Below are 40,525 nucleotides of genomic sequence, written 5' to 3' on the forward strand. Positions count from 1 at the left end.
CCGCGCAGGATGCGGGCCAGGCTCATCCAGCCCAGGAACCACTGCACCGCGATGAGCGCCACGACACGGACGTAGGTCGGCGTCTCGTCGGTCGGGCTCACGAAGAGGGAGACCACGACGGGCATGCTCGCGATGAAGAACAGCTGGGCGGGGAAGGCCAGCAGGAAGTCGATGACCCGGCTGATGAAGTAGTCGGACTTGCCGCCGAGGAAACCGGCCGCGACGCCGAGCAGGATGCCGGTGACGACGGTCGCGATCGTCACGCAGACGGAGATCATCAGCGAGGTGCGGATGCCGTAGAGGAGCTTGGTGAACACGTCGTAGCCGTTGCCCGGTTCGAGGCCGAACCAGAACTGGCTGCTGATCCCGCCGTTGGGCTGAAGCGGGACGCCCGCGCTGTCGAAGAGTTCGGGGCGCTCGTCCGCGTACACGGTGTACGGGTCCTTGCCGTACAGCTTGGAGATCAGCGGTGCGAGGAGTCCGACGAGGAAGAAGAAGGCCACGACGTACGCCGAGATCACGCCGGTGCGGTCGCGCTTGAAGCGGATCCACATCAGCTGGCCGGGCGACCGGCCCTCGAGTTTCTTGGCCTCGGGTTCCGCCTGCGGCCCTGGTTCGCCGTCGACGACGACCGAGGTTCCGCCGCCCTCAATGTCGATAGGACTTGTCACTGTTCGCCCATTTCACAGGTGTGGGTGTGCCGAACGCGTGACCGCCGCAGGATGTGCGCGATCACCGATCGGAGCTAGGAGAGAGGTACGTGGCGTCCTGGTGCGGCGGGAGATCCCGCAGCCGGACGCGCGTAGTTGAACGGCGGCACTGGACCGCCGGCCGACTCCTCAGAGCCAATCTCCGTATGGGCGGGCGAAGTTGCGACTGACGGACGGCGTGTCCCACCTGGCGTTCGTGACACCACGCATGGGGCTCCTCCTCATGACTCCACGTGTTCACCAACAGGAGGGGGTTCTCGTCTTTCCTCCGCCACCCCTGGCGGAGGGTCAGACACCCCCTGGTGCTCGCGAGTCGGCGCCGTCCCCACGGCGCGATGACCCATTGACCCGAGCGCTACGCGGCTAACTATCTGCCATGGGCCAGGTGCCGACCACTGTCTTTAAATCTCAGTTCAGTCACAGCTTGCGTGCACATCTTCCAAAATCCGGACAAAGGGTTTGGCGGAACATCCCTGCGAAACGGACTTGTTACACACCTATCGAGCACTGTCGTCCGGATAACGGACGGCGGGAGAAGAAAACCACTTGCGTCCGGCGTGCGGAGGGGAACCTCGACGACACCAACCGGGAGCGTGACGGACCAGCGGAACGACGGTCCGCATTCGGGCGACTATATCGAGACAGAGCCACGGACACAGGACCCGGGAACTCCACGGCGGGATCGTAGGGAAAACCCTGCACCAGCACCCCTTCGTCCCGGTTGCGCGGTGTCACCGCCACCGTCCCGATCGCACGCCGGACACACGACAGCCGGGCGCGGCGCCGGCGACCGGGACCGGAGCCCACGTACGCCCGGGAACGGGCTGAGCCCGGGCGCCCCCAGGAAGGGGGTGCCCGGGCTCAGTTGGCCGGTTTCAGAGGCTCAGGCGGCCTGAGAGCGTATGCGTCACGCGTGCTTGGCGCGGCTCGCGGAGCGGCCGCGCTCCTTCTGGTCGAGGACGACCTTGCGGATGCGGACGGACTCCGGGGTCACCTCGACGCACTCGTCGTCGCGGCAGAACTCCAGGGACTGCTCCAGGGAGAGCTTGCGCGGCGGGACGATCGCCTCGAAGGAGTCGGCGGCGGCCGAGCGCATGTTGGTGAGCTTCTTCTCCTTGGTGATGTTCACGTCCATGTCGTCGGCGCGCGAGTTCTCGCCGACGATCATGCCCTCGTACACCTCGGTGCCGGGGTCGGTGAACAGCACACCGCGCTCCTGAAGGTTCGTCATCGCGAACGCGGTGACGGCACCGGCGCGGTCGGCGACCAGCGAACCGTTGTTACGGGTCGTCAGCACACCGAACCACGGCTCGTGGCCCTCGTGGATGGAGTGGGCGATGCCCGTGCCGCGCGTCCCGGTCAGGAACTCGGTACGGAAGCCGATGAGACCGCGGGACGGGACGACGAACTCCAGGCGGACCCAACCCGAGCCGTGGTTGGACATGTTGTCCATCCGGCCCTTGCGGACGCCCATGAGCTGCGTGACCGCGCCCATGTGCTCCTCGGGCACGTCGATCGTCATGCGCTCGACCGGCTCGTGCACCTTGCCGTCGATGACCTGCGTGACGACCTGCGGCTTGCCGATGGTCAGCTCGAAGCCCTCGCGGCGCATCTGCTCGACCAGGATGGCCAGCGCCAGCTCACCACGGCCCTGCACCTCCCAGGCGTCGGGACGCTCGGTGTCGAGCACGCGCAGCGAGACGTTACCGATCAGCTCGCGGTCGAGGCGGTCCTTGACCTGACGGGCGGTGACCTTGCGGTCCTTGACCGCGGCCTTCGCGGTGGCGCCCTTGCCGGTGCCGCCGCGGCCGACCAGCGGCGAGGTGTTCGTACCGATGGTCATGGAGATCGCCGGCTCGTCGACCGTGATGAGCGGCAGCGCGATCGGGTTTTCGGGGTCGGCGAGGGTCTCACCGATCATGATGTCCGGGATACCGGCCACGGCACAGATGTCACCGGGGCCCGCCATCTCGGCCGGCTTGCGGGTGAGCGCCTCGGTCATCAGCAGCTCGGTGATGCGCACGTTGGACATCGTGCCGTCGCGCTTGATCCACGTGACGGTCTGGCCCTTGCGCAGCTCGCCCTGCTCGACGCGGAGCAGCGCGATACGGCCGAGGAAGTTGTCCGCGTCCAGGTTGGTGACGTGCGCCTGGAGGGGGGCGGCCTCGTCGAACTCGGGGGCCGGGACGTGCGACAGGATCGTGGTGAAGAACGGCTCCAGGCTGTCGCTGTCCTGCGGGACCGTGCCGTTCTCCGGCTTGGTCAGCGAGGCGACACCGTCACGCGCACACGCGTAGACGATCGGGAACTCGATCTGCTCCTCGTCCGCGTCCAGGTCCAGGAAGAGGTCGTACGTCTCGTTGACGACCTCGTCGATCCGGGAGTCCGGGCGGTCCGTCTTGTTGATGCACAGGATGACGGGCAGGCGCTGCTGGAGCGCCTTGCGCAGCACGAAGCGGGTCTGGGGCAGCGGGCCCTCGGAGGCGTCGACGAGCAGCACCACCGCGTCCACCATCGACAGACCGCGCTCGACCTCGCCACCGAAGTCGGCGTGGCCCGGGGTGTCGATGATGTTGATGGTGATGACGTCGCCGCCATCCTTCGGGTGGTACTTCACGGCCGTGTTCTTGGCCAGGATCGTGATGCCCTTCTCACGCTCCAGATCGTTCGAGTCCATCATTCGGTCGTCGAGCGACTCGGCGGCGTGCGCGGCGAAGGCACCGGCCTGCTTCAGCATGGCGTCGACGAGGGTCGTCTTCCCGTGGTCGACGTGGGCGACGATGGCGACGTTGCGGATGTCGTGGCGCGTGGCCATATTGCGGCGAACTCCCGGAGAGTGAGGAAGGCCTGCGCGTACGTCTGTGTTACGCGGACCCTGCCGGGCTGGACACGCCACGGCCTTACCCCATCGTACGTGGCGTACAGGGAAGGGGCCTCCGCAGGGCTGGCGGGCCCCCTTGCGACGGCCGCCCCGCAAGGTGCGCGGCCGGGCCGAACGACTCATTCACCTCAATTCTCGCTCAAGTCGCTTGGATCCCACTGTTTGCACAGATGTAATTCGACGTGGCCCCGCCGACCGCGGGGCGATCTTGTGGCATGGCGGTCCAGCAGGACGGTCATGCCGCTTTCAGCAACGGGGGAACGACCATGGGTAACAGGCTTCTGTCCATCGCAGCGGTTACCGGGCTTGCGGCTGCTTCCGTGGTGCTCGGACCGGTCACAGCGGCCAGTGCGCAGCCCATCATCTGCGAACCGGGGCACAAGGCCGCCACCTGGACCAGTCTGGGCAGTGCCTGGGTGATCACCCACGCCAAGCAGATCAACATCGCCCAGGACAGCACGGGGAGCTACACCAAGACGGCGACCTACCGCAAGACGGTCACCTCCGGACGAGAGGTGACCGCTGGTGCCAGCTATTCGGCAAGCTGGGTGATCTCCAGTATGGACGCCCACGTTTCGGGGACTCTCACCAAGTCCGGTGAGAAGACCAAGGAGACGAGCGAGTCGGTCACGTACAACTTCAACAAGCCGGGGACCTACGTCGTCTTCAGCGGGGTCAAGAAGGCGTCCGGCTGGTACGACGCCAAGACCTGCAACAACGGTGGAACGGGCTTCACGAACAAGGGGTCCGGCAAAGCGCACAGCTGGAACATCCAGACCGAGGGCGCCGTCAAGTGCAGCGAGAGCCCGGCGTCGGGAACCGCCAAGCGAGCGGCGAAGAGCTACTGCTGACCCAGAACGGGAAGAGTTACCGCTGACCCAGAACTGCGAACGTGGCCGGACCTCTGACGAGGTCCGGCCACGTTCGCGTTGAACGACCCCTATCGACGTGACGGGCTCGCCGATGGGTGGGCGCCCTTCTTCAGGAAGCCCATGTCCTCGTAGACCGGGGTCTGGAAGCCGAAGGAGCCGGCGTTGACGACGGTCCTGCGGGCGGCCGTGAGCTGGGGGCGCTGGTAGAGGGGGATCGAGCCGGCCGCCGCCCAGATGCGGGCGTCGGCCTTGCGGACCAGGGCGGCGGACTCGTCCTCGTCGAGGGTCGAGGCGGCTTGGTCGAAGAGCTGGTCGACCTGGTCGGTGCCGACGCGGGTGTAGTTCTGCTCGACGTTCAGGGAGCCGTCCGCGGCCGGGACCGGCTTGGCGAAGATCGGGCGGGCGTCGGTGGCGGGGAAGGCGGACGCGGGCCAGGAGTAGAGGGCGAGGTCGTACTGGCCGGACGCGATGTGGTCCTTGAAGTAGCTGTCGTCGGAGACCTTGGTGATCTCCGTGCGGATACCGACCTTCTCCAGCATGCGGGAGATGTTGTCGGCGACCGCACTCAGCGACTCCGAGCCGGTCCCGGAGGGGAGCACGAAACGGAGGGTGAGCGGCTTGCCGTCCTTGGCGAGCACCCCGGTCCTCGCGCCGGCGGGGGCGGCCGTGCCCTTCGGGGCGTACGCGCCGGGCGCGCCGCCCTGCTTCACCTTGCGGCCGTCGTACTGCTTGCCGTCGGCGAGGTGCTTGGAGCCCTCGTCGCCGCCGTGCCCGGACGCCTTGTCGTGCTTCTTGGTGTGGTCCTGCGGGTCCTTGTTGTCGTCGCCGACGATGTACTGCCCGTCGGATCCGCCCTCGGACTCGGCCTCGTCGTCGGCCTTCCTGCCCTTCTTGCCCGCGGCGCCGGCGGCCTTCTCGCCCTTCTCCTTGAGCGGTCCGCCGGGCACCCAGCCGGCGTCGGCGAGCAGCGCCTGCGCCTCCGCGGTGTCGTGGTCGCCGAGCGCGCCGCTGTTGTCGGCGTACGCGGCCTGGCCGGAGAGCGCGAGGTGACTGCCGACCGGCACGGCGGGCAGACCGAGCGGCTTGAGTACGACCTTCGCCAGTTCCGTACGGTCGAGGGCTCGGGCCACGGCACGCCGGACGCGCTCGTCGGCGAGGGGGCCTTCGGAGCCGTTGAGGGCGAGCTGGGTGTAGGCGGGCTCGAAGGAGCGGCGGACGGTGAAGGCGCGCAGCGCGTCCTGCTGGCGCAGGTACTTGGCGAGCGCCTTGCGCGCCTTCTTGGTGAGCTTCTTCTTCTCCTTCGGGCTCTCGTTCTTGCTCTCGTCCCCGCTCGTGGGGCTCGCGCCCTGGAGCGGGGTGCTCGTGCCCTTCGCGCGGCCCGCGAGCGCGATACGGCTCGCGTCGGCGGGGTCGATCCCGGCCAGGTCGACCGTGCCGTCGGCGAGCGCGGCGGCCCGCTTGTCGAGGGGTACGGCGTGCAGCACGATCTGGGAGAGCTTCGCGGGCCGGCCCCACCAGTGCGGGTTGCGCGCGAGGACGATCTCCTTGTCCTTGCGGTCGATCTTCTGCACCCCGAAGGCGCCGGCGGTGACCTTCAGCTTGCGGCGCGCGCCGTCGTTGAAGGCGTCCGGGGTGCCCATGACGTCCTTGGGGTACAGCGGCGAGAACAGTGACTTCCAGTCGGCGTACGGCCTGCTGAAGGTGACCTTGACCTCAAGGTTGTTGGCGCCGCGCTCGATCTTCTCGATGCGGTCGTAGCCGGCGTTGCGGGCGGTCCAGTACGCGGAGTCCTTGCCGGACAGGGCGCGCCACTGGGCGGCGAAGTCGGCGGCGCCGATCTCGCGGCCGTCGCTCCACACGGCCCGCTGGTCGAGCTTGTAGAGGACGACCTGCTTGGGCTCGGTGTCGACGACCTTCGCGGACTCCAGGAAGTCGGCGTCACGCTGCGGCCGGCCCTGCGCGTCGAGCCGGAACATGGCGGGCAGGACGGCCTGGGCGACGCGGGTGGTGGCGTCGTCGGCGTCCGACTGGAACGTGTTGAGGGTCTCCGGTACGTCGTCCACGGCCCAGTTCAGGGTGCCGCCGTCGGCGACCAGGTCACGGCCGACGGGCGCGATGTCCTGGCCGGCCAGCGGCTTGCCCGACTCGTCGTCGGAGCTGCACGCCGCGAGGGTGGGCACCGCGAGCGCGCCCGCGGTGAGGAAGGCGACCGAGCGCATGACCGCGCGCAGTCTGACGCCGTCGTGGGACATCACTGCTACCTCCGGTAAGCCGCGGGCTTCTGATCACTTTTGGGCGTATATGGAGCTGATCAGATCTTTGCGGCCACTGAAGAGGAAACGGTTCGGCCATGAAGGGCGACACGGCGAGGGGCGCCGGGAAGCCCACCCGTGCGGCGCAATGTTCGAATCTGCCCCCGTACACACCAACGCACCCCGGCCAATCCGTGCACACCGCTTCCCACCGGTAGGTGTGACGCGCAACACTCGCAGGCGCATGAACGTTGCCGTCCAGGGCCGACGCCCGCGGAAGTGAGGTCACGTCATGTCCGTGCACGACGAACTGACGTCAGTCCAGCGCTGTCTCGACGACCTGTTCAGGTCGGTGGGGCGGCTGGAGAACCAATTCGGCAGCGGCGGCCTGGAGATGCGCAGGGTCAAGGCCGACGCCGACCGGCTGCGCGAGAGCGTCGCGCTGCTGCGCGACGCCGCACCAGGGATCGAGCGCCCCCGGCGCCCCGATCTCGTCTCCATCCCCGACACCCCCTACGACAACACCCTGTGGACGGACTCGGACGACGAAGGACTCGGCGCCCACGACCGCCACGCACCCTGAACCGACCGGAGTCCTGACTTGGCCACTGGTACGGAACCCCAACCGAAGAGCGGCGGCGTACACACCGGTACGCGCGCCGCGATCGACGCCCCGCATCTGCGGACCGACCGCTGGTGGCTGGCCCCGGCCGGCACCGCCGCCGGACTGCTGGCCTTCATCGTCTACTCGACGTGGCGGGCCTTCGCGGACTCGAACTACTACGCGGCGCCCTATGTCTCGCCGTTCTACTCACCCTGTCTGGCCGACCGGTGCAGCACCATGCACGCGGGCCCGAACGCCGACCTCTTCGGGAGCTGGTGGGGCATCTCCCCCGCCATCATCATCCTGATCTTCCCGCTCGGCTTCCGCCTGACCTGCTACTACTACCGCAAGGCCTACTACCGGGGCTTCTGGGCCTCGCCCCCGGCCTGCGCGGTGGCCGAGCCGCACAAGAAGTACAGCGGCGAGACCCGCTTCCCGCTGATCCTCCAGAACGTCCACCGGTACTTCTTCTACGCGGCGCTCCTGGTGGCGGGCACGCTGACGTACGACACCGTGCTGACCTTCCGCGACGAGCACTACCACTGGGGCCACATGGGCCTGGGCACCCTCGTCTTCGTGGCCAACATCGTGCTGATCTGGGCGTACACCCTGTCCTGCCACTCCTGCCGGCACATCGTCGGCGGCAAGCTCAAGCACTTCTCCAGGCATCCCGTGCGCTACAAGGCGTGGAGGTTCGTCGGGAAACTGAACAACCGTCATATGCAGCTCGCCTGGGCTTCGTTGATCAGCGTGGCGGCCGCCGACTTCTACGTGTACCTGGTCGCCTCCGGAGCCTTCAATGATCCGCGCTTCTTTTAGATTGGCAGGGGCCTTCTGATGTCCGTGGTCGAGCGACAGGAGTGGGACGTCGTCGTGGTCGGTGCCGGTGGCGCGGGCCTCCGGGCCGCCATCGAGGCGCGCGAGCGCGGTGCCCGTACGGCGGTGATCTGCAAGTCGCTGTTCGGCAAGGCCCACACGGTGATGGCCGAGGGCGGCATCGCGGCGGCGATGGGCAACGTCAACTCCCACGACAGCTGGCAGGTCCACTTCCGTGACACCCTGCGCGGCGGCAAGTTCCTCAACCAGTGGCGCATGTCGGAGCTGCACGCGAAGGAAGCCCCGGACCGGGTCTGGGAGTTGGAGACCTGGGGCGCCCTCTTCGACCGTACGCAGGACGGCCGGATCTCCCAGCGCAACTTCGGCGGCCACGAGTACCCGCGCCTCGCGCACGTCGGCGACCGTACGGGACTTGAGCTGATCCGCACGCTCCAGCAGAAGATCGTGTCGCTCCAGCAGGAGGACTACAAGGAGACCGGCGACTACGAGTCCCGCCTGAAGGTCTATCAGGAATGCACGGTCACAAGGGTGTTGACTGAGTCCACTAGCGGCTCCGCCGCGGGCGGCAGCCGGGTTTCAGGCGTCTTCGCCTACGAGCGCGAGACGGGCCGCTTCATGGTCCTCGAAGCGCCTTCCGTGGTGATCGCGACCGGCGGGATCGGCAAGTCCTTCAAGGTGACGTCGAATTCGTGGGAGTACACGGGTGACGGGCACGCGCTGGCGCTGCTCGCCGGGGCGCCGCTGCTCAACATGGAGTTCGTGCAGTTCCACCCGACGGGCATGGTCTGGCCGCCGTCCGTGAAGGGCATCCTCGTCACCGAGTCGGTGCGCGGTGACGGCGGAGTGCTGCGCAACTCCGAGAACAAGCGGTTCATGTTCGACTACATCCCCGACGTCTTCAAGGAGAAGTACGCCGAGTCGGAGGCGGAGGGCGACCGCTGGTACGACGACCCCGACAACAACCGCCGTCCCCCCGAACTGCTCCCCCGCGACGAGGTCGCCCGCGCCATCAACTCCGAGGTGAAGGCGGGCCGCGGCTCACCGCACGGCGGGGTCTTCCTGGACGTGTCGACGCGCATGCCGGCGGAGGTCATCCGGCGCCGACTGCCGTCCATGTACCACCAGTTCAAGGAGCTGGCCGACGTCGACATCACGGCCGAGGCGATGGAGGTCGGCCCGACCTGTCACTACGTGATGGGCGGCATCGCGGTCGAGTCGGACACGGCGGCGGCGCGCGGAGTCGAGGGGCTGTTCGCGGCCGGTGAGGTGGCCGGCGGCATGCACGGCTCCAACCGGCTCGGCGGCAACTCCCTCTCCGACCTGCTGGTGTTCGGCCGCAGGGCGGGCTGGCACGCGGCGGACCACGCGGCCGACCTGGCGGACAGCCGCCCGCTGGTGGACGACACGGAGGTCGACCTGGCGGCGGCGGAGGCACTGCGCCCCTTCTCGGCGGAGGGCCCGGAGCCGGGCCAGGAGAACGGCCGTACGCCCGAGAACCCGTACACCCTCCACCAGGAACTCCAGCAGACCATGAACGACCTCGTCGGCATCATCCGCCGCGAGGGCGAGATGGAACGGGCGCTGGAGAAACTCGCCGATCTGCGGGTACGGGCCCGCAGGGCGGGAGTCGAGGGACACCGGCAGTTCAACCCCGGCTGGCATCTCGCCCTGGATCTGCGGAACATGCTGCTGGTCAGCGAGTGCGTGGCCCGGGCCGCGCTGGAGCGCACCGAGTCGCGCGGCGGGCACACCCGCGAGGACCACCCCGGCATGAACCGCGACTGGCGCCGCATCAACCTGATCTGCCAACTGACCGACCCCAACGGCGGGTTGGCGGCCACGGACCCGGTGTCCGGCCAGATCACCCTGTCCCGCGAGACGACCGACCCCATCCGCGCCGACCTGCTCGCCCTCTTCGAGAAGGAAGAGCTGGTCAAGTACCTCGCCGAAGAGGAGCTCTACGAGTGAGCAGCTACGAGGCCCGCTTCAAGGTGTGGCGGGGGGACGTCAAGGGCGGCGACCTTGAGGACTTCAAGGTCGAGGTCAACGACGGTGAGGTGATCCTGGACATCATCCACCGTATCCAGGCCACCCAGGCCTCCGACCTCGCCGTGCGCTGGAACTGCAAGGCGGGCAAGTGCGGTTCGTGCTCGGCGGAGATCAACGGCCGCCCCCGGCTGATGTGCATGACCCGCATGTCGGTGTTCACCCGCGAGGAGACGATCACCGTCACCCCGCTGCGCGCCTTCCCCGTGGTCCGCGACCTCGTCACGGACGTCGGCTTCAACTACCAGAAGGCCAGGGAGGTTCCGGCGTTCGTACCGCCGGAGGGCGTGGGTCTCGGCGAGTACCGGATGATGCAGGAGGACGTCGACCGCTCGCAGGAGTTCCGCAAGTGCATCGAGTGCTTCCTGTGCCAGGACACCTGCCATGTCGTGCGCGACCACGAGGAGAACAAGACGGCGTTCGCCGGTCCCCGATTCCTCATGCGGGTCGCGGAGCTGGACATGCACCCGCTGGACGCGGCGGCCGAGAGCGGCCTCGACCGCAAGAAGACCGCCCAGGACGAACACGGCCTCGGCTACTGCAACATCACCAAGTGCTGTAGCGAGGTCTGCCCCGAGGGCATCCACATCACGGACAACGCGCTGATTCCCTTGAAGGAAAGGGCGGTTGACCGGAAGTACGACCCGCTGGTGTGGCTGGGGTCGAAGATCAGGAGGCGTTCTCCAGAAGCGTGAGGACCTCGCCGAGGTTGTGCTCGGCGATGCCCCGCATGAACGCGGGGTCGTCGAAGTCACCGACCGCCAGGAGGCGCAACGGGCCCGCCACCAGGGAGAGATGCATGGCCAGGCGGTAGAGGCGCAGGCGGGCGGGGTCGAGGCTCTCGGTGCGCAGGGGGTCGTAGTGGCGGCCGAAGCGCAGGTTGAGGAAAACGTGCTCCCACTCGACGTCGAAGTACATCAGGCCCTCGATGTCGATGAGGGCGAGGTCGCCGTCGGGGGTCACGCGGACGTGGTCGGGGCCGAGTTCGCCGTGGATGAGGGCGGAGGGCTCGGCGCGCGGGCGGACCTGCGTGACCAACGCCCCCAGCCTGGCGGTCAGTTGACTGCGGACGGCAGCGACTCGGGGCTCGCGTGTGATGAGTTCGTCGAGGTCGCTCAGGGCGCGTTCGACGACGATCTCCGCGCATGAACTTCCGTACGAGGAACCGCCGTTGTCGACCACCGCGACCTTCCCGAAGCGCGGGCCCGTGCAGGCGTGCAGGGTGTCGAGCAGGGCCGCCGTCTTCTCCAGCGCCTCCGCCTTCGGTACGGCGGCCGGGGTGCCGTTCAGCAGGTCCTCCAGGGTGCCGCCCGGGAGGTCCTCGACGAGCGCCGCGTCCGCCGGGAGGTGGGTGTGCGTGGAGTCGGCGTGCAGGAGGCGGGGCGCGCGGACACCGGCCGCGGCGAGGCGGTCGGCCGCCGCGGTGAAGAGGGTGAGGCCGGAGGCGTGGGAGAACGGGTCGCGGGGGTCGCCGGGGCCGGCGTCCCAGAGGTCCTCGGCCGGGGACCAGACGTAGGCGACGGCGGTGGACCCGTCGCCGAGGGTCAGCCGGTAGACGCCCTTCTTCGAGCCGCCCCGGATGCGGGTCACGTCGTTCAGCGTGTGGCCGATGGCGTGGGCGAGCGGGGCCAGGTCGGTGGCGGTGAGGGTCCTGCGGGTGGTGGTCACGGGAGCGCGGGGTGCTGCGCACGCCACTGGAGTACACCGCCGAGGATGATCAGGGCGAGCGCCATGGCCGCGCCCACGTTGTCCATGGCCAGGGAATCCGCCCACCAGTGCACGGACATCCCCGTCCCCATGCCCAGCGCCGAGGTCAGCACGCCGTAGCCCCACAACTCCGGCCGTACGACCCTGCCTCGCGCCATCGGCGGCATCCAGCCGGTCGTCACCGTGACGACTCCGAGCGCCGCCATCAGCAGCAAGGCCACCGCGGCCAGCCATGTCAACACCATCACCCACCACCCCCGTCAGAGGTGACGGATCATCGCATCCGGGGCTGTGAACAGCGCCGTATTTTCAGCACACTTGACCTCGCGCTCAGTGCACCCAGTCCGTCCGGTACGCGGTCCAGTCCGCCTCCGTCGCCGCGAAGTCGACGTACAGGGCGACGCCGAAGTTCGTGCGGTCCGCGTCCGTGCGGGACAGGCCGAGGCGTACGCCGCGGACGGCGGCCGGGACCGTCTCGGCGGAGCCCCAGTGGTCGAAGTTACTCTCGTAGTAGAAGGGCAGGCCCATCAGGAGGTCGGTGGACTCCGGGGTGACCTCCAGAGCGAGCGAGGTCTGCTGGGCGACGTAGCCGCCGTAGAGGCTCTCCAGGGGCTGTGCCGTGTCGTACGACATGACGGCGATCTGGTCGACTCGGCGGGCGACCTGGCCGAAGAACGCCTGCGACCACCACTTGGGGTGCTCGGTGAAAACGCCCCAGACGGAGTGGAGGGAGGGGAGCGGGTCGATCTGATGGGCGGCGACGGAGAGTTGGGCGTCGTGGGCCCGGGTGACCGCGTGCAGTTCGTCGAGGAGGTCGAGGTAGTTGTCGTCGTCGGAGTGGAGGGGTTCCAGGTCGAAGTGGGCGCCCTCGAAGCCGGCGGCGAGGATCTGCCGGGTCGAGGCGACGATCGCGGTGCGCGTCGCCGCGCGTTCCAGGTGCAGGCCGTCCGGGCCCTCGGTGGCGAGTACGTCACCCAGCCAGGCCTGGACGCGGACGCCGGGGAGTTCCCTGTGCACCGACTCGATCAGCCAGGCCGCCTTGGGGTAGTCCGACTCCGGGAGGGTGCCGTCGTGCTCCAGGGGGCCCGAATGGACGTACAGGTCGCGGATACCGGTGCCTTTCAGCCGACCGGCGAGCGCTGCGATGTCCGCGTCGGTCTTACGACCGTCCACCCACGCGTGACCCAGCCAGATCGCGTCCTTGCCCCTGGTGTACGTGCCGTCGGCGGGCGAAACGGGCGTGTGCAGACGGCCGTTGGCGTGGTCGTCGAGCAGGTTGGCGACCGTCTCGTTGGCATCGCCCTTGGTGTGGCCGATCAGACCGACCGGGCCGCGCCGGATCCAGCCGGTGACGTACGTCGACTGGAGGTGCTCGCCGGTCTCCTGGATGACCCGGCCGCCCTCGTCGGGGACCGTGCCCGAGTCGATGTCCCAGGGGAGCTTGGGGAGTTTGTCGGAGAGGTAGCCGACCGCGCGGTAGATCGCGGTGGTGTCCCAGTCCTTGAACTCGCCGGTGCCCTTGACGTTGCCGGTGCCGTCCAGCGCGGTGCGCTCGGTGCGCAGGCCGGTGACCTTGCCGTCCTCGCCGAGGATCTCGGAGGGGGACTCGAAGAAGTGCAGGAACAGCTTGTGCGGGCGGTCGCCGACGTCGCGGATCGCCCAGTTCTCCAGGGTCTTGGCGACCATGTCGGCCTGCTTGTTGCTGCGCCGCGTGGTGATCGAGCCCTCGTCGTAGTCGATGTCCTCGGGGTCGACGATGACCTCGATGTTGGGGGAGTGGTCCAGCTCCCGCAGCTCCATCGGGGAGAACTTCGCCTGCGCCGGGCCGCGACGGCCGAAGACGTGGACTTCAAGGGCCTTGTTGGCCTTGAGGCCCTCGTGGACGTTCGGCGGGATCTCGGTCGGCAGCAGTTCGTCGCCCGTCTTGGCGAGGATGCGGGCCACGTCGAGGGCCACGTTGCCGACACCGAGGACGGCGACCTTCTCGGCCTCCAGCGGCCAGGTGCGCGGGACGTCGGGGTGGCCGTCGTACCAGGAGACGAAGTCGGCGGCGCCGTAGGAACCGTCGAGGTCGATGCCCGGTATGGACATCTCGCGGTCGGCCGTGGCGCCGGTCGAGAAGACCACCGCGTCGTAGAAGCTGCGCAGGTCGTCGAGGCTGATGTCGGTCGGGTAGTCGACATTGCCGAAGAGGCGGATCTGCGGCTTGTCCAAGACCTGGTGCAGGGCGTTGATGATGCCCTTGATGCGCGGGTGGTCGGGGGCGACGCCGTACCGGATCAGGCCGAAGGGCGCGGGCATCCGCTCGAAGAGGTCGATGGACACACCGGGTTCGGCGGCCACCTCGGACTTGAGCAGGGCGTCGGCGGCGTAGATCCCGGCGGGGCCGGCTCCGACGATGGCTACCCGCAGGGGGCGCGGCATGATCAGGTTCCCTTCGAGCGATGACAAGCGACTCGACGGGAAGCCTAAACTAAGGCATGCCTAAGTCGGTATGCGGGTCCGGTCTATGACCTCATAAGGCCCGCTTATGGGGTGCCGAAGGCTGACGCATGGCCGGTGTGGGGACTGTGCGGGGGTTCTCTCAGCCCGCCGGACGGATGTGCACCACGTCCTGGACGACCTCGGGCGGTGTGCTGAGCAACTGGAACATCACCCGGGCGACGGTGGCCGAGGGGAGCGGCTTCATGGCTCCCACCCTGGTCAGATAGCCGTCCGCCTCCCACACCGGCGCGGCGCGCTGCCGGTCCTCGCCGGGGAAGTTCTCGATGAAGGCGCTGTCCGAGATCGAACCCAGGATCACCAGCGCGACCCGGATTCCGTCGCCGCGCAGCTCCCTGTGCATCGCGGCGGTGAAGCCGTTCAGGCCGTGCTTGCTGGCCGCGTACATCGCCATCAACGGCATGTGGTCCAGGGTGATCTCGGAGGAGATGTTGAGAATGTCACCACCTCCCGCCGCCCGCAGCAGGGGCACCGCCGAGCGGATCGTGTGGATCGGGCCCAGAAGGTTGGTGCCGATGCAGCTGTGGATGTCCTCGTCGGCGGTGTCCTCGATGGCGCGGATGCGGGCGACACCGGCACTGTTCACCAGGATGTCCACCCGCCCGAACCGCTCATCGACCTGAGCGAACGCCGCACGGACGCCGTCGCCGCTGCTGACGTCGGTCGGGATCGTCAGCACCGACCCCGCCATCTCCCTCGCGGCCGCCTCCAGCCGGTCGGCGCGCCGGGCGAGCAGGACGACCTCCGCCCCGTTCTCGGCGAGCAGTGCCCCGACGGCCCGTCCCACGCCGGTCGAACCTCCGCTGATCACGGCGACCTTGCCCTGCATCGTGCCTGCCATGACGGCCTCCCCGGCGAGACGGAACGAGCTGTGACGATCAGGTGAGAGGCTACCTCTCGATAAATGAGAACACCATATTCATCACCGGAGATCGGCCCTACGTCACGGGCGGCCCCGTCCGGCGGTTGGCAACAGGCTGCTTCCGTGCGGGAAACGGCCCGGTAATGCCCGCGCGGTTTCCTCAGGAGAAATCGAGATTCACATCAGGAAACCCCGGATGGTGGGAGCCTCCCATGGCGATGGACGCCGCAGCCGCACCGCCCACGACCACCGGCCCGGCAGCAGCGGCCGACCCCGCAGCAGCGACCGATCCGGCATCGACGGCCGACCCCGCACCCGACCTCGCCGCCCAAGTCCGCGCCGACGGCATCGAGTTCGTCCTGGCCGTCTTCGTCGACCTCGCGGGCAAGCCCTGCGCCAAACTCGTCCCCGTCGAGGCGGTCGAGGAACTCCAGTCCGACGGCGTCGGATTCGCGGGCTACGCGGCCGGCGCCCTCGGCCAGCAGCCCAGCGACCCGGACGTCATCGCACTGCCCGACGTCGCCTCGTACACCCCGCTGCCCTTCGTGCGCCCCGGACTCGCCCTCGTGCACTGCGACCCGCACGTCGAGGGCAAGCCCTGGCCGTACGCACCCCGCATCATCCTGCGCGCGGTACTGGCGCGAGCCGCCGAACTCGGACTCTCCCTCGCGGTCGGCGCGGAGATCGAGTACTTCCTCGTCAACCGCGACGAACACGGCACGCTCTCCGTCGCCGACAGCCGCGACACCGCCGCCCAACCCTGTTACGACGCACGCGGGTTGACCCGGATGTACGACCACCTCACCGCCGTCTCCAAGGCGATGAACTCCCTCGGCTGGGGCAACTACGCCAACGACCACGAGGACGGCAACGGCCAGTTCGAGCAGAACTTCGCCTACGCCGACGCCCTCACCACCGCCGACCGGGTCATCACCATGCGGTACCTGGTGTCGGTACTGGCCGAACAGCGGGGCATGACAGCCACGTTCATGCCGAAGCCGTTCACCGACCGCACCGGCTCCGGGATGCACATGCACCTGTCGCTGTGGCGGGGGAGCGAGCCAGCCTTCCCCGACGCCTCCGACACCCGGGGCCTTGGACTGTCCCAGCTCGCCTACTCCTTCGTCGGCGGCATCCTCGACCACGCCCGCGCCCTCCAGGCCGTCATCGCGCCCACCGTCAACTCGTACAAGCGCACCGGCGCGATCTCGACCCGCTCGGGCGCGACCTGGTCACCCCGCAAGGCCGGTTACGGCGGCAACGACCGCACCCACTTCATCCGTGTCCCCGACGGCAACCGCGTCGAACTGCGCGGCGGCGACGGCTCCGCCAACCCCTACCTCGCGGCAGCCGCGGCCCTGGCGGCCGGACTCGACGGCATCGAACGCGCCCTGGACCCCGGCGAACCGGGAGACGCGGCGGCTACGGCGTCCCGCCCCGAACTGCCCCCGACCCTGCTGCACGCCGTTGAGGCACTGGCCGCCGACCCGGTGATCGGCGGGGCTCTCGACGCGGCGGGTCCCGGAGTCGCCGCGTACTTCGGCGAGGTCAAACGCCAGGAGTTCTTCGACTGGCACGGCACGGTCGGCGCCTGGGAGTTGGACCGCTACCTCACCGCTTTCTGACCCGCCCCCGCTTCTCAGAAGAGGAGAACCGCATGTGCGGAATCGTCGGGCTCCATCTGCGTGAGCCCTCCCTCGAACCCCGGCTCGGCGAACTGCTCACCGCGATGCTGGGCCAGGTCGTGGAACGCGGTCCGGACTCGGCGGGCGTCGCGGTCTACGGAGACCCGCGCCTGTCGCCGCCGGGGCGTGCCGTCGTCTCGCTGCTGGGAGTGACCCCGCAGGAGGCGTCAACCGCCTTGCCGGGCGCGGTGGTTGTCGCCGCCGACGCCACGACTGTGGTCCACGCGGCACCGCCTGTCCCCGAGTTGCTCGCCACCATCGCGAGCGTGCTGCCGCAGGCCACCGTCATCGGCTCGGGGGAGGGGTTCGCCGTGCTGAAGGGGACCGGAAACCCCGTCCAGTTGGCCGAGTCGTTCGGGCTCGCCGGAGTGACCGGCTATCAGGGCGTCGGCCACACCCGCATGGCCACCGAATCGGCCGTCACCCCCGAAGGCGCGCACCCCTTCTCCGTCGGCCCCGGTCAATGCCTGGTCCACAACGGCTCGTTCGCCAACCACGCCACCATCCGACGTGAACTCCGGACCCAGGGAGTGCAGTTCGACAGCGAGAACGACTCCGAGGTCGGCGCCCGCTTCGTCGCCCACCACCTCGCCCGTGGCACCGACCTGGAGAAGGCGCTGCGGCTGCTGTGCGAGCGCTTCGACGGTTTCTACACGCTGCTGGTCTCCACCACCGACTCCTTCGCGGTGGTCCGTGACGCCATCGCCTGCAAGCCCGCACTGGTCGCGGAGACCGACGCCTGGGTGGCGATGGCCTCCGAGTACCGCGCGCTGGACGTCCTGCCGGGCATCGAGCACGCCCGCATCTTCGAACCCGAGCCGGAAGAGGTGTACGTATGGCAGCGATGACGGGGGTGGAGGTCGCCGACCTCGCGGCCTCCACCGTCCGCGACCTCAACCAGGCGCTCCACGCTCCCCAACCGGCAGCATCCTGGCGGGTGTTGAACCCCCGAGGCGCCCACAGCGTCGCCTGCGGCCTCAAGGACGAGGTGACCGTCGACATCGAGGGCCACGTCGGCTACTACTGCGCCGGCATGAACCAGCACGCCGCGGTCACCGTGCACGGCAACGCCGGAGTCGGGGTCGCCGAGAACATGATGTCCGGCACGGTCCGGGTGCGCGGCGACGCCTCCCAGTCGGCCGGGGCCACCGCGCACGGCGGGCTGTTGGTGATCGAGGGCAACGCGGCCGCCCGGTGCGGGATCTCGATGAAGGGCGTGGACATCGTCGTCGGCGGGAACGTCGGCCACATGAGCGCGTTCATGGGACAGGCGGGACGGCTGGTGGTCTGCGGCGACGCGGGTGATGCCCTCGGCGACTCCCTCTACGAGGCCCGTATCTACGTCAAGGGCACGGTCAAGTCCCTCGGCGCGGACTGCGTGGAGAAGGAGATGCGGGACGAACACCTCGCGGAACTGGCCGAGTTGCTCAAGGCGGCGGAGTTCGACGAGGACCCGGGCGACTTCCGGCGCTACGGCTCGGCCCGCCGGCTGTACCACTTCAAGGTCGACAACTCGACGGCGTACTGAGGGAGGTGTCACCGCCATGGACAGCGGCAACGGCAGGGGCAAGGGCAGAAACCAGGCCAGGGACCAGGGCAAGGACACAGTGAGGGACACGGGTATGGACTTCGCATCGCACGGCCTGCGTGAGTCGGCCACCTTCGACCGCGCCACCATCCACGCCATCCAACGGGCCGCCGCGACCGGCGTCTACGACATCCGGGGCTGGGGCGCCAAACGGCCCCTCCCGCACTTCGACGACCTGCTCTTCCTCGGCGCCAGCATGTCCCGCTACCCGCTTGAGGGTTACCGCGAGCGCTGCGACACGGACGTCGTCCTCGGCGCCCGCAACGCCAAGTACCCGCTTCACCTGGACATCCCGGTCACCATCGCCGGCATGAGCTTCGGCGCCCTCTCCGCGAACGCCAAGGAAGCGCTCGGGCGCGGGGCGAGCGCGGCCGGCACCTCAACCACCACCGGCGACGGCGGCATGACCCCGGAGGAACGCGGCCAGTCCAAGCACCTCGTCTACCAGTACCTGCCGTCCCGCTACGGCATGAACCCCGACGACCTCCGCAAGGCCGACGCCATCGAAGTGGTCCTCGGGCAGGGCGCCAAGCCCGGCGGCGGAGGCATGCTGCTCGGCCAGAAGATCACCGACCGCGTCGCCGGGATGCGCACCCTGCCGGTCGGCGTGGACCAGCGCAGCGCCTGCCGGCACCCCGACTGGACCGGCCCCGACGACCTCACCATCAAGATCGGCGAACTGCGCGAGATCACCGACTGGGAGAAGCCGATCTACGTCAAGGTCGGCGCCACGCGCACCTATTACGACGTGAAGCTCGCCGTCCACGCGGGCGCCGACGTCGTGGTCGTCGACGGCATGCAGGGCGGTACCGCAGCCACCCAGGACGTGTTCATCGAGCACGTCGGCATCCCCACCCTCGCCGCGATTCCCCAGGCGGTACAGGCACTTCGGGAACTCGGCGTCCACCGCGAGGTCCAACTCATCGTCTCCGGCGGCATCCGCACCGGCGCCGACGTCGCCAAGGCGATCGCGCTCGGCGCGGACGCGGTCGCCATCGGCACCGCCGCCCTGATCGCCCTCGGCGACAACCATCCCCGCCACGATGCCGAGTACCGCGAACTCGGCTCCGCGGCAGGCTACTTCGACGACTTCCAGGACGGCCGCGACCCGGCCGGCATCTCCACCCAGGACGAGGAACTCGCCGCCCGCCTCGACCCCGTCGAGGGCGGACGCAGGCTCGCCAACTACCTCCGCGTCCTCACCATGGAGGCCCAGACCCTCGCCCGCGCCTGCGGCAAGGCCCACCTCCACCACCTGGAACCCGAGGACCTGGTCGCCCTCACCATCGAGTCCGCCGCCATGGCCCGCGTCCCCCTCGCCGGCACCGACTGGATCCCCGGCACCTCCGGAGCCGCCCTGTGATCGCCGTCGTAGGAGTAGGCCTGATGGGCGCGGCCACGGCGTGGCAGCTCGCCCGGCAGGGCCACGAGGTCACGCTCGTCGAGGCGTACGAGATCGGCCACAAGTCCGGCAGCTCGCACGGCAGTTCACGCATCTACCGCCGCGCCTACGCCGACCCCCTCTACGTCCGTCTGACCGGCGAGGCCCGTGAAATCTGGCGGGAACTGGAGCACGACACCGGTGTCCAACTGCTGCGCCTCACCGGGGGTTTGGACTTCGGCGCGGGCCGTGACCCGAAGGGCATCGCGGAGATCCTGGCGGCAGCCGCCGTACCGCACGAACTGCTGACCGCGGCCGAAGCGACGGACCGCTGGCCGCAGTTCCGCTTCGACGGACCCGTGCTCCATCACCCGGACGCGGGCACGGTCGACGCCGACGCGACGGTGGCCGCCGCCGTACGACGGGCTGCCGAACTGGGCGCCCGCGTACTCACCGGCGTCCGCGTCACCGGCGCGGAGGTCCGCGACGACGGCCGCGTCGCGCTGAGTTCGGACGGCCCCACCGTCGTCGCGGACACGGTCGTGGTCGCGTCCGGCGCCTGGCTGCCCCAACTCGCCGCCCCGCTGGGCTTTTCCGATCCCCTGCCGCCCCTCCAGGTGACCCAGCAGCAGGTCTTCCACTTCCGCCGCCGCGACCCGGAAACGACGGCCTGGCCGGTCTTCGTCCACAAGGACCGGTTGAGCCTCTACGGCCTCCCCTCCGGCAGCGACGGCGGACCGCTCCCGGCGTTCAAGGTCGCCCAGCACGACGAGGGCACGCCCACCACCGCGGACACCCGCACCGGAATCGTCGATCCCGCCTCCCGCGACAAGGTCACCGCCTGGGTGGAACGCGCCATGCCGGGCCTCGACCCCACCCCTGTCGCCGAGGCCAGCTGCCTCTACACCACCACCCCCGACGAGGACTTCGTCCTCGACCGCACCGGCCCCTTCGTCGTCGTCTCCCCGTGCTCGGGCCACGGAGCCAAGTTCACGCCGCTCGTCGGCGCGATGGCCGCCGACCTCGCCCTGGGCCGCGCCGAGCCCCACCCACGCTTCGCCCTGAACCGTTGACCACCGACCCGCGACTCCCGGGAAACCAGGGCCCATCAGGCAGAATGACCGCCATGGGCACCGACCACCACGACCAGGCAGCCGCGCTGCCCGACCGGGAGATCACCCCCGAACAGGCCGACGGACCAGTGGACTTGGAGACCGCGATCGCCCGCCAGGTCCGCCGCTACCGGATCGCGGCCGGGCTGTCGGTGGCGGAGATGGCAGCCCGGGTCGGCATCTCGAAAGCCATGCTCTCCAAGATCGAGAACGCGCACACCTCGTGCAGCCTCACCACTCTCGGCCGCCTCGCCACCGGCCTGAACGTCCCGGTCACCGCCCTCTTCCGAGGCGTCGACACCGAACGTGAGGCCGTCTACGTCCCCGCCGGTCACGGCGCCCAGATCATCCGCCGCGGCAGCCGGGTCGGCCACCTCTACGAACTCCTCGGCGCCCTGCGCGGCCCCCACAAACGCATGGAAGCCGTCCTGGTCACCCTCACCGAGTCCAGCGAGGTCTTCCCCCTCTTCCAACACCCCGGCACCGAGCTGCTGTTCATGCTCGAAGGCGTCATGGTCTACGGCCATGGAGAGGCGGCCTACACGATGCGCCCCGGCGACGCCCTCCAGCTCGACGGCGAGGGCGCGCACGGCCCCCAGGAGCTGGTCGAACTCCCCGTCCGCTTCCTGTCCGTGACGGCATTCGGGGACCACGGACGGGACTGAAGCGGCTTGGTGAACCGAAGCGGTCTGGTGACGGGCCGGACGCCTCGCTAGGCTGCGGGACAGAATCGGGATCGTCAACGCGCCGGTGGCTGGGTAGCGCGTCTCTCCGACATGCTCATGGGAGACGCCGATGGCGTACCGATCCCTCCTCCGCGTTCCCGGCGCGGCATTCTTCCCGCTCGGGTTCCTCGCCCGCCTTCCCTACGCCACCTCGTCCCTCGCGACGCTCATCCTCGTGCGGGCCGCCACCGGCAGTTACGCCTTCGCCGGTCTCGCCGCGGCGGCCCAGGGCATCGCCAACGCGCTCGGCGGTCCGGTCTCCGGAGCGCTGGCCGACCGCCACGGCCACCGCCTCGTCGGGACAGTCACCGCACTCGCCAACGCTGTCGCCCTGAGCGGCCTCATCGCGGCCAGCCACACCGGCCGCGCGAGCATGATCGTCGCGTCGGCTCTGGCCGGACTCACCCAACCCCCGGTCGGCCCGCTGGTACGAGTCCACTGGTCACGCCTTCTCCACGCCCGTGCCCGACCTGACCTCATACCGACAGCCTTCTCGTACGAGGCGACCGCCGACGAGATCAGCTTCGTCGCCGGACCCGCGATCGTCGGACTGCTCACCCTCCTCGGCCCGACGGCGCCGACCGTGGCCGCCATCGCCCTCCTCGTCCTGGCCACCCTGCCCTTCGCCCTGTCGCTGGCCCGGGGGAGCGCCGAGCACCGGCAGAGTCCGCGCGCCTCGCGAACTCCCTTGCCCCGACTGCCACTTGTCGCGATGTTCCTCGCGATGGCCGCTATGGGCACGCTGTTCGGCGCCGTACAGACCGGCGTCACCGCCTACTCCAACGAGAGCGGGCACCCGGGCAGCGCCGGACTCCTCTACGCCCTCTTCGGCATCGGCAGTGCCCTGGCAGGCGCCGCCTGCGCCTGGCTCCCCGCGCGCTTCACCCTCCGCCAGCGGTATGTGACCTTCGCGGCGACCTTGCTGCTGGGCGCGCTTACCCTGGTCGTGGGGGACGGACTGCACGCCGTTCCTACGGCCATGACCGTCGCCGGTGTGACCGTGGCCCCCTACCTGATCAGCCTCTACGCCCTCACCGAACGCCTCGCGCCCGCCGACCGGGCGACCGTCGCCCTGACGATCCTGTGCGCGGGCGGACCGCTCGGCACCGCGACCGGGCAGGTGGTCGCCGGGTACCTCGCCGACCGGAACGGCAGCGGAGGAGCCTTCCTGGTGGCGCCGATCGCGGCAACGGCGGCTCTGCTCCTGGCCGTTGCGGTGTTCCTGGCGGACGCGGAGGCCTTCCGCCCGGCTGTTCGTGTTGCCGTCGGGTCCGGGACACCGGAGTCTGGGGGAACGGGCCGGGCCAAGGGGAGGACACACGATGGGGACGAGCGCTGAAACACCGGACGCCGAGCGGCGACGGCTGGCCGAGGCCGACGACTCCGGGGTGCCCTGGCGCCGTTGGGGCCCCTATCTGAGCGAGCGCCAGTGGGGGACCGTCAGGGAGGACTACAGCCGGGGCGGCGACGCCTGGTCGTACTTCACCCACGACCAGGCCCGCTCCCGCGCCTACCGCTGGGGCGAGGACGGCATCGCGGGCGTCAGCGACGACAAACAGCGGCTGTGCTTCGCGCTCGCGCTGTGGAACGGCCGCGACCCGATCCTCAAGGAGCGGATGTTCGGCCTCACCAACTCCGAGGGAAACCACGGCGAGGACGTCAAGGAGTACTACTTCTATCTCGACAGCACGCCCACGCACTCGTACATGAAGTACCTCTACAAATACCCGCAGTCGGAGTTCCCGTACGAGGACCTGAAGGCCACCAACCAGGCCCGTGGGCGCGGCGACTTCGAGTACGAACTCCTCGACACCGGCATCTTCGACGAGGACCGTTACTTCGACGTGTTCGTCGAGTACGCCAAGGCGGGCCCCGACGACCTGCTGATCGAGATCACCGCGCACAACCGCGGCCCCGACGAGGCACCCCTGCACCTGCTGCCGACCCTGTGGTTCCGGCACACCTGGTCCTGGGCCGGCGGCACCGCCGTACCGTCCATTCACCAGGAACCCGGTGGGCCGCTCCGCGCCGACCACGAGGAACTGGGCCCGCGCCGGCTCTACTGCGACGCGGGCGCGCAGACCCTGTTCACCGAGAACGACACCAACAACGAGAAGATCTTCGGCAGTTCGAACTCCTCCCCGTACGTCAAGGACGGCATCGACCGCTACGTCGTCGGCGGCGAGACCGGAGCCGTCAACCCCGACCGGACCGGCACCAAGGCCGCAGTCCACCACGTGCTGACCATCCCGGGCGGCCAGAGCGCCACCGTCCGCCTGCGCCTCACCGCCGATGAACTGCCCGACTGGACCGGTGACTTCGACACCGTCATGGCCCAACGCCGTGCTGAGGCCGACGAGTTCTACGACGGCATCACATCCGCCGACTCGTCGGTCGACGAACGGCGGCTGGTCCGGCAGGCGTTGGCCGGGATGCTGTGGAGCAAGCAGTACTACTACCTCGACGTCGAGCGCTGGCTGACCGAGCACGGCGTCGACCCGCTCGCCTCCGACCCCCGGGTGCGGAACAGCAACTGGTACCACATGGTCAACGACGAGATCATGTCGATGCCGGACACCTGGGAGTACCCGTGGTTCGCGGCCTGGGACCTCGCCTTCCACACCGTCGCCCTGTCGATGGTCGATCTCACCTTCGCGAAGGGCCAGTTGGACCTGTTGCTGCGCCGCCTCTACCTCCATCCCAACGGCCAGATCCCGGCGTACGAATGGAACTTCGGCGACGTCAACCCGCCCGTGCACGCCTGGGCCACCCTGTTCCTCTACGAGTTGGAGAAGCACCGCACCGGCAAGGCCGATCGAGCCTTCCTGGAGAACGCCTTCCAGAAGCTGATGAAGAACTTCAGCTGGTGGCTCAACCGCAAGGACACCGACGGCAACAACGTCTTCCAGGGCGGCTTCCTCGGGCTCGACAACATCGGCGTCTTCGACCGCAGTGCCCCGCTGCCCACCGGCGGCCACCTCGACCAGGCGGACGGCACGGCGTGGATGGCGCTGTACTGCCAGAACCTCCTGGAGATCGCCATAGAGCTGGCCGTCGACAACCCCGTCTACATCGAGCAGGCGCAGTCCCTCTTCGAGCACTTCGCGTGGATCGCCGTCGCCATGAACCGCATCGGCGCGGACAACGCGAGCCTGTGGGACGAGGAGGACGGCTTCTTCTACGACGTGCTGCGACTGCCCGACGGCACAGCGACCCGCCTCAAGGTCCGCTCGCTCGTCGGACTGATCCCCCTCGCCGCCACCAGCCTGGTCGGCGGCTGGGCGGACCACCGCTTTCCCGAACTGGTCGCCGGAGCGCGGGAGTTCATCGAACGCCATCCGGCCGTGGAGGCCACCATCTCCTCGCACGAGGCGCTGGGCCCGAACGCCGACGGACGTTATCTGTTCGCGCTGTTCGGCGAGGACCGGCTGCGGCGCATCCTGTCCCGGATGCTCGACGAGGGCGAGTTCCTCGGCCCGCACGGCATCCGCTCCCTCTCCCGCCACCATGCCGAGCACCCGTACAGCTTTGAGGTGCACGGGGAGACGTACGGCGTCGGCTATCTGCCCGCCGAGTCCGACTCCGGGATGTTCGGCGGCAACTCCAACTGGCGTGGCCCCGTGTGGTTCCCGGTCAACCTGCTGCTGATCCGCGCGCTGCTCAACCTGCACGCCTTCCACGGCGCCGACTTCACCGTCGAGTGCCCCACCGGATCGGGCCGCCAACTCACCCTCTACGAGGTCGCCCGCGAGATCTCCGACCGGCTCACCGCGACCTTCCTCAGCGACGCGGACGGACACAGGCCGGTGCACGGCGCCCAGGCCAAGTTCGCCAAGGACCCGCACTGGAAGGACCTGATCCTCTTCTACGAGTACTTCCACGGCGACAACGGCGCCGGCCTTGGCGCCTCCCACCAGACCGGCTGGACCGGCCTGTCCGCGGTCACCGCCACCCTCTTCCACACCCTGGGCGACGGCGAGTGGTCGGCCCGGGGCCGCGAGAGCCTGCGCCCGACCGGCGACCGAGAGGAGCCCCTGTCATGACCGCCTGGCCCGAGCAGCCGGTGATCTACGAGATCAACACCCTGATCTGGCTGGGGGAGTTGAGCAGTCGCTACGGCCGTACCGTCACCCTCGGCGAGGTGCCCGCGCCCGCCTGGGACGAGGTCGCCCTCCCCGGCGTCGACGCCGTCTGGCTGATGGGCGTGTGGGAACGCAGCCCGGCCGGACTGGAGATCGCGGTGCGCGACGCCTCGCTTCAGGCGTCATTCCGGGCAGCGCTGCCCGACCTGCGCCCGGAGGACGTCGCCGGATCGCCGTACTGCGTCCGGAACTACGTCGTCGACGCGGCCCTCGGCGGCCCGGAGGGACTGGCGGCGGCCCGCGCCCAACTGGCCGCCCGTGGAGTCCGGTTGATCCTCGACTACGTCCCCAACCACGTGGCCCCCGACCACCCCTGGCTGACCGAGCGCCCCGCCTGTCTGGTCCAGGGCACCCAGGACGACCTCGCCCGCGACCCCGCGGCCTTCCTGGAAACCGACGGCAAGGTCTTCGCCCGGGGCCGCGACCCGTACTTCGCGCCCTGGCCGGACGTCGTCCAACTCAACGCCTTCAGCGGCGAGTTGCGCACGGCCGCCGTCGACACCCTGGCCTCGATCGCCGACCAGGCGGACGGCGTGCGCTGCGACATGGCCATGCTGCTGATGACCGACGTGTTCGCGAAGACCTGGGGCGAACGGGCGGGCACGGCACCGGCGGAGGACTTCTGGCCGTACACGATCCCCAAGGTCCGCGAGCGCCACCCCGACTTCCTCTTCGTCGCCGAGGCGTACTGGGACCTCGAATGGGCCCTGCAACAACAGCGGTTCGACCACTGTTACGACAAGCGGCTCTACGACCGGCTGCTGCACGAGGGTGCCGATTCGGTACGCGGCCATCTGCGGGCCGACCTCGGCTACCAGCGCGGCCTCGTCCGCTTCCTGGAGAACCACGACGAACCCCGGGCCGCCGCCACCCTGTCGCCCGAACGGGAACGGGCGGCGGCGGTCACCATCGCCACCCTGCCCGGCGCGACGCTCTGGCACGAGGGCCAGTTCGAGGGGCGACGGGTACGACCGCCGGTCTTCCTCGCCCGCCGGCCGGAGGAGCCCGTCGACAAGGAACTCCTCGCGTTCCACCACCAGTTGCTCGCCGCCGTCGCCTCCTCCGGCATGCGCAAGGGAGGGGAGTGGCAGCTGCTCGACTGCACGGGCTGGCCGGACAACGCCACCCACGAGAACCTGATCGCCTGGTCCTGGACAACGGATTCCAGCCGTCACCTCGTCGTCGTCAACCTCTCCGAACGGCCCGCACAGGGCCGGGTCCGCCTCCCGTGGACAGACCTGCGCGGTGGCCCCCGCCAACTCACCGAACTGCTCGCCGACTTGACCTATGACCGGGACGGTGACGAGCTGGTCGACTCCGGTCTGTATGTCGAGTTGGAGGGGCTGTGCTGGCATCTGGTCGCGGTGCTGCCCGGATCTTGACCTGTGGCCAACTGGTGAAGGATTGACGGGAGTTGTGAAAGGTGACAAGAATTCAGCTTGCTTCGCTGTGCTTCAGCTGAGCGAAGCACCTGCGAGCGGTCCGGTCGCGCACGCCCTCGATCGTTTCCTTGCGTGCGCCCGCCGCTCGCTCTGCCACCTCCCACACCTTTTACCATCGTCGAGGCTCACTTTGTCACGTTCGCACCACCTCCAATCCCTGTCCGCCCTCGCGGCCGCCGCGTTCATCGCCGCCGCCGCGCCCGTGCTCGCGGCCGGCCCGGCGAGCGCCACCGACGCCGACGCGTGCCAGTCCGCCACCGTGCAGTACCGCATCGTCGGCGCCGATGGAAACGTTGTCGGCGCGGACTGGACCTCGCAGGGCGGGTTCCTCCAGTGGGACACGATCCCCGGCACCGTCGAGGTCCGGCTGGCTCCCGACCAGAGCGTCGGAGACAGCTGCAAGTACCCCGTCTCCCTCGCCGAGTACACCGCCGAGGGCCCCAATTGGTACACCTCGGGCCACCAGACCATGGTCGACAAGGCCACGGTGTACCTCACGGCCAAGGACGTCGCGGGCGCGGCCGACGCACAGCACACCTGGCAGCAGCTGAAGGTCGAGTCGCCCGACTGCTACGGCCAGATCGACCTGTACGGCGACGACGTCACCTACGACGGCGGTACGGGCGAGGGGCACGGCCCTCTTCCCTATGAGCCGGACAACATCATGACTCCGTACCACCTCATCGCGGCCTGGAACGGAGGCGACAAGGAGTGCACCCCGAGCACCCCGGACTCGCCCACCCCGACGCCGACGCAGCCGGCCTCGGCGCCGCCCGTGACGCCGTCGGCCCCGGCCGACAGCACGCCTCCCGCCGAGGAGTCGACCCCGCCGGCCAGCCCCAAGCCGTCGACGACGCCTCCGACGTCCGCGCACGTCCCGCCGCTGAAGTCGTCGCCCTCGCCCACCCCGAAGGCGACGCCGAACGGCGGCAACCAGCCGCTGGCGGAGACCGGTTCCAGCGCGCCGGTCGGCCTCATAGCCGGCGGTGCGGCCCTGGTGATCGCCCTGGGCGCCGGCGGGGTCTACGCGGCCGGCCGCGCTCGCCGCTCCTCCTGACCCAGACATGCCCGGCGTGAACTGACCGCCCCGCCCCGTGTGTTGTCACGGGGCGGGGCTCACGGCCGTGGCCAGGGACGCCCGCCGAGCCGTTCGATGTCGGTGTTGAAGCGTCGTAGAAAAGCCGCGAAGGCGTCGATGTCCTCGTCCGACCAGTCGTCCATGATCTGGTCCAGGGACTGGACCAGACCCTCGCGTTCCTCGTCGAGCATCCGCGCGCCCAGGTCCGTGATGCGGAACTTGCGGGCCATGCCGCCCTGCGGATCGGGGATGCGGTCCACCAGACCGGACCGCATGGCGGCCGCCGTCTGCCGGTTGAGGGTGGATGTGTCGAGACCGAACGCGTCGCTCAACTCCCCGATGGACATGGGCCCTTGGATGCGGATCCGGCTCAACAGGATGTAGGCGCTGCGCTCCAGCACACCGTCCTTGCGGCGCCCGCCCTTGTGCGAGAGAAGCCCGTGCCGACTGAGGAGCATCTGCTCGTACTCGATCTCGCGCGTGCGCCTGTCCATCGGTCCGCTGCCTCCTGCTTCCTGCCGATGCCGCCGCCGTGTCCTGCGCTCCGGGGCGGCCGGGCCCATCCTCGCACGACGTTATGCATCATCCCCATCACATGGCTGATACATACGATGTGTACGATGCATATTCCTTCACATCCCGACTGAACAGACATGCCGAGGAGTCCCGTCATGGACGCCCCCCAGCCTTCAGCCCGCGCAGGCGGCGTGATCGCCACGCTGGCCTTCGCCGGCACCACCGCGGCGATCATGCAGACGCTGGTCACGCCGCTCATCGCCGACCTTCCGGAGATGCTGCACACCTCGTCGTCGAACGCCGCGTGGGTGATCACCGCCACGCTGCTGGTGGCCGCGGTCTGTGTGCCGGTCGTCGGCCGCCTCGGTGACCTGCTGGGCAAGCGCCGGATGCTGCTCGCCTGCTCCGTCCCACTGATCGTGGGCTCGGTGGTCTGCGCGCTCTCCTCCTCCGTCGTCCCGATGATCGTCGGACGCGGTCTGCAGGGCATGGGCATGGGCATGGTCCCGCTGGGCATCGCCCTGCTGCGGGACGTCGTGCCGCAGGAGCGGCTCAGCCCCTCCATCGCACTGGTCAGCGCCTCCATGGGCATCGGTGGCGGCCTCGGCCTGCCGATCGCCGCGGGCGTCGCCCAGTACGCCAACTGGCGTGCCCTGTTCTGGGGTTCGGCCGCGCTCGCCGCGGTCGTCGCCGCGCTGATCTGGTTCCTGATCCCGGACGTACCGGCCGCCGCCAAGGGCCAGCGCTTCGACGCCCCCGGCGCCCTAGGCCTCGCCGTCGGCCTGGTCTGCCTGCTGCTCGGCATCTCCAAGGGCGCCGACTGGGGCTGGGGTTCGGCCACCGTGCTCGGCCTGTTCGCCGTCGCGATCGTGGCCTTCCTGGCCTGGGGCGTGTGGGAGCTACGCACCGGTGACCCGCTGATCGACCTGCGTACGACGGCCCGTCCCCGGGTCCTGATCACCAACATCGCCTCGGTCTTCGTCGGCGTCGGCATGTACTCGAGCATGCTGGTCGTCCCGCAGCTGCTCCAGTTCCCCGCGGCCACCGGCTACGGCCTGGGCCAGTCGATGCTCGCCTCCGGCCTCTGGATGGCGCCCGGCGGCATCATGATGATGATCGTCTCCCCGCTCGGCGGAAAGCTCACCAACGTCCGCGGCCCGAAGTTCACCCTGATCAGCGGCGTCCTCGTCATCACCGCCGGCTACGCCCTGTCGATGGGCCTGATGAGCTCCGCCTGGGGCCTCATGGTCGTCTGCATCGTCATCAACAGCGGCGTCGGCCTCGCCTACGGCGCGATGCCCGCCCTCATCATGAGCTCGGTCCCGCTCTCCGAGACCGCCGCGGCGAACGGCTTCAACACCTTGATGCGCTCCCTCGGCACGTCGATCGGCGCCGCGGTGATCGGTGTGGTCCTCGCCCAGATGACCACCACGGCCGGCGGCTACACGTTCACGTCCGAGAGCGGCTTCCGCACCGGTCTCCTCATCGGCGGCGGCGTCGCTCTCCTCGCGGCCCTGGTCGCGGCGGCGATCCCGGCCGTACGCCAGGCCGCACCCGACGAGGAGAAGCCCGAGCCGGTCACCGCGCGCGAGGAGGCCGGGGTCGAGTCCTGACCCCACCGGGGTGAGCACGGCCGCCTGTGCTCACCCCGCCCACCACGGCGCCGCCGGGCCGGGCAGGGGGACGTGAGGAGCTGCGCAGAAGCAGCGATTCGACTGCGAGGTCGCCGACCGGTCCGCGCCGGTGCGCATGCGTCGTAGCCGAGTCAGGTGCGCGGGCCGAGGCCTTGCAGGGCGTCGTTGAGCTGGGTCGCGGTGAGGGCGGGGGACGGGAGCGCGGGTGTGGCCGGTGTGGCGCGCAGGCCGTCGAGGAGGAGGGCGAGGGGGCGGCGCCAGGCGTCGGGGCCGGCGGCCCCGGTGAGCGCGGGGATCGTACGGCCCAGCGCGGCGAGGGCGAACAGGACGTCCTCCGGGGTGACGTCGGCGCGGATCGTGCCCTGGTCGCTTCCGCGGCTCAGCAGTAGTTCCACGGTGCGGCGGTTGTGGGCGTGCACGGCCTGGAGCGAGTCGACGCCGTCGAGGTGCGTGGTCATGAGGTCGTTGGTGCCGCGGTCGGCGGCCAGGCCGGCGAAGACGGTGTGCAGATAGCCGGTCAGTCCCTCCCAGGCGTCGTCGGCGGTGCGTGCCTGCTCGCCCACGGTCATCGTGCCGGTGAGCAGGTCGTGGAAGACCGCGTCCACGAGAGCGGCGCGGGTGGGGAAGTGCCGGTACAGGGTGGCGTTGCCGATGCCGGCCCGGCGGGCGATCACGTCGATCGGCGCGTGCAGGCCCTGCTCGGTGAAGACCTCGTGGGCGGCCTCGATCAGGAGTTCCCGGTTGCGCCGCGCATCGCGCCGCCGAGCAGGTGCCGTCGAGTCGTCCGCACCGGTCATCTTCACCCTCCGTACTAATGGGGAGTGCTCCCCGGTAGTGATGCTATCGTCGACCCGTCAAGTGGGGAGTGCTCCCCACTTTGGTGTCGAAAGGGGGCGGCATGCAGGGCACGGCACTGGTCCTGGGCGGTGGTGGACCCGTCGGCGGGGCGTGGATGACCGGCGTGCTCGCCGGTCTCTCGGAGGCCGGCGTCGACCTCGGCCGCGCCGACGTGATCATCGGCACCTCCGCGGGTGCGATCTTCGGCGCCCGGCTCGCGGCCGGCGAGGCACCGCAGGAGTCGTACGAACGCCAACTGGCCGGCGCCGACAAGGTGGACCTGCGGGTCGGCGCGGCCCAGACGGTCCGTTTCCTGTGGGCGGCACTGGGATCTCGCGATCCGGGGCGCTCCGTACGGAGGCTGGGCCGGGCCGCCCTCGGCGCACGCACCGGACCCGAGTCCGAACTCCTGGACGCGGTCGGCACGTTGCTGCGCGGCGCCCGGGACTGGCCCGACCGTGCCCTGCGGATCGCGGCCGTCGACGCCGTGTCCGGGGTCTTGGAGACCTTCGACGGGGACGCGGGGATCTCCCTCCTCGAAGCCGTCGCCGCGAGCTGCGCGGTACCCCTCGTCTCGCCGCCCGTCACGGCCGGCGGCCGGCGTTGGATCGACGGCGGCAGCGGCACGACCGCCAACCTGCACCTCGCCGACGGCTGTCGCCACATCCTGGCCGTCGCGCCGATCCCGACAGCGGTCGGCCCGCACCCCAGCGCGCCACGACAGGCGGCCCAACTCGCCGCCCAGGGAGCCGAGATCACCCTCGTCACCCCGGACGGCACGGCCCGGCGCGCGATGGGCCGCGACCTGACCGCGAACGCCCGCCGCCCGGCAGCCGCCCGGGCGGGCCACACCCAGGCAACGGCCCTCGCGCACACAGTGGACGCCGTATGGCGCGGCGACGGGTAGCCGCACGGCCCACGTGTCGGCCGACCATCGAATCGAAAGGAGTGCCATGCCGGCACCCACCCTCCAGGACCTCGCCCCCGACGGACACGACCTGACCGCCGATCCCCACCTCGTCTACGCGGCCCTGCGCGCCAAGGGTCCCGTGCACCGGGTCCTCGTCCCGGGCAGCGGCGAGAGCTGGCTGGTGGTCACCCGGGACGCGGCCCGCGCCGCGCTGACCGACCCGCGACTGCGGAACGACATCCGGCACTCCTCGTCGTGGCAGGACGACGGCGGACACGCCCTCGGCCGCAACATGCTCCAGACCGACCCACCGGACCACACTCGGCTACGGCGGCTGGTCGCGGGCCACTTCACGCCCGCGCGGATCGCCGCGCTCCGTCCGCGCATCGAAGCGATCGCCGTCGATCTGCTCGCCGGGCTTCCGGCGCGGGGGACGGCGGATCTGGTGAGCCGGTACGCCCTGCCGCTGCCCGTCACGGTGATCTGCGACCTGTTCGGGGTGCCCGCCGCGGACCGTACGGTGTTCCACGCCTGGTCGAACGAACTCGTCATGCCCGCTTCGCCCGAGAGGGGTGCCTCGGCCGCCGCCGCCCTCGGCGCCTACCTGGCCGAGTTGATCCACCGGAAGCGCGGCACCCGGGAGGCCGACCTGCTCGGTGACCTCGTCGCCGCGGCCCGCGTACCCGCCCCCGAGTCGCCCCTCACCTCCGAGGAACTTCTCGGGATGGCCTTCCTCCTCCTGGTCGCCGGGCACGAGACGACCGTCAACCTGATCTCCGCGACCGTCCACGCCCTGCTCACCCACCCCGACCAACTCGAACTGCTGCGCACGGAACCGGACTTGGCCGGCGCCGCCGTGGAGGAGTCGCTGCGTCACCGCGCGCCCGTCCATGCCACCGCGTTCCGTTTCGCGGCCGAGTCCCTGGACCTCGCCGGTACCCGCATCCCCGCCGGAGACGCGGTACAGATCTCACTGGCCGCGGCCTCCCGCGATCCCCTCCACTTCCCCGACCCGGACCGCTTCGACCTACGGCGGCGGGGCCCCGGGCACCTTGCCTTCGGCCACGGTCTCCACCACTGCCTGGGCGCACCCCTGGCCCGCGCGGAGGCCACCATCGCCGTACGCCTCCTTCTGCACCACTGCCCCGGCCTCGCTCTCGCAGCGGACCCCGCGACACTGACGTGGCGGACGAGCACGCTGCTGCGGGGCTTGAGCGAACTGCCGGTGCGCTTCGGCCCGTCAGGAGACCAGGGCGGCACCGACTAGACCAAGTCCAGGACGCCGGTGGGCAGTTGAGTGTCGGGCCAGTGAGGTTCGTAGCGCCACGTCCCCAACCCCCGTTCCGCCGCGTACGGTCCGACGGCCCCCTCGATCATCGAGACCGCCTCCTCGCGAGCCGTCTCCACCGCCCGGTGATCGGCCTCGCTCACCACCCCCAGCCGACGGCCGTGGGCGTACTCGTCCTCGTCCTTCCAGTCCCACCGGGACAGGTCGGGCGCGACGACCAGGTCCAGCAGCAGGTCGAAGGTGTCGAAGCCGATGGGCGTCCGGCGCATCGGATGCTGGAAGTTGACGTACCAGTGCGTGAGTCGGCCGTCTCCCGCGGCGTCGAAGAACGCGTTGACGCTGAACCAGCTGTCGGGCGGCACCCATTGGAGATGGGCTGTGTCCCGCCAAGTCCAGTGGCCGAGCTGCCAGTTGCCATCGGCCAGGTTCGCCAGGGCGCGCAGCCGGGCGGTCTCGTCGCCGGTGAGGAGCGACTCGATCCAGGTCGTCGGGGCCAACGACTCCGCGCCCGGCCGGCACCCCAGAACCAGTGCCTCGGCGGTGTCCTCGACGACCCGTAACGCGTGGGCGCCCCACACCTTCCGTCGGAACACATCACGCCGTACGGCGGTCTCACCCGGCTGGAACTCCCGCATACCCACCTCCGGTTGCTCGGGCTACTCATGTCTGCCCGCGCGCCACCGCCCGGAACTCCAACGGCGTACGGCCCTCCCGCTTGCGGAAGAACTTCGCGAAGTCGGTCGGCTCGCCGAAGCCGAGCGCGCGGGAGACGTCCGCCGCCGTCGCGTCGGTGTGGACGAGGAGGCGCTTGGCCTCCAGGAGGACGCGGGCGTCGAGGTACTGCTTGGCGGTCGTGCCGGTGGCCGCGAGGGTCGCCCGGGTGAGGGTGCGCGGGCTGTAGCCCAACGCGGCGGCGTAGTCGGCGACTTGGTGGCTGGTGCGGAAGTCGCGTTCCAGGGCGGCGCTGTAGCGGCGGAACGTGTCGTCGGCCGGGGCGGACGACACCGGGTCCGGGCGGACGTGGGAGAGGCGCAGCAGCAGGACGGAGAGGAGCATGCGGAGGGTCTGGAGGTGTGCGTCGAGCGGGAGTGAGGCCAAGTCGGCGTACTCATGGGTGAGATGACGGAGTGTCAGGCGTGCCGCTCGCGCGTGCGGTCCTGTCGGGAGCAGGGGTGACTGGTCGAAGGGGGGATCGGCCAGGACGAAGCCCGGCTGCCAGATGACGATCGTGCCGCGGGTCGTCGTCAGGTCGGCGGGGACGTACTGGTGCACCTGCCCCGAGCTCACCCACAGCCAGCCGCCCTCCTCCACCGCGCAGTCCGTGAAGTCCACCCGGTGGCGCAGCGTGCCCTCCGTGACATGGATCAGGTGGTGGAAGTCCGGCCGCTGCGGAGCCGACAGGTCGATACCGCGCCGCTCACCGCGCGCCAGCAGCTCGGTGAAGTCCACGACGTCCATACCGATGGGCGCCGCGAGCGACGGACGGTACGGCACGTCCGTGATGTCAGGCTGACCGTTTTTTCCCATGGCGAGTCCCGAGCCTACCCCTGTCGGGCCTCGAACCGCTCCTACGGTCGAAAGCACAGAGACCGGACTGGGCAAGGAGCTGGCGACGTGCGACTGATCGTGGGGATGACCGGGGCGACCGGAGCCGTCCTCGGCGTCCGGCTGCTGGAGCAGCTCGCCGAGCTGCCCGAGGTGGAGACCCATCTCGTCCTCAGCCGCTGGGCCCGGACCACCCTGGAGCTGGAGACGGGACGCACCGCCCGCGAGGTCGCCGGGCTGGCGGACGTCGTCCACAATCCCGAGGACCAGGGCGCCACCATCGCCTCCGGATCGTTCCGCACCGACGGCATGGTGATCGTGCCCTGCTCCATGAAGACCCTGGCCGGCATCCGCACCGGCTACGCCGACGGGCTGATCGGCCGGGCCGCCGACGTGATCCTCAAGGAGCGCCGCCCGCTGGTCCTCGTACCGCGCGAGACACCCCTGAGCGAGATCCACCTGGAGAACATGCTCGACCTCGCGCGTAAGGGCGTCCGCATCGTGCCGCCGATGCCCGCCTTCTACAACCACCCCGCCACGGTCGACGACATCGTCACGCACATCACCTCCCGCGTCCTCGACCAGCTCGACCTGCCCGCCCCCGCCGCCAAGCGCTGGGACGGCATGCGGACCGCCCGCGACGCACGCATCCAACCCGCCGCCTGAGACGCCACCCGAGACATCCGAGGCGCCCAAAGCACCCGCGCCACACGCCCCTTCACGTACGGAGCCCCCATGCCCTACGACGACCTGCGCAGCTTCCTGGACACCCTCGACAAGGAGAGCCAGCTGCTGCGGATCACCGAACAGGTCCTTCCCGAACCGGACCTGGCCGCCGCCGCCAACGCGGCCGGACGCATCGGCGAAGGCGCCCCCGCCCTCTACTTCGACAACGTCAAGGGCTTCACGGACGCCCGGATCGCGATGAACGTCCACGGCTCCTGGCGCAACCACGCCCTCGCCCTCGGACTGCCCCCGGACACCTCCGTGCGCGAGCAGGTCGAGGAGTTCGCCCGCCGCTGGGACGCCTTCCCGGTCGCACCGGAGCGCCGTGAGGACGCGCCCTGGCGGGAGAACACCCAACAGGGCGCCGACATCGACCTGTTCAAGGTTCTCCCGCTGTTCCGGCTCAACGACGGCGACGGCGCCTTCTACCTCGACAAGGCCGCCGTGGTCTCCCGCGACCCGCGCGACCCGGACCACTTCGGCAAGCAGAACGTCGGCACGTACCGCATCGAGGTCATCGGCCGCGACCGCCTCGCCTTCCAGCCGGTCCCCATGCACGACGTGGCCCAACACCTGCACGCCGCCGAGGAGTCGGGCGAAGACCTGCCCATCGCGATCACCCTCGGCAACGACCCCGTCATCACGATCGTCGCCGGCATGCCGATGGGCTACGACCAGTCCGAGTACGAGATGGCCGGCGCCCTGCGCGGAGCCCCCGCGCCCATCGCCACCGCGCCCCTCACCGGCTTCGACGTCCCCTGGGGTTCCGAGATCGTCATCGAGGGCGTCGTGGAGAGCCGCAAGCGCCAAATAGAGGGCCCCTTCGGCGAGTTCACCGGCCACTACTCCGGCGGCCGACGCATGCCGACGATCCGCATCGACCGCGTCTCCTACCGCACCGACCCGGTCTTCGAGTCCCTCTACCTGGGCATGCCGTGGACCGAGGTCGACTACCTGGTCGGCCCCAACACCTGCGTCCCGCTCCTCAAGCAACTCCGCGCCGAATTCCCCGAGGTGCAGGCCGTCAACGCCATGTACACGCACGGCCTCGCGGTGATCGTCTCGACGAAGAAGCGCTACGGCGGCTTCGCCAAGGCGGTCGGCATGCGCGCGATGACCACACCGCACGGCCTCGGCTACGTCACGCAGGTCATCGTCGTGGACGAGGACGTCGACCCCTTCGACCTGCCCCAGGTGATGTGGGCGATGTCCGCGAAGGTGAACCCCCAGGACGACGTGATCATCGTCCCCAACCTGTCGGTCATGGCCCTGGCACCGGCCGCCGACACCCCGGGAATCACCAGCAAGATGATCATCGACGCCACGACCCCGGTCGCACCGGACAACAGGGGCCACTTCGACACCCCGGTACGGGACCTGCCCGAGACCCCCGAGTGGGCCGACCGGCTGCGCGCCCTCATCGCCGCCCGCTGAAGCCCACCGAAGCCCCACCGAAGCCCGCTGAACGCCCAGTGAACCGACCTCAGGAGTCGACCGCCATGATCTGCCCCCGCTGCGCCCACGACACGGTCGACACCGTGACCACCTCACCGGTCCCCGGCGTGTGGGACGTACTCCAATGCGCCCGCTGCCTCTACATGTGGCGCACCACCGAACCCGACCGCCGCACCCGGCGCGAGGCGTACCCCGTCGAGTTCCGGATGACGCGGGCCGACATCGAGACGGCCCCGGAGGTGCCCGTCGTACCGCCGCTGCGCGTCGGCTGAATCACCCACGCTCGGCTACGAGCCCAACGAGCCCAACAAGCCCAACAAGCCGTCGAGAACCGCCTCTTGACGCCGGGGCGTGGTGGTGTGGGGCAGCAGGACCGCGTTGATCTGGAAGCCCATGAGAGCCGCGAGCAGGGTGTCGACGACTTCGTCGTCCGGGGTGCCCGTGACGATGTCGCCGTGCCGGCGGCCCTGTCGCAGACAGCCGCACATCTGGGTGCGCCAGGCCGCCATGGCGTTCTCGTGCACCTCGGCCATGCGCTCGTCGTGGACGGCGCGGTCCCAGAAGGCGATGACGACCCGGGCCTCCATGAGGCGCGCTTCGTCGAGCGGCATGATCTCCAGGCAGAGCAGGCGCAGGGCGGCGAGGCCGGTCGCGTCGCCGATGGACTCGCGGGCCCGGACGTTGGTGCTCTCGAAGGTGTGCTGGAACGCGGCGAGAAGGATCTCGTCCTTGTTGCGGAAGTAGCCGGCCAGCGCACCGTTGGCGTATCCGGCCTCGGCGGCGAGGTCGCGCATGGTGACGGCGTCGAGCCCGCGTCTTGCGATCAGGGCCCATACGGCTTCGATGATCTCGCGGCGGCGAGCGTCATGATCGACGATTTTGGGCATGCCCAGACCTTAATCCAGCCGCTCCGGCACCGGTCCGACCCGGTCAGGCCAGCATGGCGGCCATGCCCAGGGCCATCAGCGCGCCGCCCGCGTCGCCGAGCGGACCGGCGCGGGGCGCACCGGGACGCAGTGCCCGGTGCATGAAGGCGCCCGCCCGCGCCAGCACCCACAGCACCACCGCCAGCACGAACAGTCCGTGACCGCCGGTGTGGTGGTGCCCCTGCGGAAGCCGGGCCATGGCCGCCGTGACCACGGCCATCACAGCGAGGTCGGCGGCGGCCGGCCCGCGGGCGAACAGACACATGCCCGTCGTCACGGCGGCGCACGCCAGCAGCGGGTACGGCCCCGGGCTCCCCACCACCATCAGCAGGGTCACGGCGAGTACGACGGCGTGCGGCCCCCAGTGCTGTACGGGCCCCGGTACATGCCCCGCGAGGCACAGACCGGAGCCCGTCAGCGCGACGGCGGCCGGGAGGACGTCATGCGTCACGACGGCGCCGGACGAGGGCCGAGACCGCGCCGCCCGCGAAGAACAGCACGACGATCCCCTCGAAGAGCCGCGCCAGCCGGGCCGAACCACCGATCAGGGTGGTGAAGTTGGCCAGCACCATGAACGTGATCCCGCACAGCCCCAGGGCGCCGAGCGCCGGCGCGAGCCGGGTGTGCCACAGCCGGCTGTCCGCCCCGGTCCGGGCGAAGAAGGCGATGATCGCGACGCCGACCAGGATCATCAGCACCAGCACACCGAGCGTGGCCAGACCGCTCATCCAGGTGAACAGCTCCAGCACCGGATCCGATCCGGCGAGGACGAACGCCCCCACCACCACGGCCGCCGACACGCTCTGCACCAGCGAACCGGCGTGCGGCGAGCCGTGCTTGGCGTGGCTGCGGCCCAGGACGGCGGGGGCGTCGCCCTGGCGGCCGAGGGAGAACAGATAGCGGGAGATCGCGTTGTGGAAGGCGAGCAGCGCCGCGAACAGGCTGGTCAGCAGCAGGACTTCCATCGTGTCGGAGGCGGCCGGACCGACGTACTGCCCGGCCACCGTGAAGACCAGCCCGCTCGTGTCCTTGGCCGCCGCGCCCCGCACGTCGTCCGAACCGACGGCCAGCACCACCGCCCAACTGGACACCGCGTAGAAGCCGCCGATCGCGATGACCGCCAGGTAAGTCGCCCTGGGCACACTGCGCTTGGGGTCCCTGGCCTCCTCGCTGTAGAGGGCGGTCGCCTCGAAGCCGACGAAGGAGGCGACCGCGAACATCACCCCGATTCCCGGCGATCCCGTGGTGAAGGCACCGGGCGTGAAGGAGTCGAAGTCGATGCCGTGGGCGCCTCCTCGGGCGAGGATCGCCACCGTCATCACCGTGACGATGCCGACCTCCAGGATCAGCAGCACCGACAGGACCTTCGTGCCGACCTCGATGTTCCGGTAGCCCAGCACCGCGACCAGTCCCCACAGCACTCCGGCCCACAGCCACCAGGACAGGTCGGGGCCGCCGTACTTCACGACCAGCCCTTGCAGGGTGACGCCGGCGAGGCCGTAGATCCCGGCCTGGATCGTGCTGTACGTGAGCAGCGCCAGCCCGGCCGCTCCGGTGCCGGTGATCCGGCCGAGGCCGGCGGTGACGTACGAGTAGAAGGCGCCGGTGTCGACGACATGGCGGCTCATCGCCGCGTAGCCGACGCTGAACAGCAGCAGGACGACGGTGACCAGCAGATAAGCGGCCGGTACGCCGGGGCCGTTGCCGATGGCCAGCATCACCGGCAGAGCGCCGCCGATGGCGGTGAGCGGCGCGGCTGCCGCGACGACCATGAAGACGATCCCGCCGACTCCGATCGAGCCACGGAGTTTTGACGGGGTGTCAACTGTGCTGGTGCTGATGGTCTGTTCAGACATGGCAGCCCCCTGTGCCCGTCCCGCGGGTGGCGTGGGCGGAGGTGCTCGCGGGCACGTCGAGGGTGGGGTTGCGGTCGAAGAAGCCGACCGGCTTGAGCGTGAAGCCGGTGGTGTCGACCGGCATGATCGGCCAGTCCTCGGGACGCGGTGCGTGGGTGAGGCCGAAGGTGTGCCAGAGGACGAGGTCCTGCCCGTCGAGGTCCCGGTCGGCGGCGGCGTACGCGGGCAGTCCCGCCCCGCCGGGATGCTGGTTGACGAAGTCGCCCGCCGGATAGCGCTCGGCCGGGTCGTGGGCGGTGACCCAGAGGTGCTTGGTGGCGAAGGCCGCGCGGGCCGCCACCGAGGACCCGGGATCGGCGAGCAGTGCCGGCTTGCCCTCCGGGTGCAGCGCGTAGGCGACCGGCCG

35 protein-coding genes and 1 pseudogene are annotated in these 40,525 nt (G+C 70.0%); 21 read left to right on the forward strand and 15 right to left on the reverse strand.

Annotated features, from left to right (window positions below; all coding sequences use genetic code 11):
• Positions 1–671 (reverse strand): ABC transporter permease (locus ACNFOC_RS14485; RefSeq protein ID WP_416959520.1); only part of this gene is annotated, 671 nt, incomplete at its 3' end.
• Between the two features lie 946 nt (positions 672–1,617).
• The gene (gene typA / locus ACNFOC_RS14490) at positions 1,618–3,525 is read right to left on the reverse strand and encodes a translational GTPase TypA (RefSeq protein ID WP_416959521.1); all 1,908 of its coding nucleotides are present in this window, start codon (positions 3,523–3,525) and stop codon (positions 1,618–1,620) included.
• 332 nt (positions 3,526–3,857) lie between these two features.
• On the opposite strand from typA, the gene ACNFOC_RS14495 reads away from it, so the two are divergent.
• Positions 3,858–4,442, forward strand: coding sequence for a hypothetical protein (locus tag ACNFOC_RS14495; RefSeq protein ID WP_416959522.1), 585 nt, complete (start codon positions 3,858–3,860; stop codon positions 4,440–4,442).
• A gap of 89 nt (positions 4,443–4,531) precedes the next feature.
• On the opposite strand, the gene ACNFOC_RS14500 is transcribed toward ACNFOC_RS14495, so the two are convergent.
• Positions 4,532–6,715 carry an ABC transporter family substrate-binding protein gene (locus tag ACNFOC_RS14500; protein WP_416959523.1) on the reverse strand — a complete coding sequence of 728 codons (2,184 nt, stop codon included), beginning with the start codon at positions 6,713–6,715 and terminating at the stop codon, positions 4,532–4,534.
• A gap of 292 nt (positions 6,716–7,007) precedes the next feature.
• Between ACNFOC_RS14500 and ACNFOC_RS14505 the strand changes: the two genes are divergently transcribed.
• From ACNFOC_RS14505 to ACNFOC_RS14520, 4 genes are read left to right on the forward strand one after another with little or no spacing between them, the layout of a single operon-like run.
• Positions 7,008–7,298 carry an Rv0250c family protein gene (locus ACNFOC_RS14505; protein WP_019058435.1) on the forward strand — a complete coding sequence of 97 codons (291 nt, stop codon included), beginning with the start codon at positions 7,008–7,010 and terminating at the stop codon, positions 7,296–7,298.
• Between the two features lie 18 nt (positions 7,299–7,316).
• A complete protein-coding gene (sdhC, locus tag ACNFOC_RS14510) occupies positions 7,317–8,138 on the forward strand; it encodes a succinate dehydrogenase subunit SdhC (protein WP_416959524.1) in 822 nt (273 codons plus the stop codon).
• A gap of 18 nt (positions 8,139–8,156) precedes the next feature.
• A complete protein-coding gene (locus tag ACNFOC_RS14515; RefSeq protein WP_416959525.1) occupies positions 8,157–10,124 on the forward strand; it encodes a fumarate reductase/succinate dehydrogenase flavoprotein subunit in 1,968 nt (655 codons plus the stop codon).
• On the forward strand, positions 10,121–10,897 hold the full coding sequence (locus ACNFOC_RS14520; protein ID WP_416959526.1) for a succinate dehydrogenase/fumarate reductase iron-sulfur subunit: 777 nt from the start codon (positions 10,121–10,123) through the stop codon (positions 10,895–10,897). Before ACNFOC_RS14515 ends, ACNFOC_RS14520 begins: the two co-directional genes overlap by 4 nt.
• On the opposite strand, the gene ACNFOC_RS14525 is transcribed toward ACNFOC_RS14520, so the two are convergent.
• The 4 genes and pseudogenes from ACNFOC_RS14525 to ACNFOC_RS14540 form a co-directional block, all read right to left on the reverse strand.
• A complete protein-coding gene (locus ACNFOC_RS14525; protein ID WP_416959527.1) occupies positions 10,872–11,870 on the reverse strand; it encodes a phosphotransferase family protein in 999 nt (332 codons plus the stop codon). The genes ACNFOC_RS14520 and ACNFOC_RS14525 overlap by 26 nt on opposite strands.
• On the reverse strand, positions 11,867–12,154 hold the full coding sequence (locus ACNFOC_RS14530) for a hypothetical protein (RefSeq protein WP_416959528.1): 288 nt from the start codon (positions 12,152–12,154) through the stop codon (positions 11,867–11,869). Before ACNFOC_RS14530 ends, ACNFOC_RS14525 begins: the two co-directional genes overlap by 4 nt.
• Positions 12,155–13,136: 982 nt before the next feature.
• Positions 13,137–14,333, reverse strand: a pseudogene (locus tag ACNFOC_RS14535) (FAD-dependent oxidoreductase); the annotation flags it as partial.
• 160 nt (positions 14,334–14,493) lie between these two features.
• On the reverse strand, positions 14,494–15,252 hold the full coding sequence (locus ACNFOC_RS14540; RefSeq protein WP_416959529.1) for an SDR family oxidoreductase: 759 nt from the start codon (positions 15,250–15,252) through the stop codon (positions 14,494–14,496).
• Between the two features lie 233 nt (positions 15,253–15,485).
• Here ACNFOC_RS14540 and glnT point away from each other — a divergent pair, with 233 nt between their 5' ends.
• From glnT to ACNFOC_RS14590, 10 genes are all read left to right on the forward strand, one after another.
• Positions 15,486–16,898: a type III glutamate--ammonia ligase gene (gene glnT / locus ACNFOC_RS14545; protein WP_416959530.1), complete on the forward strand. Its 1,413-nt coding sequence runs from the start codon at positions 15,486–15,488 to the stop codon at positions 16,896–16,898.
• Between the two features lie 32 nt (positions 16,899–16,930).
• A complete protein-coding gene (locus tag ACNFOC_RS14550; protein ID WP_416959531.1) occupies positions 16,931–17,806 on the forward strand; it encodes a class II glutamine amidotransferase domain-containing protein in 876 nt (291 codons plus the stop codon).
• On the forward strand, positions 17,794–18,486 hold the full coding sequence (locus ACNFOC_RS14555; protein ID WP_416959532.1) for a GltB/FmdC/FwdC-like GXGXG domain-containing protein: 693 nt from the start codon (positions 17,794–17,796) through the stop codon (positions 18,484–18,486). Before ACNFOC_RS14550 ends, ACNFOC_RS14555 begins: the two co-directional genes overlap by 13 nt.
• 16 nt (positions 18,487–18,502) lie before the next feature.
• Entirely contained in the window at positions 18,503–19,909 is a 1,407-nt protein-coding gene (locus ACNFOC_RS14560; RefSeq protein WP_416959533.1) for an FMN-binding glutamate synthase family protein, read from the forward strand.
• Positions 19,906–21,000, forward strand: a complete 1,095-nt coding sequence (locus tag ACNFOC_RS14565; protein ID WP_416959534.1) for an FAD-dependent oxidoreductase — start codon at positions 19,906–19,908, stop codon at positions 20,998–21,000. The genes ACNFOC_RS14560 and ACNFOC_RS14565 overlap by 4 nt, the downstream gene beginning before the upstream one ends.
• Positions 21,001–21,053: 53 nt before the next feature.
• Complete coding sequence (locus tag ACNFOC_RS14570; RefSeq protein WP_416959535.1) at positions 21,054–21,704, forward strand: helix-turn-helix domain-containing protein; 651 nt, start codon at positions 21,054–21,056, stop codon at positions 21,702–21,704.
• A gap of 130 nt (positions 21,705–21,834) precedes the next feature.
• Complete coding sequence (locus tag ACNFOC_RS14575) at positions 21,835–23,103, forward strand: MFS transporter (RefSeq protein WP_416959536.1); 1,269 nt, start codon at positions 21,835–21,837, stop codon at positions 23,101–23,103.
• Positions 23,087–25,807: an MGH1-like glycoside hydrolase domain-containing protein gene (locus tag ACNFOC_RS14580; RefSeq protein WP_416959537.1), complete on the forward strand. Its 2,721-nt coding sequence runs from the start codon at positions 23,087–23,089 to the stop codon at positions 25,805–25,807. Before ACNFOC_RS14575 ends, ACNFOC_RS14580 begins: the two co-directional genes overlap by 17 nt.
• Positions 25,804–27,288, forward strand: coding sequence for an alpha-amylase family protein (locus ACNFOC_RS14585; RefSeq protein ID WP_416959538.1), 1,485 nt, complete (start codon positions 25,804–25,806; stop codon positions 27,286–27,288). Before ACNFOC_RS14580 ends, ACNFOC_RS14585 begins: the two co-directional genes overlap by 4 nt.
• A gap of 190 nt (positions 27,289–27,478) precedes the next feature.
• A complete protein-coding gene (locus tag ACNFOC_RS14590) occupies positions 27,479–28,405 on the forward strand; it encodes a hypothetical protein (RefSeq protein ID WP_416959539.1) in 927 nt (308 codons plus the stop codon).
• Positions 28,406–28,464: 59 nt separating this feature from the next.
• Here the strand turns inward: ACNFOC_RS14590 and ACNFOC_RS14595 are convergent, their stop codons facing one another.
• On the reverse strand, positions 28,465–28,920 hold the full coding sequence (locus ACNFOC_RS14595) for a MarR family winged helix-turn-helix transcriptional regulator (RefSeq protein WP_352109248.1): 456 nt from the start codon (positions 28,918–28,920) through the stop codon (positions 28,465–28,467).
• A gap of 177 nt (positions 28,921–29,097) precedes the next feature.
• On the opposite strand from ACNFOC_RS14595, the gene ACNFOC_RS14600 reads away from it, so the two are divergent.
• Positions 29,098–30,555, forward strand: a complete 1,458-nt coding sequence (locus tag ACNFOC_RS14600) for an MFS transporter (RefSeq protein WP_416959540.1) — start codon at positions 29,098–29,100, stop codon at positions 30,553–30,555.
• A gap of 152 nt (positions 30,556–30,707) precedes the next feature.
• Here ACNFOC_RS14600 and ACNFOC_RS14605 read toward each other — a convergent pair whose 3' ends face one another.
• A complete protein-coding gene (locus tag ACNFOC_RS14605) occupies positions 30,708–31,373 on the reverse strand; it encodes a TetR/AcrR family transcriptional regulator (protein ID WP_416959541.1) in 666 nt (221 codons plus the stop codon).
• Between the two features lie 101 nt (positions 31,374–31,474).
• Here ACNFOC_RS14605 and ACNFOC_RS14610 point away from each other — a divergent pair, with 101 nt between their 5' ends.
• Both ACNFOC_RS14610 and ACNFOC_RS14615 read left to right on the forward strand, forming a co-directional pair.
• Positions 31,475–32,320, forward strand: coding sequence for a patatin-like phospholipase family protein (locus ACNFOC_RS14610; protein ID WP_416959542.1), 846 nt, complete (start codon positions 31,475–31,477; stop codon positions 32,318–32,320).
• Positions 32,321–32,366: 46 nt separating this feature from the next.
• Positions 32,367–33,590 carry a cytochrome P450 family protein gene (locus ACNFOC_RS14615; RefSeq protein ID WP_416959543.1) on the forward strand — a complete coding sequence of 408 codons (1,224 nt, stop codon included), beginning with the start codon at positions 32,367–32,369 and terminating at the stop codon, positions 33,588–33,590.
• On the opposite strand, the gene ACNFOC_RS14620 is transcribed toward ACNFOC_RS14615, so the two are convergent.
• Positions 33,587–34,246, reverse strand: coding sequence for a ribonuclease FAU-1 family protein (locus ACNFOC_RS14620; RefSeq protein ID WP_416959544.1), 660 nt, complete (start codon positions 34,244–34,246; stop codon positions 33,587–33,589). The two genes, ACNFOC_RS14615 and ACNFOC_RS14620, sit on opposite strands and share 4 nt — an antisense overlap.
• A 25-nt stretch (positions 34,247–34,271) precedes the next feature.
• Complete coding sequence (locus ACNFOC_RS14625; RefSeq protein WP_416959545.1) at positions 34,272–35,105, reverse strand: AraC family transcriptional regulator; 834 nt, start codon at positions 35,103–35,105, stop codon at positions 34,272–34,274.
• A 120-nt stretch (positions 35,106–35,225) separates the two neighbouring features.
• Between ACNFOC_RS14625 and ACNFOC_RS14630 the strand changes: the two genes are divergently transcribed.
• The 3 genes from ACNFOC_RS14630 (at position 35,226) to ACNFOC_RS14640 (ending at position 37,609) form a co-directional block, all read left to right on the forward strand.
• A complete protein-coding gene (locus ACNFOC_RS14630) occupies positions 35,226–35,822 on the forward strand; it encodes a non-oxidative hydroxyarylic acid decarboxylases subunit B (protein ID WP_416959546.1) in 597 nt (198 codons plus the stop codon).
• Between the two features lie 69 nt (positions 35,823–35,891).
• On the forward strand, positions 35,892–37,316 hold the full coding sequence (locus ACNFOC_RS14635; RefSeq protein ID WP_416959547.1) for a non-oxidative hydroxyarylic acid decarboxylases subunit C: 1,425 nt from the start codon (positions 35,892–35,894) through the stop codon (positions 37,314–37,316).
• Positions 37,317–37,381: 65 nt separating this feature from the next.
• Positions 37,382–37,609 (forward strand): non-oxidative hydroxyarylic acid decarboxylases subunit D, encoded by a 228-nt coding sequence (locus ACNFOC_RS14640; protein WP_416959548.1) that lies wholly within the window; start codon positions 37,382–37,384, stop codon positions 37,607–37,609.
• A 15-nt stretch (positions 37,610–37,624) separates the two neighbouring features.
• Here the strand turns inward: ACNFOC_RS14640 and ACNFOC_RS14645 are convergent, their stop codons facing one another.
• The 4 genes from ACNFOC_RS14645 to ACNFOC_RS14660 all read right to left on the reverse strand — a co-directional run.
• Entirely contained in the window at positions 37,625–38,224 is a 600-nt protein-coding gene (locus ACNFOC_RS14645; protein ID WP_416959549.1) for a TetR/AcrR family transcriptional regulator, read from the reverse strand.
• Between the two features lie 43 nt (positions 38,225–38,267).
• Entirely contained in the window at positions 38,268–38,714 is a 447-nt protein-coding gene (locus ACNFOC_RS14650) for a hypothetical protein (RefSeq protein WP_416959550.1), read from the reverse strand.
• The gene (locus ACNFOC_RS14655) at positions 38,704–40,119 is read right to left on the reverse strand and encodes an APC family permease (protein ID WP_416959551.1); all 1,416 of its coding nucleotides are present in this window, start codon (positions 40,117–40,119) and stop codon (positions 38,704–38,706) included. Before ACNFOC_RS14655 ends, ACNFOC_RS14650 begins: the two co-directional genes overlap by 11 nt.
• Positions 40,112–40,525 (reverse strand): copper amine oxidase (locus ACNFOC_RS14660; RefSeq protein WP_521985184.1); only part of this gene is annotated, 414 nt, incomplete at its 5' end. The genes ACNFOC_RS14655 and ACNFOC_RS14660, both read right to left, overlap by 8 nt.

The organism is Streptomyces colwelliae (genome assembly GCF_048158785.1).
GTDB lineage: Bacteria > Actinomycetota > Actinomycetes > Streptomycetales > Streptomycetaceae > Streptomyces.

What these genes read in the sequence shown, in the direction of transcription:
- ACNFOC_RS14530 (WP_416959528.1), bottom strand. Translation starts at nt 12,154, where the DNA reads ATGGTGTTGACATGGCTGGCCGCGGTGGCCTTGCTGCTGATGGCGGCG.
- ACNFOC_RS14550 (WP_416959531.1), top strand. Translation starts at nt 16,931, where the DNA reads ATGTGCGGAATCGTCGGGCTCCATCTGCGTGAGCCCTCCCTCGAACCC.
- ACNFOC_RS14500 (WP_416959523.1), bottom strand. Translation starts at nt 6,715, where the DNA reads ATGTCCCACGACGGCGTCAGACTGCGCGCGGTCATGCGCTCGGTCGCC.
- ACNFOC_RS14605 (WP_416959541.1), bottom strand. Translation starts at nt 31,373, where the DNA reads ATGACCGGTGCGGACGACTCGACGGCACCTGCTCGGCGGCGCGATGCG.
- ACNFOC_RS14615 (WP_416959543.1), top strand. Translation starts at nt 32,367, where the DNA reads ATGCCGGCACCCACCCTCCAGGACCTCGCCCCCGACGGACACGACCTG.
- ACNFOC_RS14570 (WP_416959535.1), top strand. Translation starts at nt 21,054, where the DNA reads ATGGGCACCGACCACCACGACCAGGCAGCCGCGCTGCCCGACCGGGAG.
- ACNFOC_RS14585 (WP_416959538.1), top strand. Translation starts at nt 25,804, where the DNA reads ATGACCGCCTGGCCCGAGCAGCCGGTGATCTACGAGATCAACACCCTG.
- ACNFOC_RS14655 (WP_416959551.1), bottom strand. Translation starts at nt 40,119, where the DNA reads ATGTCTGAACAGACCATCAGCACCAGCACAGTTGACACCCCGTCAAAA.
- ACNFOC_RS14645 (WP_416959549.1), bottom strand. Translation starts at nt 38,224, where the DNA reads ATGCCCAAAATCGTCGATCATGACGCTCGCCGCCGCGAGATCATCGAA.
- ACNFOC_RS14575 (WP_416959536.1), top strand. Translation starts at nt 21,835, where the DNA reads ATGGCGTACCGATCCCTCCTCCGCGTTCCCGGCGCGGCATTCTTCCCG.
- ACNFOC_RS14505 (WP_019058435.1), top strand. Translation starts at nt 7,008, where the DNA reads ATGTCCGTGCACGACGAACTGACGTCAGTCCAGCGCTGTCTCGACGAC.
- ACNFOC_RS14620 (WP_416959544.1), bottom strand. Translation starts at nt 34,246, where the DNA reads ATGCGGGAGTTCCAGCCGGGTGAGACCGCCGTACGGCGTGATGTGTTC.
- ACNFOC_RS14560 (WP_416959533.1), top strand. Translation starts at nt 18,503, where the DNA reads ATGGACAGCGGCAACGGCAGGGGCAAGGGCAGAAACCAGGCCAGGGAC.
- ACNFOC_RS14635 (WP_416959547.1), top strand. Translation starts at nt 35,892, where the DNA reads ATGCCCTACGACGACCTGCGCAGCTTCCTGGACACCCTCGACAAGGAG.
- ACNFOC_RS14555 (WP_416959532.1), top strand. Translation starts at nt 17,794, where the DNA reads ATGGCAGCGATGACGGGGGTGGAGGTCGCCGACCTCGCGGCCTCCACC.
- ACNFOC_RS14600 (WP_416959540.1), top strand. Translation starts at nt 29,098, where the DNA reads ATGGACGCCCCCCAGCCTTCAGCCCGCGCAGGCGGCGTGATCGCCACG.
- ACNFOC_RS14580 (WP_416959537.1), top strand. Translation starts at nt 23,087, where the DNA reads ATGGGGACGAGCGCTGAAACACCGGACGCCGAGCGGCGACGGCTGGCC.
- ACNFOC_RS14495 (WP_416959522.1), top strand. Translation starts at nt 3,858, where the DNA reads ATGGGTAACAGGCTTCTGTCCATCGCAGCGGTTACCGGGCTTGCGGCT.
- ACNFOC_RS14515 (WP_416959525.1), top strand. Translation starts at nt 8,157, where the DNA reads ATGTCCGTGGTCGAGCGACAGGAGTGGGACGTCGTCGTGGTCGGTGCC.
- ACNFOC_RS14595 (WP_352109248.1), bottom strand. Translation starts at nt 28,920, where the DNA reads ATGGACAGGCGCACGCGCGAGATCGAGTACGAGCAGATGCTCCTCAGT.
- ACNFOC_RS14610 (WP_416959542.1), top strand. Translation starts at nt 31,475, where the DNA reads ATGCAGGGCACGGCACTGGTCCTGGGCGGTGGTGGACCCGTCGGCGGG.
- typA (WP_416959521.1), bottom strand. Translation starts at nt 3,525, where the DNA reads ATGGCCACGCGCCACGACATCCGCAACGTCGCCATCGTCGCCCACGTC.
- ACNFOC_RS14540 (WP_416959529.1), bottom strand. Translation starts at nt 15,252, where the DNA reads ATGGCAGGCACGATGCAGGGCAAGGTCGCCGTGATCAGCGGAGGTTCG.
- ACNFOC_RS14640 (WP_416959548.1), top strand. Translation starts at nt 37,382, where the DNA reads ATGATCTGCCCCCGCTGCGCCCACGACACGGTCGACACCGTGACCACC.
- glnT (WP_416959530.1), top strand. Translation starts at nt 15,486, where the DNA reads ATGGCGATGGACGCCGCAGCCGCACCGCCCACGACCACCGGCCCGGCA.